Source organism: Pannonibacter sp. CBAS1226 (assembly GCF_055685825.1).
Window position 1 is genome coordinate 55,720 of record NZ_JBVOUO010000005.1, and the last position, 56,176, is coordinate 111,895.

Sequence of the window (56,176 nt, forward strand, 5' to 3'; positions counted from 1 at the left end):
GAGATCGGGCTCCACCACCACGCCCACCACATTGGTGTCCTTGGTCAGGTCGATCTGCTCGGCCAGCAGGAAGCGCAGCGGCGTTTCATTCAGCGGCCAGATGTCCTGCGTCTGCACCTTGCGGTCCAGCACGGAAACCGACTTGCCATCGGCGATGATGTCGAGCTGTGCGGGCGGATTGTAGTAGAAGCGGATCTTGCCCGGACGCTCCAGATAGAACTTGCCTTCCACCTGCCCGCCCTCGGGCCCGAACTGCACGAAGTCGCCATGCATGGTCCGCACCGAATTGAAGTAGGTATTGACCTCGTTCAGCGTTTCCTGGTCCTGCGGGCTCAAGGGCGCCTTCTGCTGCGCGGCGGCAGGCGACAGGGCGGCTGCCACGCTCAGCACGATGGCCGCAGTCCAGGACAGGAAGCGATGCGAACAGTTGGGCTTCATGGTATGTTCAGGGCTCCTTCGAGGCGGCCCGGCAGAAACCCCGCGGCCGCTTCCCTCAATGTCTGATAGCCGTTCTAGTTCCCGCTTGTGGCAAGGTTGCGGCGGACGGGGCGGATCAATAATCCTCGTCCACCCCGTTTTTCACCAGAATCTCGCGCTTTCCGGCATGGTTGGCGGCGCTGATCACGCCTTCTTGTTCCATGCGCTCGATCAGCGAGGCAGCGCGGTTATAGCCGATGCCAAGACGGCGCTGGACATAGGAGGTCGAGACCTTCTTGTCGCGCAGCACCACGGCCACGGCGCGGTCGTAGAGATCATTGCCCTCGTCGGAGCCGGACACCGCGTCATAGGGGTTGTCCTGCATCTCCTCTTCCTCGGTCACCGCCTCCAGATACTGGGGCGTGCCCTGAAGCTTCAGATGCGCCACGATCTGCTCCACCTCGTCATCGGCAACGAAGGGGCCGTGGACACGCTGGATGCGGCCGCCACCGGCCATGTAGAGCATGTCGCCCATGCCCAGCAGCTGCTCGGCGCCCTGCTCGCCCAGAATGGTGCGGCTGTCGATCTTGGACGTCACCTGGAAGGAGATGCGCGTCGGGAAGTTGGCCTTGATCGTGCCGGTGATCACGTCCACCGACGGGCGCTGGGTGGCCATGATGATGTGGATGCCGGCGGCACGGGCCATCTGGGCCAGGCGCTGGATCGCGCCTTCGATGTCCTTGCCGGCCACCATCATCAGGTCGGCCATTTCGTCGACGATGACCACGATGAAGGGCATCGGCTCCAGCGGCAGATCCTCTTCCTCGTAGATCGGCTGGCCGGTCTCGCGGTCGAAGCCCGTCTGCACGGTGCGGGAGAAGCTTTCGCCCTTTTCCAGCGCCTGCTTCACGCGCATGTTGTAGCCGTCGATGTTGCGCACGCCCATCTTCGACATCTTCTTGTAGCGCTCTTCCATCTCGCGGACGGTCCACTTGAGCGCCACGACCGCCTTCTTCGGGTCGGTCACCACCGGGGTGAGAAGATGCGGGATGCCGTCATAGATCGACAGTTCCAGCATTTTCGGGTCGATCATGATCATCTTGCACTGGTCCGGCGTCATCCGGTACAGCAGCGACAGGATCATGGTGTTGATCGACACCGACTTGCCCGAGCCGGTGGTACCGGCGACGAGCAGATGCGGCATGCGGGCAAGATCCGCGATCACGCTTTCGCCGTTGATCGTCTTGCCCAGCGCCATGGCGAGCTTCGCCTTCGACTTCTCGAAATCCTCCGCCGCCAGCAGCTCGCGCAGATAGACCGTCTCGCGCTTCTGGTTCGGCAGTTCGATGCCGATGGCGTTCTTGCCGGGGATCACGGCAACGCGGGCGGAAATCGCGCTCATCGAGCGGGCGATATCATCGGCAAGGCCGATGACGCGCGAGGACTTGATGCCGGGAGCGGGCTCCAGCTCATAGAGTGTCACCACCGGACCGGGGCGCACTTCGATGATTTCACCGCGCACGCCGAAGTCTTCCAGCACGCCTTCAAGAATGCGGGCATTCTGCTCCAGCGCATCGGCGGACAGGCCCGGCGTCTTGCCAGCCGGCTTGGGCTCGGCCAGAAGCCTCAGCGGCGGCAGTTCATAGACATCGGGCGCTTCCAGCAGCGAAGGCTGTGCCTCGGCCTGAACCCGGCGGCCCGGCTGCGGGCGCGGCGCCTGGGGCACGACACGGGCACCGCCCTGTGCCGGGGCACCCGGGACGGCGCGGCCCTGATCGGGGCTGGCAATGCCAACGGGACGGCCCAGCGGCGGGCGGTCCAGCGGCGCCTCTTCCCGCGCCCGGCCACGGCCACGCGGCGCAACCGGCACAGCCTCTTCCATGCCGTAGCCGTCATCATCCATGTCGAACGGCGGCTCGTCATAGGCGGAGGCTTCGTCCTCGCCGTCGTAATAGTCCTCTTCCTCTTCCATCTGCGGCGCACGGCCCATGACGGGGCCGCGTGACGTCACGCGGCGCGGCGCCTCGCGGGTGCCCCGGGCGTCAGGATAAAGATCACCAAGGCCATCGTCCTCCTCGCCGGGAACGAAACGCTCCTTCAGCGCACGGCGCAGGGAACCGAAGCGGCTTGCGGGCGGAGCGGAATATTCATCCTCCGCATCCTCCTCGACATAGTCGTCTTCCTCATCCTCCCGCGCACGGCGGCGGGACAAGCCAATGCCCGTCATGCGCTGCACGGCAGACTGGGCCTGCAGACGCCAATGCGCGGCAGCCCCCATGAGCGCAGCAAACCGGGGCTCGCGCTCGTCCTCGTCCTCATCATCGAAGTCAATGGGCGGCTCGGCCCTGCGGCCACGCATCTGCTGGCGGGCGGTACGGGACGGCAGGGACGGCAAGTCCTCTTCGTCATCCTGATAGCGCTCGCGCATGTCGCCAAACCAGGCACCGGCGGCCACCAGCAGGAAGACGGACGGAAGCCCCAGCCCCAGCACACCGGTAATGGTTGCCGCGCCCGGCGTCAGATTGTGGGTCAGCATCGAGGGGACATAGTGCATGGCATCACCGGCAAAGCCGCCAAGGCCTGTCGGCAGCGGCCAGCTTTCCGGCACGGGCAGCGCCGCAACGGCACCGGCGCCCAGAAGCGTGCCCACGAACCAGAACATGATCCGGCGGAAGCCGATGCGCATGGTCTTGCCCGAAAGAAGACGCCAGCCCCACAGCACCACCGGCACCAGGAACACGGCCGTCGCCAGCCCGATCGACTGCATCAGGATGTCGGAGATGATCGCCCCCGGCGTGCCCAGCGCATTGCGCACCGGCTCACCCGTCGCATGATTGAAGCTCGGGTCATTGACCGACCATGTGGCAAGGCTCGCCGCAAGGGCCGCCGCCAGCGCAATGACCAGAAGCCCGGCCGCGCCCACCAGATTGCGGCGGACGAAACGCTTCAGCGGGCTTTCGGTGTCGAGAATATGCGCAGCGCCCCGTCCGGACCCGCGCATGGCTGTTGCCCGTCTCATGCCGCACCTCCCAGCCAGCCGGCCATGCGCTCCAGCGCTTCACCCGTCAGCGAAGACGGGGCGCACAGGCCAACGCGGATATAAGGATCACCCGGATTGCGGCCATCGGCCTGGGTCGAGGCCAGATAGGAGCCGGGCAGCACCTTGACGCCTGCCTCGCTCCACAGCCGCTCGGTCACGCTGACAGCCCCGCCCCAGCGGCTCACATCCAGCCACAGGAAGAAGCCGCCTTCCGGCGTTACCGGCCCGAGGATCGGCGACAGCAGCCTTTCGGCGATTTCGTATTTCTCGTTGTAGAGACGGCGGTTCTCGATCACATGCGCCTCGTCGCCATAGGCGCGCACGGCCAGCGCCTGCGCCGGCAGCGGCACCTGCGGGGCGGCAAGGCCGCGGAACTTCACCCAGCGCGACAGAAACTCCGGATCACCGGCCGCAAAGCCGCAGCGAAGACCGGCAAGGTTCGACCGCTTCGACAGGGAATTGAGCGCCACCACCATGGAATAGCCTTCACCCAGCGCATGGGCGGCTTCCAGAACGCCCGGAGGCGGGGTGCTGCGGTAGATCTCCGAATAGCACTCGTCGGCAAAGATGTAGAACCGGTGGCGGCGGGCAAGGCCTATCAGCTTCTGCCAATAGGCAAGGCTCGCCACCGCCCCTTGCGGATTGGCGGGCGATGCCACGTAAAAGGCAATGGTCCGGTCCAGCAGCTCCGGCTCCAGCGCATCCAGATCCGGCAGGAAGCCTGTGTCCGCGCCCGTGTCGAGCATGACCGCCTCGGCCCCGGCAATATGGGCTGCGGCTGCATAGGTCTGGTAGAACGGGTTGGGCAGGATCACCGCCGGGCGCGCCACATCCTTGGCCAGCTGATCGCGGGCGGAAATCGCGCCGAAGGACAGGCCCTCGCGCGAGCCGTTGAGCGGCAGAACGCCCTTGTCCTTGTCGATGGTGCCGCCAAGATTGTAGCGCCGGTCCAGCCAGGCCGCGATGGCCGCACGGAAGGCCGGAGAGCCTTCAATGGGCGGATAGCGGCGGAAATCGGCCAGATTTTCCATAAGCACCTCGCCCGTGAAGGGCGGCAGCGCATGCTGCGGCTCGCCAATGGTCAGCACAATCGGGTCCGCACCCGGGCGCGTATCACCCAGAAGCGCGGCAAGGCGCTGGAACGGATTGGCGTCGGGCAGGGCCGCGCGCGGGGTTGAGGCAGGCATCGTGGACGTCATCTGACCTTCCGGACACTCGAACACACTTTGCCCGGACGTTAACGTGCCTCTGGTAAATCCCTCATTAACCAAGCAGCGGCAACAGCCTTTTCCCGCTGCCGCGCAGGCAGTTGTCCACTGTCAGAAATCGACGGTGATCCCCTTGATTTCCCAGTCTTCATAACGGGTTGGCTCCAGTCCGCCACGCCCGTCCAGCTCTTTTTCCATGGCCTGCTGGCGGGCGTCGATTTCTGCGCGGCGCGCTTCGGCTTCCTTCAGCGCCCGCTGCGCGGCAGGCGGAAGATCCTCGAATCGCCGCTGCGGGGCGGGGGCGGGCTCTGCGGTAGCTTCCGGCTCTGCGGGCGCGGCACGCTGGGGAAAGGGAACGACCACGCCACGGTTCTCCGCAACACCGGCCACAGGGCCATTCGCTCCGGTGATCTCGTCGTCGTGCATGGATATCTCCATCGTCTGGACCGCCGGCCGCCGCTTCAAGACAGGTTGAAGACCGGCAGGCTTGCGGGAAATCGGGCTCATACCCATCATATAGGGACTTGGCCCATCATATAGGGTACTGGCGGGAGCAGAAAACTCCCGTCCGGCATACCGCCCGCACTTAAGCGCGACGAGGACCGAAGGCAATGAACTATTTCCGCACTGCCATGCTGCTGGCCGCCATGACCGCCCTGTTCATGGGCATCGGCTTTGTGATCGGCGGACAGAGCGGCATGATGATCGCACTGGTGATTGCCGGTGCGATGAACCTGTTCAGCTACTGGAATTCCGACAAGATGGTGCTGTCCATGCACCACGCGCAGGAAGTGGACGAGGGCAGCGCGCCAGAACTGTTCCGCATGGTGCGCCAGCTGGCACAGAATGCGCAGCTGCCGATGCCCAAGGTCTATATCATCAACAACCCGCAGCCGAATGCCTTTGCCACGGGCCGCAATCCGCAGAATGCCGCTGTGGCCGCGACCACCGGCCTGCTGGAGCGCCTGACCATGGAAGAAGTGGCGGGCGTGATGGCGCATGAGCTGGCCCACATCAAGAACCACGACACGCTGATCATGACGATCACCGCGACCATTGCCGGTGCCATCTCCATGCTCGGCAACTTCGCCTTCTTCTTCGGCGGCAACCGGGAGAACAACAATCCCCTCGGCTTCATCGGCATGCTGGTGGCGATGATCGTCGCCCCGCTCGCCGCCATGCTGGTGCAGATGGCGATTTCCCGCACCCGTGAATATGCCGCCGACCGCATGGGCGCCGAAATTTGCGGCCACCCGATGTGGCTGGCCTCGGCGCTGGCCAAGATCGCGGGCGGTGTGGAGCAGATCCACAATCCGGATGCGGAGCGCAGCCCGGCGACGGCACACATGTTCATCATCAACCCGCTGTCGGGCGAGCGGATGGACAATCTGTTCTCCACCCACCCCAACACCGCCAACCGCATCGCCGCCCTGCGCGATCTGGACGGGCAGATGGGCGGGCGCGGCGGTGGTTCTGGCGGCTTTGGCGGTTCTGGCGGCGGCTGGAACACGGCTCCGGCGCAGACGCGCAACCAGTCTTGGGGTGGTTCTGCGGGTAGTGCTGGGCGCAGCTCCGGCCCTTCAGGTCCGTGGGGAGGCAGCGGAAACGCACGCCCCTCGGACAAACCCAAGGGCCCATGGGGCTGAAACCGATGGGGTTGAGCCGGACGGCTGATCTGCGGTAAAAGCTTCGGATCATAGCCTCGGGCGCGACGGACGGCACGGCAGCCTGTCCCGCGCCGCAGGACCACCAGACATGTCTTGCCAAGGGCGCCGCGAGCACCGGTTCGCGGCGCCTTGACTCAATCGGCAACACACCCAACCCAACGAAGGCCAGCGCTTTGAACGAACCCACCGGCTCCCGCCCGAAATCCCCCTCCCGCCCCGCCGGCGGCAAGGATGCACCGTTCCGCAAGCAGGGACAGGGCGGCAAGGCAGGCAGCGCGGCAAATGGCGGCGGCTCGCCCGGGCGGCCCGCTCCCGGCTTTGCCGCCCGCAAGGTGGCCGCCGACATTCTGGGCAATGTGGTGCACAAGCACCGCACGCTGGATGCCGAATATGACGTGACCTCGGGCCACTCCGGCTTCCGCGCGCTGGAGCCGAAGGACCGGTCGCTGGTGAAGGCCATCGTCGCCGCAGCCCTGCGCCGCCGGGGCCAGCTCGATGCCATTCTGGCGGAGCTGCTCGACCGGCCCATTCCGGAGCGCACCGGCCGCGTCACCGACATTCTCCACGTCGCTGCCGTGCAGATCCTGTTCCTCGACGTGGCCGACCACGCCGCTGTGTCCCTGGCGGTGGATCTTGCCGGGTCAGACAAGCGGGCAAGACCTTACAAGGGCCTCGTCAACGGCGTGCTGCGCCGTCTCGCGCGGGAGAAGGACACGCTGTCCACCATCACCGGTTCGGGTCCCGCAGGCCTGCCGCTCTGGCTTGCCACCCGCTGGCGCGAAACCTATGGCGCAGAGACCTTCGAAGCCATCCTGCGCGCCCATCTGGAAGAACCTGCACTGGATCTCACCGTCAAGAGCGATGCCGAAGGCTGGGCGGAACGCCTTGGCGGCCGTGTGGTGGCAGCCGGATCGGTCCGCCTGTCGCGCAAGGGCGCGGTGGACGGCTTCGAGGGCTTCAATGAAGGCGGCTGGTGGGTGCAGGATGCCGCAGCCTCCCTGCCCGCCCGCCTGCTGGGAGACCTCACCGGCAAGCGTGCCGCCGATCTGTGCGCTGCCCCCGGCGGCAAGACGGCTCAGCTGGCCACACAGGGCGCCGATGTGACGGCGGTGGACATTTCCGAAAAGCGGCTGAAGCGCGTCCATGCCAATCTGGAGCGGCTGGGCCTTTCGGCCCGCGTCGTCGCGGCGGATCTGCGCAGCTACGAACCGGACGAGCCTTTCGACGCCATCCTTCTCGATGCGCCCTGCAGCGCCACCGGCACCATGCGCCGCCATCCGGACGTGGCCTGGACCAAGCGCCCTGCGGATGTGACGACACTGGCGGGCATCCAGGCCGAGCTCTTGCGCAAGACCATCACCTGGCTGAAGCCGGGCGGTGTGCTGGTCTATTGCACCTGCTCGATGGAACGGGAAGAGGGCGAGGACCAGATCGCGGCACTGCTGGCAGAAATGCCGGGAATCACGCTGGAGCCAGTGCTGCCGGAAGAAATCGGCGGCCTTGCCGAATGCATCACGCCGGAGGGCTATCTGCGCACCCTGCCCTGCCATCTGGGCGGCGGCACGGAGCTGGAAGGCGGCCTCGACGGATTTTTTGCCGCCCGTCTGCGGCGGCTTTAACTGCCCTGTAACCACTCTGACCCGCAATGGACAACTGAGAGCTAACCCTAACAGTTCGTTACCTCTTATGGTGAAAGGGCAAGTCAATTTCATTCCGGCGCCAGCACAAGGGCAGTGAGACACTGCCATGACGATCCGGGCGATGGGTGAGCAGGGGCGCATCGGGCGCCTGCTGCTCCATCATCTCTGGCAAAATGGCCTGCGCTGGCTGCATGGCGGACCCCTGTTCCGCTGGCAGCCATTTGCGGGAACGCCCTCCCGTTTGCTCATCGCCCCGCAGGATCTTCGCACCGCCGACCAGACCAACGCCCTTGATATCTATGGCGGCCGCTTCCTTTTCTCCGGCAAGGTGGTGGAGGCCAGAGGCCGCTCGCCCTTCGAGCTGAAGGATGAAGATCCGGCCTGGCAGCGCGAATTGCACAGTTTCGGCTGGCTGCGCGACCTGCGCGCCGCCGAAAGCCTCGTCGCCCGCCAGAATGCCCGTGCCCTTGTCGATGACTGGATCCGCCTGTGCGGCCGCTGGGCCCCCATCGCCTGGGAACAGCCCGTCGTGGCGCGGCGCGTCCTGTCCTGGCTCGCCCAGTCACCGCTGGTGCTGGAGGATGGCGACGCGGAATTCTACCGCCGTTTCCTGCGCTCGCTCGGCCGTCAGGTGCGCTATCTGCGCCGCACCATCAACGAAACACCGGATGGCGTGCCGCGCCTGCAGGCGGCGCTTGCGGTGGCGGCTGCCAGCATTTCCATGGCCGGTCAGGGCCGCTACGTGCGCCAGAGCCTCCGGCGCCTGGAGCATGAGCTGCAGCGCCAGATCATGCCCGATGGCGGCCATGTTTCGCGCAATCCCGGTGCGATCCTGGAAATTCTCACCGACCTTCTGCCCATCCGGCAGGCCTTCGTCACGCAAGGGCTGGAGACACCCGCCGGCATGATGCAGGCCATCGACCGGATGATGCCGATGGTGCGCTTCTTCCGCCATGTGGACGGTGCCTTTGCCCATTTCAACGGCATGGGCTCCACCCCCACCGATCTGGTGGCGACGATCCTGGCCTATGATGATGCGCGCGGCGCTCCTCCCGGCAACGCACCCTTCTCCGGCTATCAGCGGCTGATGGGCGGGGACACGGTGGTGCTGATGGACACCGGCACACCGCCGCCGCCGCTGCTGAGCCAATCGGCCCATGCAGGCTGCCTGTCGCTCGAAATGTCCTCCGGCCGCCACCGGCTGGTGGTCAATTGCGGCGTTTCCGGCTGGGCCAGCGAAGGCTGGCGGCAGGTCGCCCGCTCCACGGCGGCCCATTCGACGGCCGGCATGGAAGACAGCTCGTCCTGCCGGTTTCTAACAGAGAAGCCTTTCACCGGCTGGCTCGGCGCGCCGATCCTCAGCGGTCCGACCAGCGTGCCCGTCAACCGCGAGGAAGACGTGATGGGCACCCGCGTCACCGCCTCCCATGATGGCTATGCCCATCGCTACAATGTGCGGCATGAGCGGGACATACGACTGTCGAGCGACGGCTCCGTGCTGGACGGCATCGATCTTTTCTCGACGCTGGGCGCCCTGACCCATCACGACCATTTCACCATCCGCTTCCATCTGCATCCGCTGATCAAGCCCAGCCTTCTGCGGGCAGGCACCGCTGCCGTGCTGCTGGCGCCTGACGGCGAGGCCTGGGAGTTCAACGCGTCCGGCGCGGAACTGGTGCTGGAAGAATCCGTCTATCTGTCGGATGTCTATGGCCACCGCCGCACCCAGCAGCTGGTGCTTTATGGCCGCATCAGCCAGTCCAGCCAGGCCGCCTGGCAGTTCCGCCGCACCGCCACAGCCCGGAATGCACGGCGCGAGCGCAGCGCTGCTCAGGAGCCGGAACTGCCGCTGTAAGCGATCGGGATGCTGATTCGCAGCGCAAGCCTTCTTGAGCTTCCGTTTCTGCCCCGTTCGTGCTAGGGCCACGGCCACTTTCCATCCTCAGATCTGCGAGGCAAGGCCATGGCCGTGGTGTCCAAGGGGGTTCCCGTTCCCCCGCTCGTTTCCGTCAAGCGCGCCCTTCTTTCCGTTTCCGACAAGACCGGGCTGCTCGACTTCGCCCGCGGGCTGTCCGAGCGCGGCGTGGAGCTGATTTCCACCGGCGGCACCCGCAAGGCGCTGGCAGACGCCGGCCTGCCGGTGAAGGACATTTCCGAAGTGACCGGCTTCCCGGAAATCATGGATGGCCGGGTCAAGACCCTGCATCCGATGGTGCATGGCGGCCTTCTGGCCATCCGTGACGACGCGGAGCACAAGGCGGCCATGGAGGCCCATGGCATCGGCGGCATCGACCTGCTCTGCGTCAACCTCTATCCCTTCGAGGATACGGTTGCCTCCGGCGCAGATTATGCAACGGGCGTCGAGAACATCGACATCGGCGGCCCGGCCATGACCCGTGCAGCGGCCAAGAACCACGCCTATGTGACCGTCGTGGTGGACCCGGCAGACTATGCTGCCGTTCTGTCCGCACTGGATGAGAACAACGGCCAGTCACCAATCGATCTGCGCAAGAAGCTGGCGCAGAAGGCCTTTGCCCGCACCGCTGCCTATGATGCCGCCGTGTCGAACTGGCTGGCTTCGCAGATTGGCAACGAAGCCCCCGATTACCGCGCCATGGGCGGCAAGCTGGCCGAAGTCATGCGCTACGGCGAGAACCCGCATCAGTCGGCCGGTTTCTACACCACCGGCGAGCGCCGCTCCGGCGTCGCCACCGCCCGCCAGCTGCAGGGCAAGACCTTGTCCTACAACAACATCAACGACACGGACGCTGCCTTCGAGCTGGTCAGCGAGTTTGACCCCAAGCGCACCAAGGCCGTTGCCATCATCAAGCACGCCAACCCCTGCGGCGTGGCCGAGGGCGCCAGCCTGAAGGCCGCCTACGAGCTGGCGCTGCGCTGTGATCCTGTTTCTGCCTTCGGCGGCATCGTCGCCCTCAACGACACGCTGGATGCGGAAGCCGCCGAAGAGATCGTCAAGATCTTCACCGAGGTGATCATCGCCCCGGCCGCCACGGATGAAGCCATCGAAATCGTGGCAAAGAAGAAGAACCTGCGCCTGCTGGTCACCGGCGGCCTTGCCGACCCGCGTGCGGCCGGTCTGGCCATCAAGTCCGTCGCCGGCGGCCTTCTGGTCCAGTCCCGCGACAATGGCGTCATCGATGATCTCGACCTCAAGGTCGTGACGAAGCGCGCCCCGACCGCACAGGAACTGGCCGACCTCAAGTTCGCCTTCCGCGTTGCCAAACACGTCAAGTCCAATGCCATCGTCTATGCGAAGGACGGCGCCACGGTGGGTGTCGGCGCAGGCCAGATGAGCCGCATCGACAGCGCCCGCATCGCCGCCCGCAAGGCGCTGGATGCGACCGAGGCTGCAGGCCTGTCCACCCCTCTCACCAAGGGCTGCGTGGTCGCCTCCGATGCCTTCTTCCCCTTCGCCGACGGACTTCTCTCCGCAGCGGAAGCAGGCGCGACTGCCGTCATCCAGCCGGGTGGCTCCATGCGCGATGACGAAGTGATCGCAGCTGCCGATGAGGCAGGTCTTGCCATGGTGCTGACCGGCATGCGGCATTTCCGTCACTGAGAGTAAGGATACTATAAAAGCCACTGCAAGTTGCTGCGGTGCCTAATAGTTGAAAAAATTTTTAGCTTCCAGAGGCAATTGTCTGCTTCTGGAAGCTTTTTCTTAACAGGATTCAGCGCTTCCTACCTCTAGGAGAATCCTGCCTGGACGCAAGAATTCCGGGCAGTCAGAAGGGGTACCTGGATGTTGAAGCAGGCAAAGATCGCAACCAAGCTTGCGGCCGTCAGCGTGACTGCGCTGGCCGGAGTCCTTGCTGTTGGAATTGGTGTCATTGGATATCAGGCCACCTCAGCAACGCAGCAGCTTGCCATTCAGCAAGTGGAAGCCATTGCGCAGGAACAGGCCGAGTATGTTGCACGGGTGATCGAAGAAGGTCTTCTGCCCGCGCAAGGTCTCGGCAATGCCCTCAATGCGCTGAAGCGCAGCGGACCGGTCGACAGGCAGGCCTGGACCAACATCCTTCAGGATGCGATGCAGACCTACCCCAAACTGGCCGGCACCTGGGGCATGGTTCTCGACAACAATCTGGACGGGCGTGACGCGGAATTCGGAGGCCAGCCGGGCCACGATGAGGCCGGGGTCTGGCGCCCCTATTTCTACCGGAACCAGGGCAAGGTCGACTTCAGCCCCATCCCGCCGCTCAAGCCATCGCCTGAGGGTGATTGGTTCCATGTCTCCTACAGGACCGGCAAGGACTTCGCCACGGAACCCTACACCTGGGAAACCGATGGTGTTGTCATGACCGGCATTTCCTTCAGCACCCCGATCCGCGATGGCGGCAAGGTCATCGGCGTGACCGGTGGCGACCTTCTGCTCACCGATCTGACGACAACCCTGTCTTCCCAGAAGCCGATGGGCACCGGCCAGGTGAATCTTCTGTCCCAGGCCGGGGTCTGGATCGCCAACACGGACCCGGCTCTTCTGGGCAAGCCCTGGACTGAAGCCAAGGGATCTCAAGAAGCGGCCTTCGGCGCGCAGGTTCTCAATGCGGTCAAATCGGCCCAGCCCTTCTCCTACACTGCCTACGCAGAAGCGGCCGGGGGAGACATGATCAACATTGTCAGCCCGGTCGCCATCGGCAACACCGGTGCCACCATGGCCGTCGTGGTCAGCGTGCCCATGGCAACGGTGAATGCCGCCTCGACGCAGATCATCTACACCATCCTTGGCATTGGCGTGATCCTGCTGGCGGTCGTCGCCATCGCGGTCATGTTCTTCAGCAACCGCATCGTCCGCCGTCCGCTGGAACGGGCCGTCACCACCATCAACGCCCTGATCGACCAGCGCTACGACATCACCATTCCGGACAAGGACCGTGGTGACGAGATCGGCCACATCAATCAGGCGCTCGAGATCTTCCGTGAAAAGGCAAGACGGGCTGAAGAGCTGGTGGCCGAGCAGGAAGAACAGCAGCGCCAGCGCATCCTGCGCGCCGAAGCGGTTCGGGACCTGTCCCAGTCGTTCGATGCCCGCATTTCGAAGCTCACCACGACGGTCTCAAGCCTCGTCGGCGATCTGAACAATGCTTCCAACGTGCTGACGGTGGGCGCAGACGACACCAGCGCCAAGAGCACCGCCGTTGCGGCCGCCTCCGAGGAAGCGGCTGCCAACGTGGAAGCTGTTGCCTCTGCTGCCGAAGAGCTGCTGGCCTCCGTTTCGGAAATCCGCCGCCAGATGGAACAGTCTGCCGGGATCGCCGGTCAGGCCGTGCATCAGGCACAGGCCACCAATGGCAAGATCGAAGCACTGGCCGACGCCGCCAGCCGCATCAACGAGGTGGTGGCGCTGATCCAGGCCATTGCCGAGCAGACCAACCTTCTCGCCCTCAATGCCACCATCGAGGCGGCCCGTGCCGGCGAGGCCGGCCGCGGATTTGCGGTCGTGGCTGCGGAAGTGAAGGAACTGGCCAACCAGACGGCCAAGGCGACGGAGGAAATCTCCAGCCAGATCCAGTCGGTCCAGTCGGAAACGGCCAATGCGGTGAAGGCCATTCAGGAGATCTCCTCGACCATCGAGCAGATCAACGAAATCTCCGGCAGCATCCAGGTTTCCGTGGATCAGCAGGGCCTGGCGACCACCGAAATCGCCCGCAATATCCAGGAAGCCTCCAACGGCACACAGGAAGTGACGCGCAACATCGTCGCCGTGTCCGCTTCGGCCAACGAAACCGGCGAAACGGCCCGCAAGGTCAGCTCGTCAGCCGCAATCCTCCAGCAGGAGGCAAGCGAGCTGCGGCAGGAAGTGGAGCAGTTCCTTCGGGACATCCGCCAGAGCGCCTGACCAGCCGCAGCATCCAGCTCAAACACACAGCCCCGGCAGCCGCCGGGGCTGTTGCCGTTTCAGCGCGGCTTCAGGCCGGCAAGAACGAAAGCACCGCCGGCAAAGAACACGAGGATCACCGCCATGCCTGCCGCCTGACTGGCGGTGGCTGCGGTGACGAGGGCGACGGCCAGCGGGGCAAGGAAGCTGGTCACCTTGCCCGACAGCGCGAGAAGGCCGAAGAACTGGCCCTGACGGCCCTCCGGCGCCAGATGCACCAGAAGGCTGCGCGCCGCCGACTGCAACGGTCCCGCCAGCGCGCCGATACAGCCGCCGAGCACGAGGAACATCAGATCCGGCAGGGACCCGAACAGGGCGCCGGGGGCGGCAGGCGTTACATCGAAGACGAAGAACACCGTGTCCCGGTCCACCGAAACAAGGCCGAGCCCGCACAGGATGAGACCGCCAAGCGCCCCCAGAATGACCTTGCGCGAACCGATAAGGTCGTCCAGCCAGCCGCCGGTCAGCGCGCCGATGGTGCCGGTGATGGTGAGCAGGATGCCGAAGGTGCCGATCTGGATCGTGCCCCAGCCGAGCACACCGGCCGCATAAATGCCGCCAAAGGCAAACAGCGCCACCAGCCCGTCGTTGTAAAGCATGTTGGCGATGAGGAACCGCGCCATGCCGGGCACCTGCCGCACGTCTGCAAGGCTGCGGCGCAGGGAAGCAAGGCCCTGCCGGACAGCGGCCCTCACCCCCATGCGGCGCGGCTCATCGGGCGTGAACAGGAACATCGGCAGCACGAAGACGAGGAACCACAGCGCCGAAAACGGCCCCGACGCCCTGTCCCCCTCGCGCGCGGCCGGATCAAGCCCGAACAGCGGGTCCGCACCCAGCAGGGTCTTGCCCGTTTCCGGATTGGCCGCCATGAAGCCAAGCACGATGACGAGGCTGACGAGCCCGCCCAGATAGCCGACCGCCCAGCCTGCGCCCGACAGGCGTCCGAGCCTGTCCCGCGCCACCAGCGAGCCCATCATGGAATTGTTGAAGACCGTGGCGAACTCGATCGCGAGCGTGCCCAGCGCATAGCCCGCCAGCGCCACGGCAATGCCGTAGCCGGTGCCGGGAACGGCCCACCACAGGGCAAGGCAGGACATCACGTAAGGCACGGCCAGAGCCGCGATCCAGGGCTTGCGTGCCCCGCCTGCATCGGCAACGCAGCCAAGGAACGGGGCGAGCAGCGCAATGGCAAGCCCCGCCGCCGAGGTGGCATAGCCCCAGAGGGCCTGCCCTTCCGCCGGGGTGGCGGCAAGGGCGGAGGCAAAATAGGGCGCGAAGACGAAGGTCGTCACCAGTGTGAAGAAGGGCTGGGCTGCCCAGTCGAACAGAACCCAGCCAGCGACGCCGGCAGCCCCTGCCTTCCGCCCTGCGGTGCTCATCAAGCGGCTCAGTAGTCGCCGAGCTTGATATCCGGGGTGTAATCGCCCGGCACTTCCTTGGTCACGGCCTGGCCGCAGACGACGATGCCGCGGGTGGCATCAAAGGTCAGCTGCGGCGCACCGGCCAGTTCCCAGCCCTTGTTGAGGGCCTGCGTGACCCGGTGGCAGAACTGGCTGTCGTCCGGGCCGGTGATGAAGCGGTAGAGTTTCATGGCAATCTTTCCAGGAACAAGAACTGCTCCGGCATATCATTCCTGCGCAGACGCCGCCATGGCCTTGGCAATGGCCAGCACCCTCAGCCCCATGTCCGCATGCAGCCGCTCCACCATCTTGCCGTCGATCTGGATCGCCCCCTTGCTGGCATTTTCCGGCAGGGCGAAGGCATCGTTGATCTTCTGCGCCCAGGCGATTTCCGCCTCCGAAGGCGAAAAGGCGGCATGGCAGGCGTCGATCTGCTTGGGGTGGATCAGCGTCTTGCCGTCCATGCCCATCTCCGCCCCTTGCGCGCATTCGGCGGCAAAACCGTCCAGATCATTGAAATCATTGTAGACACCGTCAAGAATATCGAGCCCGCCCGCCCTTGCAGCGGCCACGCAGGTCATCAGCCAGGGCATCATCACGGCCCGGCCCGGCAGCAGGCGGGCGCGGGTTTCCTTGGCCAGATCATTTGTGCCCATGACGAAGCAGGTGAGGCGCGTTTCCGGGTCCCGTCCCGCCGAGGCAATGCTGGCCGCATGCAGCATGGCGAGCGGCGTTTCCATCATCGCCCAGAGCTTCACGGAGGCAGGGGCACCTGCCAGTTTCAGCCGGTGCGCCACCCGTTCCACATCCGCAAGGGACGAAACCTTGGGCAGGAGAATGGCATCGGGGGCTGCGGCAATCACCGCTTCCAGATCCGCTTCGCCCCATTGGGTATCAAGCCCGTTGATGCGGATCACCGCCTCGCGCCCCGCAAAGGCCCCGGCCGTCACGGCCTCGCACACCTGCTGGCGGGCGGCTTCCTTGGCATCGGGCGCCACGGCATCCTCCAGATCCAGCAGCAGGCAGTCCACGCCGAGGCTGCGCGCCTTTTCCAGTGCCCTGGCATTGGAGCCGGGCATGTAGAGCGCCGAGCGGCGGGGCTTGAAGCTTGCGGTCACGGGCGGTCCTCCTGCGGGTCTTTGCGGCACTGCGTTTCTGCAGTGCAAAAGCTGGAGCGCAAAAGCTAGACGGTGGCCGCCGCTTTTTCCACTCGCCTTTCGGCGGGTATCTCCCGGGTATCTCCCGGGTATCTTTTGGGGGCTCTCAGGTGCAGCTGCGCAGCCAAAACAAAACCCGGCGAAAACGCCGGGTTCACACATGCCAGAGCTGGCGCGTCCAGTAAGACAGCAGATTGACCGCTCAGGCTGACAGGCGGCGCTGTTCGCGGACGACGCCGTGAATGGCGTCACGCACGGCCTGACGGATATCGGCCAGCGAGAAAGGCTTGGTGATGACATCATGCACCAGCTCATCGAGGCCGTTGGCCCGTTCACGCTGATCGGCAAAACCGGTCATCAGCAGGATCGGCAGGCTCGGCCAGTCGCGGGCGGTAGCCAGCGCCAGGGCAATACCATCCATCACCGGCATCTTGATGTCGGACAACAGCAGATCGAAGCTGCCTCTCTCGCGAACAAGCGTTTCCAGCGCCGCTCCGCCATCTTCCGAGGCGCAGACGGTGTGGCCATCCAGTTCAAGGGCGCGTTTCACAAAGCTGCGAACCGCCTCGTCATCTTCCGTCAGAAGAATCCGGGCCATATCACACTCCCGTTGTTTCGCGAGGGGGTGTAGCCTCTTCCCCGGCCACATACCCGATGAAGGGCAACTGCCGCCAGGCGTGCCCCATGTCCATCCCGTAACCCACCACAAACTTGTCCGGACAATTGAAGCCCACATAGTCAGCCTGAATATCGGCCTTTCTGTGATGCGGCTTGTCCAGCAGTGCGGCGACCTTGACCGAACGCGCGCCCCTTTCAAGAAGCCTGTCCTTGGCGAACTTCAGGGTACGTCCGGATTCCAGAATATCATCCGCCAGTATGATATCGCGATCCTTAACAAGACTTTCAACGTCACGCAGAACCTGCACATTTCCAGAGCTTACGGTCCCTGCCCCGTAGCTGGATAAATGCATGAACTCCATTTCGAGTTCCAGGCCGGCACGGTGCATGGCACGCACCAGGTCTGCGGCAAAGATGAAGCTGCCCTTGAGCACAGCCACGACGAGCAGCTGATGCGGACGGGAAGAAGCCACTTCACCAGCAAGGCTCTCCACCCGCGCGGCGATCTCGGCTTCATCGTAAAGGGTATGGATCACCGGCTTCATCTTGTTGCTTCTGCTGCTTGTCCTGGGCTCCGGTCCACAAAGCGGACCTGAATATCTGCGGCGTCTGCGGGGGGATCTGTCAGCCTGGTCCTGAAGCGCGTGTTCGCGCCCGGCTCCAATGCCACCGCACGCGGCTCGAGGGTCCAGGCGTAAATCTCCTGCTGATCCTCGCTTCGCAGCGACAGGCGCACCGCAGGAACTGCGGCAGGCTGTTCCGATACGCTCTGGATTGTCCCCTCGACAACCAGAACGATCGTCCCCTCGTCGACTTCCCTGAATGTTCTCAAATCACGGAACTCAAGTCCGCGCAAGTTCACCGGAAGTCCCATCATGTCGAACAGACTGGCAAGGTCCGGAACATGTTTGACCACGAACTGGCGGTTCGTGAAGATGAGCGCGCTGAGTCCCGCGGCCGCAAGAAAGATCACAAGGCCGCCAGTGCGGCGCAGGTTGTTCACTGTCACGTGGCGGGTCAGGAATGACCAGTCGCGCTCCCGCCGGGGTTTTTTCGTGTTAACCTTGATCTTCTTGCGCTTGGCGAGAGACTCGATGTCAATTGTACGGCGAGCATTTTCCTCCTCGTCCGTTTCATCATTTTCATCGGAGGCCACTACATCTGGGTATTCAGGCGGCGCATCTCTACCAGTCTTTGATTTACCCTGAGTATCCACAGATCCTTTGGCAGGTTCTGTCTCCTCGTCCTCGAACGCGCGGCCCCTGGCAAGGGCTTCTTCCTCCGTGGCATCCTCCGCCCATGCCGCTTCATCCTCGTCCTCTTCGGGCTCCGGCTCGTCCTCGATGGCCATGGCAGGCTTTGCAGCCGCCTTTGCGGCGCCTCCGGATGAGGCAGCCGGGGATGCGGAGACGGGGATGTCTTCCTTGCGCGGGCTGATGAACCAGCGGTTTCCGCAGCGCGCGCATTTCACGCTGCGCCCTTCCGGGCCAACCATTTCCGGCTTGATGTCATAGGAAGTATCGCAGTCCGGACAGGTGATCTTCATATTTGGGAGACCCTCGCTCCACGGCCTCACGGGGCCTTGATGGTGCCATCCATGACGCGGATGATAGCAGTCCGGTGCTGAATTGGGGGGAAGACCTGCGTCAGAGCTCCCCCAATTCTGGTCCAGAGGACATTCATATGTTTAATGAAGCGTTAAAGGGATGGCTCTAGGGTGAGCGCCGTCCACGGAGGTTTTGCGTGATCCGTTTCGAGAACGTCGGGCTGAGATACGGCATGGGGCCGGAAATCTTGCGCGACCTGACATTCAGCATCGAGCCGCAGTCGTTTCAGTTCCTGACCGGGCCCTCCGGCGCGGGCAAGACAACGCTGATCCGCTTGCTGTTTCTGTCGCTGCGGCCCACGCGCGGCCTCATTCGCGTGTTCAACCGGGACATGGCGACGATTGCCAAGAAGGAGCTGCCGGAGCTGCGCCGCCGTATCGGCGTGGTGTTTCAGGATTTCCGGCTGCTGGACCATCTGACGACTTACGAAAATGTCGCCCTGCCGCTGCGCGTGCTGGGCAAGGAAGAAGCGAGCTACCGCTCGGACGTGGTGGAACTGCTGAAATGGGTTGGCCTGGGCGAGCGCATGCATGTGCTGCCGCCGGTTCTCTCGGGCGGCGAAAAGCAGCGCGCGGCCATCGCACGGGCACTGATCACCCGGCCGGACATGCTGCTGGCGGATGAGCCGACGGGAAACGTCGACCCTCCCCTTGCGCGCAGACTGTTGCGGCTGTTCATTGAACTCAACAGGCTTGGCACATCCGTCGTGATTGCCACCCACGACATCACCCTGCTTGAACAGGTGGAGGCGCGCCGGATGGTTCTGGCGGACGGGCGCCTGTCCATCTTTGACTGAGGGCATGGGGAAGGCACCGCGCATGGCATCCAAGGCCCCGCCACCAAAGAAGACCGGCACAAAGGCGCCGCAACAGCAGAAGAGCCGGCCCAAGCTGCCGCGCCCCTTGCTGAAACTGCCCCTGCGCGGCAAGGCAAAAGCTGCGGCAGGCGGGCAGGACGCACGCCTGCGGCCGTCAGCGGCCATCGTGCCGTCCCAGTCCGTGGCCGGACGCGCCCTGACGCTCGTCGTCGCCATCATGAGTTTTCTGGCCTGCCTCACCGTCGGCTCCGTCTCCGTCGTCTGGGAAGCGGCGCATGACTGGAGCAATGACCTCGTGCGGGAAGTGACCGTGCAGATCCGCCCCGCCGACGGGGTCGACATGCTGCGCGAGATCGACAAGGCCGTGGCGCTGACGCAGGAGTTTCCCGGCATCGGCACGGTGCGCGCCCTGTCGGATGAGGAAACCCGCCAACTGCTGCAGCCCTGGCTTGGCGCAGGGCTTGACCTCGAAACGCTGCCCGTGCCGCGCCTGATCCAGGTGACGGTCAGCAATCCGCAGGAGCTGGATCTTCCGGCGCTGAAGCAGTCGATCGAACAGAACGTGCGCGGCGCCAGCCTTGACGATCACAGCATCTGGACCTCCCGCCTGGCAGCGATGGCCGGGGCTGTGGTGGCCGGCGGCTTCGGCATCCTGGCGCTGGTGCTGTTTTCCATGGTGCTCAGCGTGATCTTCGCCACCCGTGCGGCCATGGCCGGAAACCGTGACGTTGTGTCCGTGCTGCATTTCGTCGGCGCCAGTGACAGCTTCATCGCCCGCGAGTTCCAGCGCCACTTCCTTGTGCTGGGCCTCAAGGGGGGAATAGCCGGCGGGCTTGCCGCTTCCTTCTGCTTCATTCTGCTGGAAGTCTTCACCCGGCAAACGTCCGGCATGGCCGGTGCTGACCAGATGTCGGCGCTGTTCGGCTCCGTGGCCGTCGGCACGCCGGGCTACTTCGGAGTGGTCGGCATTGTCTTCATCGTTGCCGTTCTGACGGCGCTGACTTCCGGCCTTGCAGTCAAATCCCACCTTGCCAAAATCGACTGACTGCAACATCCATCCAAGAAACAGCGGAATTGGTCTATAATCTTCGCACGATGAAACCTGCGCCTTCGGACAAACAGCCTGATGCTGCCGCCCCTGCACCGGTCCCGGAGGACCGGATGCGGGCTGAGGCTTTGCTGGCTGCGTCCGGGGAGCGGGCAAGTCACGAGCCAGATCAAACCCTTGCGCCCGAAGCCGGACAGCCGGCAGGAGAGCCGGCCGGGGAACAGGCAGAGGAGCAACCAGGGCCTGCGCCGCAGACACCGCCGCCGCGCCGCCGGGGCTACAAGCGCTGGCTGGCGCTGAAGGCACTGTGGATTGCCGCTGCACTGGTGTGCCTGTGGCTGCTCATGTCCTTCATCCGCTTCACCGTCGATGTCGTCACCATCGATCAGCCGCAAGATCCGCGTGCCGATGCCATCGTCGTGCTGACCGGCGGCCAGGAGCGGATCGAGACGGCCGTCCAGCTGCTTCAGCAGGGCCGGGCGCAGCGCCTGCTCATCTCCGGCGTCTATCCGGCCACCACCGCACGCCAGCTGCGGCTGCGCACGGAGGCCGAGCGCGACCTCTTCAACTGCTGCATCGACCTCGACAAAAAGGCGCTCAACACCATCGGCAATGCCACCGAGGCCGCCATCTGGGCCAAGACGAACGGCTATGCCTCGCTCGTGCTCGTCACCAGCGCCTATCACATGCCGCGTGCCGAGATGGAGCTGAACGCGGTCATGCCGGATCTGGTGGTCATTCCCTATCCGGTGTTCGCGGGCGACTTCAACGTGGAGCGATGGTACGAGGAGCCGCGGACCTTACGGCTTCTCCTGAGGGAATTTGTGAAGTATACCCTCGCGCGGCTGCGGGTGAGCACGCTGGGTGTCTCGGCTGCGGGCTGAGGGCCTGAACCCGGCCGCACCGCTCAGTCTGCCCGGCTTCCAGCCCGTTCCTGTCTCCAGTCCGGTTTCCTGATGATCTATCTGCGCTCGCTTCTCTTCCAGATTGCCTTCTATCTGCTGACACTGGTCCAGATGGTGGTCTACAGCCCCTTCGTCTTTCTGGCCCCGCGCCGGATCGCCTGGGTGGTGGTGCCAGTCTGGGCGAAGGTCAATCTGGCGCTGCTGCGCTGGATTGCCGGGCTCAAGGTGGAATACCGGGGCGTTGAGAACATCCCGCAGGGCGGCTTTTTGGTCGCATCCAAGCATCAGTCCGCCTGGGAAACCTTCGCTCTCATCCCGTTCTTTCCCGACCCGACCTACATTCTGAAGCGCGAGCTGCGCTGGATCCCGATCTTCGGCTGGTACACGGCCAAGATGAAGCAGATCCCCATCAACCGGGGCAAACGCTCTGCGGCACTTGCCGCCATGATGGCAGCCGCGCGCGAGGCGATTGGCGAAGGCCGCCAGATCCTCATCTTCCCGGAAGGCACGCGCCGTCCGGCCGGTGCCGAACCGTCCTACAAATACGGCATTTCCCATCTCTATCGGGATCTGGCCTGCCCGGTGCTGCCGGTGGCGCTCAATGCAGGGCTTTACTGGCCGCGCAAGGGCTTCCTGATCCATCCGGGCACGGTGATTGTCGAGTTCCTGCCCGCCATCGAGCCTGGCCTTGAGCCGGCCGTCTTTTTCGAGACGCTGACCGGGCAGATCGAAACCGCGTCCAACCGCCTTATCGAGGAAGCCCGGCAGGCTGAGCGGCCCTCGCCGGTGTTGAAGACCATTCCGCCGCGCGGGGCCTGATCAGGGGAAAGCCCCGGCAGGCTCCGGCCATTTACCTCAGCCGCTGGGCCAGCCAGGAGACGCGGGCATCATGGATGCCCAGCTCTTCCAGATGGCTCGCCGTGTTCAGCACATATTCCGGATTGGCGCCGGACTGGCCCACAGCCCCTTCCACCAGCTCCAGCTGACGCTCCAGCGGCAGCACGCCCGCATATTGCGGGTGCTGCCGGTCAACAAGATAGGTGAGTGCAGTGGCATTGGTGCCATCGGCAAAGCGCACCGGGCGCAGGGCTTCCAGATAGACCATGGTGGCCTGTTCGCGGGCGCGCAGATATTCGATCGTGCCGTCCCGGTCCTGTTCCCGGACGCGGAAGGCCATGCCCCGGCAGGCGCCGCCCCGGTCCAGCCCGAAGACGAGCCCCGGGCGCTCCGGCGTGCCCCGGTGCACCCAGGAATAGACGCAGAGCGAGCGGTGGGCACCGTGCAGCAGCGCCGGACGCTTCTCCTCGAACGGGAAACCGGGCTTCCAGATGAGAGAGCCGTAGCCAAAAACCCACAAATCGCCCATATCGGTCACGATACCTTGTTTCGCCTGAGCCGCGCACTTAGCAATGCGCCGGGCAAGTTTCAATGGCCGTGCTGCAAGTGGACTGCGGCACCAGAGGATAGACATGACCGAACCGACTTCCGCGCCGCGCAAATCCTCCAGCCGCAAGTTCATCTATCTGGCCGGAGCCGTGGTGCTTGTGGCCGGCGGATGGAGCGCGGCCTGGGTTGCGGCCCGCAGCTTCGTCAACAGCCAGATTGATGCCACCTTGCAGACTGCAGCGGCCATGGGCTTCGAGATTGCCTGCAGCGAGCGCGGCCTTGGCGGCTATCCGTTCCGCTTCGAGCTGACCTGCAAGGACTTTGCCCTGCGCACGCCGGTGGGCCATTTCGTCAGTGTCGCCGAGCTGCGCGCCGTCGCGCTCGCCTATAATCCGCAGCACATGATCATCGAGGCGGACAGCCCGATGGCCTCCTTTGCGCCCGGCGACGGCCCGATCCAGGAAGGGGCATGGGAGAGCCTGCGCGCCAGCCTGCGCTTCAGCGGCACAAGCCTGCGCCAGCTGGATGCAGTGATCGCGGCACCCCGTTTCTTTGCGTCCGAGAACCCCGATGCAGGTGAAGTGTCTCTGGCGGGCGGAGAATTGCACCTGCGGCCCAACCCCGCACAGCCGGACGATCTGGATCTGGCCGTCAGCTTCAAGGGCCTGAAGGTGGCGGCAGAGGACCAGCCCGGTGACGGCAGCTTCATCGGCCAGATTTCCGGCGGGGCGCCGCTGCTGTCAGGCACCGTGCCGCAGACCCTTTTTGCCAGCACGGACGGGCACCCGGCGCTGACGGTGACCTCGCTGGAGCTCACCTCCGGAGGCACCCGCCTCAGCACCACCGGTCAGATCCGGCTGGAAACCAACGGCACCCTGTCCGGGGAGCTGCCGCTGACAGCGGTGGAACCCGGTGGTATCAAGGCCGTTCTTGCGCCCTTCTTCCCGTCCGATTCCGGCTTCCCGGAAGCGCTGCAGGGTGCCGTCATCAGCTTCGGCAAGGCAACGCAGGTGGATGGCAAGGCGGCGGTGGAAGCAAAGGTACAGCTCACCAACGGCTCCGCCCGCATCGGCATTCTGCCGTTCGCACAGATTGATCCGGTCTATTGAGGGGGAAACCTCCGGTCGCTTTGACCGCGTCAGACCCCACCGCATTCGTCATGCCATGGCTCCGCCCATGGCATCCATGCCAATGCCCGTCATCTGGCTTCTGCGCTGGCGTGCGGAAAGGGAATGGATGCCATGATCAAGTCATGGCACGACGAAAAAGAGGGCGGAGCAAGCGCGTCTGCGGCCAAACTCCGGCCAATCTCCGGCCAACCTCTGGCAAGGCTGCCCCGGATCTGACGTTCAGCATCCGGGGCGCTTCGCCGCAAGCTGCCTCAGGCCGACGCCAGCCGGTCGATGGCGATGATGTAGCTCTTGTGATGATCGGGCTCGGCGATCTGGTCATAGAGGGCGAGTGCAGGAGCGTTCTTGCTCGGCACGATCCAGCGCAGCTGCAGCCAGCCACGGCTCTGGCCCTCGGTGACGAGGGTCTGGATCATCTTGCGGGCAATGCCCTTCTGGCGGAACTCGGGGCGCACGTAGATGTGGTCCATCTGGCCAGCGCGGAGGCCCGTGATCAGTTCCGGCAGATCGAAGAAGACCGCAAAACCGACAAGCTGCCCGTCCACGAAGGCGCCGATCACTTCGGCGGAGCGGTCACCCAGAATGCGCTCGGCATAAAACTGGTCCGGACGGCGCGGGGCGCCGCGCTTGAGGGCCTGGGCATTTTCAGCAATCAGGGGCGCAAGGTGCAGGGCATCGTCGGGGCCAAGAGCCTTGATGTCGAGCTTGGTCAATTCGGTCTCCGCTATGGATCGGATCATCGTTACATGCGCAACATGTCCCGAACCGGCGGGACGATCAAGCACCTGATGAGGCGGCATAACCAGCCCATGGGCGCTTGAGCCTTGCTAAAGCTGTTACAGCTGCACAATGCACGCAGATGAGGCATGCCTGTCCTTGCGCCACCTCAAGGACTATGTATTTCTGTCGCTGCAACACCCGCCGCACCATTTCCTCAGGATGCCATGACCGATCAAGCCGCCCGCTTCCGCGCCACACTCATTGGCCTCACGGCCGTGCTCATGTGGGCCACTCTTGGCGTCTTCGGTGCCGGGTCCGGCGCGGTGCCGCCATTCCTGCTCAACGCGCTCTGCTTCGGTCTCTCGGGCCTGCTGGCCTTTTTGTGGCTCGTCTTTCGCGGAAAACTCTCCGCCCTGCGCCAGCCGCTGAAGGTCTGGGCCTTCGGCACGGTGGGGCTGTTCGGCTTTCACTTCTTCTATTTCACCGCGATCCGCAATGCGCCGCCGGTCGATGCCAATCTCATCAACTACACCTGGCCGCTGTTGATCGTGGTGTTCTCCGCCCTGCTGCCGGGCGAGAAGCTGAAGCTGCATCACGTGCTGGGGACCGTGCTCGGCCTTGGCGGCGCGGCGCTGCTGGTCAGCAAGGGAGAGGGCCTCAGCCTCGATCCTGCCTTTGCCCTCGGCTATGGCGCGGCGGTCGCCTCTTCCCTGTTCTGGTCCACCTATTCGGTGCTCTCCCGCCGCCTGGGCGAGGTGCCGACGGAAGCAGTGGCCGGTTTCTGCCTGATGACGGCGCTGCTGTCGGCCATCTGCCATCTGGTGCTGGAAGACACCGTCTGGCCCTCCGGCACGGTGGAATGGGCCAGCGTCGTGGCGCTTGGCCTGCTGCCGGTCGGCCTTGCCTTCTTCACCTGGGACATTGGCGTCAAGCGCGGCGACATTCAGGTTCTGGGCGCGGCCGCCTATTCGGCCCCGCTCCTCTCCACGCTGCTGCTCATCGCCTTCGGCTTCGGCACCTTCACCTGGATCATCGGCGCCGCCTGCATTCTGATCACCATCGGCGCCGTCATCGCGGCAAAGGACATGATCTTCAAGCGCGCTGCGGGCTGAGGAACGAGGCTGAATGACCGGGGTGCACATCCGCCCCCCGGCACCCGTCAATAGCTGCGCAGCAGCCGCTCCAGATAGTCGAGTTCCAGCCTCGGCCGGGCCGGGTCGGAGAAGCGGCGGCGCAGTTCTTCCAGAATTCGGCGCGCCCGCTGCACGTCGATCTCGTCCGGCACCTTCACCTGACTGCCAAGATCCGGCCCCTGATTGCGGCGCGGACGGCCGAGCGGGTCCGTATCCATGGGCGAACGCTGGCTCATGCCCTGCCCTTCGCCCATGCCCATCATCTGCTCGCCCAGTTGCTGGGCGCCGCGGCGCAATGCGTCGAGGGCATCGCCCTGCTGGCCGACCGCCTGATCGCCCTGCCCCTGCCCGAGCGACCGCTGGGCCTGTCCCATGGCGTCGCCCGCCTCGCCCAGCCCTTCGTTCTGCGACAGGCCGTTGCGCTCCATCTGCTCCATCAGCTGCTGCAACTGCTGGGCCAGATCGCCCTGGCCCTGCTGCAACTGATCGAGCAGGTTGCGCAGCTGCTCTTCGGTCATCTGCTGGCCCTGCCCGCCATTCTGGCCGTCCTGCTGATCCCCTTCGCCCTCACCTTGCTCGCCGTTCTGACCGTTCTGGCCCTGCTGCTGTTGCTGCTGGTTGAAGCGGTGGGTCTGGTCCATCAGCTCCTGCTGGCGCTGGATCATCTGGCCAAGCTGGTTCAGCATCTCCATCATTTCGTTGGTGAGGCCATCAGGCGCCATCTGCGGGCGGCCGGTCTGCAGGTTCTCCAGCATGCGCTGCATCTGGGAGAGCAGATCACGGGCTGCATCGCGCGAACCGCTGCGTGCCAGTTCCTCGATACGCCGCAGCATCTCGTCGAGATCGCGCGTGCTCAGGCTTTGCTGATTGGGATTGAACGGCTGCATGGCCTGCGGGTTCTGGCGCAGCTGCTCGGTCAGCGCCTGCATGTATTCCTGCAGGGCCTGCCGCAGCTCCTGCGTCAGGCGGGCAATCTCCTCATCGGATGCTCCCTCTTCCAGCGCCTTGCGCAAAGCCTCCTGCGCATCGCGCAGGGCCCGCTCGGCCATGGAGAGGTCACCATCCTCGATGGACAGCGCCAGATCCCACAGAAGCGGCAGCAGTTCCTTCAGCTGCTCGTCGCTGCGGGCGGCCACCAGATTGCGGTAGGCGAAGGCAAGGCCCAGATGCACGCGCGGCTGCACATCAAAGGCCTCGGGCGCCAGCAGCAGCGCATCGAAAGCATCGATCACCCGCAGCTGCGAATTGGCATCCAGCGCCAGATCCCGGCGCTGCTCCACCACGGCCTTGGCCAGCGGCTTGGAAAAACGGCGCTGCGGCAGGGTGAAGGCCGCAGGGTCCGACGTGCCGGTCTGCCCCGCCTCATCGCGGGCAATCAGGGTCAGCAGCACCTCGGAACCCGCCCAAGGGTGAGACGTCAGGTCGCGGATCGTCTCGCCGGGCTTGGCCGAGCCGGGTGCCTGCGGCGGAACGGAAAGGGGGAACTGCGGCGCCTCGACCAGCGGGCGCGGTTCTTCATGGGTGTCTGAGGCTTTCGGTGCCGGCTCGATCTGTGCCTCTGCGCCCGTCACCCGGTAGTCGTCCTGCGCCAGATAGCTGAGCTTCAGCGCACCGCTGAGCTGGGCTTCCGGATCATCCAGCAGGCGGATGGTGGGCGGCAGATCCGGCTGCACGTCAAACGGCCAGGTGGCAATGACGGTGCCGCCCTGTTGCAGCGCATAGGAGCCGCTTTCGGAAAGCGTCAGCCGCTGCTCTTCAACACCGGTGTTCTGGGCTGCTGCGGCCTCATCCTCCTGCGCCGGAGTGACCACCTCGCCGTCCTTGTAAATGGCAAGGCCGGACGTGCCCTGCGCCCGCAGGGTCAGCACGCTGCCGGCCGGAACCTTCAGCGGCACGGAAGGATCGCGCAGGGCAGCGCTCTCCCCGGTCAGATAGATGGGCGCGCGGGCCGTGTAGAGCGGCGGCGTTACCCAGGCATCAATACGGCTGGCAACCTCCTGCAAGTCGAGCGGCGAGGTGAAAGCCGAGCCAAGCCGGTTCAGTCTTGTACCGTCCTGTGTGACCGCAAATCCGGTCACCAGAAGCATCAGAGCAACCACGCGCAGCGCATAGGGATCGCGGCGGAAGGCTTCCGGGTGGGCAAGGCCGGACCGCATGGAGCGCAGGGCTTCGGCCATGCGGCGCTTGTGCATCTCCCACAGGGCCAGCGTTTCCGGGCTGGCACTGCCGGGCGGCAGGTCGTCCTCGATCGCCGTGAGCGGCCGGTGGGAATGTCCGCTGACCAGCTCCACCCTGTGCAGGGCATCCTGACGGCTGGGCAAGCGCAGGCTGAGGAGCGGGCGCAGCGACCAGAGGAATGCCCCGGCAAGAGCCGCCACCAGCACAAGCCGCAGCCAGACCGGCACGACAAGCCAGGTCCCGACGAGCGAGAGACCGGCAAACAGGGCAAGAATGATGAAGGGCAGATAGAGCGCGGGCCAGAGCCGTTCCCAGAACAGCGCAACGCGGCTGCGCCAGACCACGGCCTTGAGCCGCTTGTCCACCGCCGCCCGCGTCAGATCCTGCGGCAGAGACAGCCTGTCGTTATCCGTCACGGCAATCTCCTGCCCGGATGGAAACGTGCGCTCAACTGGGTCCTGTTCCGCCAAACCGTATCTCTCCGCGTTCAGCCCTCAACCCCGCAGTATCCTAGAGTGGGGCAAAGCGGGTCTGACGGCAACCCGCCCCAGTGATCAAGGGCGATCAAATCCGCCGTGATCGTCTTGCCCGCGTCAAAGCCAGTCCGGCATCCTGTCCAGTCCCAGCAGGTCCTCATAGGAGGGGCGCGGGCGGATCACGGCATATTGCGAGCCGTTCACAAGCACTTCGGGCACCAGAAGGCGGGTATTGTAGCTGGAGGATTGTGTCGCGCCGTAGGCACCGGCTGTATAAACCGCCAGCAGATCCCCCGCCTTCACCTCCGGCAGATCGCGGCCCAGGGCGAGATAGTCGCCCGTTTCGCACACCGGACCCACCACATCGGCAATGATTCGCCCGCTGTCTGCGGCCGGTTCCACCACCGGTCCAACCTCGTGCCAGGCATCATACAGCGTCGGCCGGATCAGATCGTTCATGGCCGCATCGACAATGACGAAGGACTTGTCCTCGCCCTTCTTCACATAGATCACCCGGGTGACCAGAATGCCGGCATTGCCCGCAATCAGGCGGCCGGGCTCGAAGATCACCTGACAGTCCAGCCGCTCCACATGTTTGCGCACGACAGCGGCATAGTCATCCGGGTGCGGCGGCGGGGTGTTGTCAAACACATAGGGCACGCCCAGGCCGCCGCCGAGATCGACGTGATCAATCTCATGCCCGTCGGAACGCAGCTGCGCCACAAGCTCGCCAAGCCTTGAGAAAGCTGCGTCGAAAGGCTCCAGCTCGGTGATCTGCGAGCCGATATGCATGTCGATGCCGCTGACCTTGATGCCCGGCAGGCGCGCGGCCACCGCATAGGCCTCGCGGGCGCGCTTCCAGGGAATGCCGAACTTGTTCTCCGACTTGCCGGTGGAGATCTTGGCGTGGGTGCGCGCGTCCACATCCGGATTGATGCGCAACGACACCCGCGCTGTCTTGCCCAGCCCTTGCGCCACACGCGAGAGCTGGATCAGCTCCGGCTCGGATTCCACGTTGAAACAGAAGATGCCCTGCTCAAGGCCAAAGGCATGCTCGGCTTCGGTCTTGCCGACGCCGGAGAACATGATGCGCTCCGGCGGCGTGCCTGCGGCCAGCGCCCGGCGGGCTTCGCCTTCCGAAACCACATCCATGCCTGCGCCAAGCCGGGCCAGCGTGCGCAGCACGGCGAGATTGGAATTGGCCTTCACAGCGAAGCAGACCAGGGACGGAATGCCTTGCAGCGCCTGCGCAAACACACGGTAGTGGCGCTCCAGCGTTGCCGCCGAATAGCAGTAGAACGGCGTGCCAACGGCTTCCGCCATGGCAGTCAGGCTGACATCCTCCGCATGGAGAACGCCGTTTTTCATCTCGAAATGATGCATCATGGACCCCGGAACACGGCTGCGGGCCCTTCAGGGCATCCGCCCCGGGGCAAAAGCAGATCAGGACTTCAGCGCGGTGACAGCCGTGATGGCCGAAGCCTGTGCTGTCGTCTGGCTCTGCTTGGCAGACGCGCGGACGGGCTCCAGGGAGCCGCGGCGGCCACAGGCCGAAACGGCCAGGCCAAGGCAGAGAATGCAGGTGGCAGCTGCCAGAAAGCGCCGGTTCTTCAGCATGTCGGACCTCGTTGCATGAAACGTCTCAGGTGCGATGTCGTCGCACGCCTTCCCGCGCGCGGCAAGCCCCGCGCCGGATGCAAGTGCGCGCGCCCCTCCCGCAGGAGACAGGCGCCCGCACCGGTACCTCAGCCCTTGGCCAGCTGCTTCAGCCAGCGGCGGGCCTGCTTGCGCACATTGGCCGGAGCCGTGCCGCCGTAGCTGGTGCGGCTCTTCACCGACTTGTCGACGGTCAGCACGGAATAGATCTCGCGGGTGATGCGCGGCTCGATTTCCTGCATCACGGCCAGCGGCACCTTTTCAAGCTCAACGCTTTCGGCAACCGCATAGCCGACGATCTTGCCGGTGACGTGGTGGGCATCGCGGAAGGGCATGCCGAGCACGCGCACCAGCCAGTCGGCCAGATCCGTTGCGGTGGAGTAGCCGGAGCCTGCGGCCTTCTTCAGGCGCTTCACCTGCGGCTCCATGTCCCGCACCATGCCGGTCATGGCGGCAAGCGCCAGCGACAGGGACGGCAGCGCGTCGAAGGCCTGTTCCTTGTCTTCCTGCATGTCCTTGGAATAGGCGAGCGGCAGGCCCTTCATCATCACCAGCAGCGCCATCATGCCGCCGTAGATGCGGCCCGTCTTGGCGCGCACCAGTTCGGCCGCATCCGGGTTCTTCTTCTGCGGCATGATCGAGGAGCCGGTCGAGAATTTGTCCGACAGCTTGATGAAGCCGAACTGGGCCGAACACCACAGCACGATTTCCTCGGCAAAGCGCGACAGGTGCATGGAGCAGATGGACGCAGCAGAAAGCGCCTCGATGACGAAGTCGCGGTCGGACACGCCGTCGAGCGAATTGGCCATCGGCCGGTCAAAGCCAAGCGCCTTGGCCGTCGCCTCCCGGTCAATCGGGAAGGACGTGCCGGCCAGCGCCGCAGAGCCCAGCGGAGACTCGTTCATGCGCTTGCGCGCATCGGCAAAGCGGCTGCGGTCGCGGGCAAACATCTCCACATAGGCCATCATGTGATGGCCGAAGGTGACCGGCTGAGCCGACTGGAGATGGGTGAAGCCCGGCATCACGTCGGCGGCGTGGGTCTCGGCCTTTTCGGCCAGCGCCACCAGCAGCTCGGCCAGCTGACCATCGAGCGTATCGAGCGTATCGCGCACCCACAGACGGAAATCGGTCGCCACCTGGTCATTGCGCGAACGGGCGGTGTGCAGGCGTCCGGCCGGCGCACCGATCAGCTCGGCAAGGCGCGCCTCGATGTTCATGTGAATGTCTTCAAGGGCGCGGGAAAAGGTGAACTTGCCCGTCTCGATCTCTGACAGGATCGTGTCGAGACCGTGAACGATCTTTTCTGCATCCTCGCCCGCGACAATCTGCTGCGCGGCCAGCATGCGGACATGGGCCTTGGAACCCTCTATATCCTGCCTGTATAGCTTCTGATCGAAGCCAATGGACGCGTTGATCTCTTCCATGATCGCGTCCGGGCCTTCGGCGAAACGGCCGCCCCACATGCGGTTGCTCATATGACTGCCTCTTGATAGACGCCCCGGAGAGGTGCCCTTGCCAGGTGAAGAAGACATGAAGCCGACAAGACAGACCCGCTCCGGTTACAGACGTCCGCTGGTTGCGGTCGCTGCGGCCGGTCTGCTTTCAGCCATTGCGGCGGTATACGTGATTGGCAGCCCCGGTGGCAACACAAGCGCAGGGAAAAGCTGCCAGGCCTCGCTGGCGGCAGCCTCTGCGGCCAAGCCCTTTGCCCGGGGTGATGTCGCCGCCTTCCTGCCCGCGCAGAAGCCGCTCGACCTCAGGAGCCTGAAATTCAAGGGACCGAACGGCGAGGACGTCAGCATTGCGCAATTCACCGGCAAGACGGTCCTGCTGAACCTCTGGGCCACCTGGTGCGCCCCCTGCCGCAAGGAAATGCCCGCGCTGGACCGGCTGGCGCAGGCCCGCAATGGCGATGATTTCGCGGTGGTCACGGTGAACCTCGACCGGGGCGGCCCTGAAAAGCCCAAGGCATTCCTTGACGAAATCGGCGTTGCCTCGCTCACCTATTATTCGGATGCGTCGAACGCGGTGTTCCAGGACCTGCGCAGCAAGGCCCGCGCCACCGGCCTGCCGACAACGATCCTCGCTGGACCCGACGGCTGCGAGATCGGCACCATGTACGGCCCGGCCGAATGGGACCATGAGGACGCGCTGCAGCTGATTGATGCGGCACGGGCAAAGGCGCCAGGCCAGACTACGGGATAGACCGCAGTTAGGTGTTCCGGAAATAGCCCCCAAAAAGACAAAGCCCCGCCGGAGCGGGGCCATGGATCTGCTGATGAGGCCGTCCACCGTCAGGCGGTGATGTCCACCGCATTGCCGAGACCGGGAATCTTGCGGCTTTCGCGCTGCTCTTCCTGGCGGGACGTCTCCTGCACAGTCTCGCGGCGCTCTTCCGTCTGACGTTCTGCAGCCTGACGCTCAACCCGGGCTGTTTCCTGCGCAGCCCTGGCGGAATAATCAGGACGCACGCCCGACGCAGCGAGGTCAGCCGATGCAGTTCCGGAAATTGCAACCATAACTCAAGCCCTTTCCAGTTGATGCCTGCGCCAGCCGGAGCCCGGAGAATGCCGGGATCAGACCGTCACATCGACGCGGTTGCCCATGCCAAGGACGGCACGGCGCGCGATGCGATCAGCATCATCACTCAATTGCTCTGCGCGGTTCGCCTTCCTGTCCGCTTCGCGGTTCACCGCTTCGGCCAGCATGGCGCTGCGCCGGGCGTTGAATTCCTCGAACCGTTCAGTGCGGCGTTCCGAGAGGTTTTTCTCCTCTCTCAGCGCAGAGGCTGGAACACCGCGGTAGCTTTCGATCTCCGCCATGTGAACCTCCATCGTGAGCATCGGCCGGCGAACGGCCAGATAGCTGGAATGCCACGAAGGATAAGATAGGCCATGGAGCCAAAGCAAACATTACAACGAATCAGGCAAATTATCTAAAATTTTATTAAAATGTCGAATTACGCTAGGTTAGACTAGAAATAGCTCAATAAAATCAGCCGCCCCGAATTCATCAGTTAACTATTGATTAACCATAGACTCAAGGTGCCAAAATATTACGAAAGCCCTACCCTGAATTTCGTCAGATGATTTTATCAGAGGAAAACTTGGTAAACGGCCGCAAGGCTGCAGCCTGCACCGGGCTTGGCCCGTGCTCGCACCAGCGGAATGAGGCGAATCTGAAGGTGGTCAGACGGTAACGTCCACGAAACCGCCGGTCCCTGCGGCAAGCGGTGCAGACCCTGAACCGGAAGAGGCCGCCTGATCCAGCATGGCGGCAACGGCCTGATCCGGCTGCATCGACATCTTCAGCATTTTGGCCTGAAGCTGCTGCTGGGTCTGGGCCTGTGTTGCCCCGACAAGCGCGGCTGCGATGGATGCGCTGCTCATGGATCTGCCTCTCTTAGAGACCGGCAGTGTCGCCGCAGAAAGTTAATGTGGCGTTAATAGTTTTCAAGAGTTTTCCCGCCACAGCGCCTTGCGCTGCAGCTTTCCGGAAGGCGTGCGCGGCAGATCCGCCATAAGACGGTAGACCTTGGGCCGCTTGTATTCCGCCAGCCGCTCCACCACGAAGGCGGCGACAGCATCTGCGTCCAGCGCTGCGCCCTCCCGCGGCACAAGAAAGGCCGTGACAAGGCTGATGCCATTGGCGGCCGGCACCGCCGTCACCGCCACATCCGCCACGTCCGGATGGCTGGCAATGACGCGCTCCACCTCTTCCGGCGCAACGCGGTAGCCGAAGGCATTCATCACATCGTCGGCCCGGCCCTCATACCAGAGATAGCCATCCCCATCCTGACGGGCACGGTCGCCGGTCAGGAACCAGCTGCCGCGCATCACCTCCGCCGTATCCTGCGGCCGCTGCCAATAGCCCAGCATCAGGCCCGGATCATCGCGCGAGACGGCCAAAAGGCCTGTTTCACCAAGGGGCAGCGGCGTATCGCCGCCCTCCTCCGGCAGAATGGCGATGGAGCGACCGGCCTGCGGCTTGCCGGGGCTGCCGGGCCGCGTGGGCACCTGCGGGCCGCTGGAGACATAGGTGGAAATCTCGCTCATGCCCAGCGCCTCATAGAGCGGCCGGCCGCTGCGGCGGGTCCACTCCTCATGCAGGGCTGCGGGCAAGGCCTCGCCGGCCGTCAGCCCATGGCGCAGGCGCGGAAAACGGTGCGGCTCAACATCGCCGTATTTCAGGATCCGCCGGTAAAGGCTCGGCACCGCTGCAAACAGCGTGGCGCCCGTGGCTTCCAGCAGATCCGGCCAGACATGCGGATCACGCGGACCATCATAGACAATGCTGGTGGCGCCATTGGCCCAGGGGTCCATCAGGCCAACGCCGAGGGTGTAGGTCCAGTTGAAGGCGCCTGCATGCAGCAGCCGGTCCTGCGCGGAGATCCCGTACCAGCCCTGATCCATGGGCCTGCGGCCAGAAGCGGCGCGCTGTGCGTGCAGCACGCCCTTGGGGCGGCCACTGGTGCCGGAGGTGTAGACGATGAAGGCCGGATCGTCCGGCTGCGTGTCCGCAAATGCGCCCTGCGGCGCGCCTTTAAGCGCGGCGATGCCTCCCGGCCCGATGAAGCGCACCCCATCACGCGGCTGCGGCAGCGGCGTTGCCCCGTCGTGAATGACGGCAACAGCCCCGCTGTCGGCCAGAAGCATGTCGCATTCCGGCCCGGTCAGCAGCGCGGAGCTGGGCACCGGCACGAATCCGGCGGCAATGGCACCGAAGAAGAAGAGCGGAAAATCGCTGGAATGGCCGATGCGCAGGAGGATGCGGTCGCCCCCCATCAAACCTTCGCCCGCAAGTCCGCCTGCAACAGACAGCACGCTTGCGGTGAGATCGCCGTAGGTCCAGCGTTCCAGCAGCGCCCCGCCCGGCCCCACCACCTCCAGCGCCACCGCGCCCGGATCGGGCGCAGCGCGGGTGAGGCAGTAGCGGGCGAGGTTCATGCCGCCGTCAGCGGGTCGGAACCGGCGTTTCGCCGCGATAGTCGTAGAAGCCACGGCGCGTCTTGCGGCCAAGCCAGCCAGCCTCGACATATTTCACCAGCAGCGGGCACGGGCGGTACTTGCTGTCGGCGAGGCCCTCATAAAGCACCTGCATGATGGACAGGCAGGTGTCGAGGCCGATGAAGTCCGCCAGCTGCAGCGGGCCCATCGGATGGTTGGCGCCAAGGCGCATGGCCGTGTCGATGGATTCCACCGAGCCAACGCCCTCATAGAGCGTGTAGATGGCTTCGTTGATCATCGGCAGCAGGATGCGGTTGACCATGAAGGCCGGGAAATCCTCGGCCACGGCCGTGGTCTTGCCCAGACGCGCGACGAAAGCCTTGGCGGCCTCGAAGGTCTCGTCTTCGGTGGCAATGCCGCGCACCAGCTCCACCAGCTCCATGATCGGAACCGGGTTCATGAAGTGGATGCCAATGAAGCGCTCCGGCCGGTCGGTCGAGGCGGCAAGGCGGGTGATCGAAATGGACGAGGTGTTGGTCGCCAGCATCGCTTCGGGCTTCAGCACCGGGCAGAGCTGGGAGAAGATCTTGCGCTTGACCTGCTCGTTCTCGATGGCGGACTCAATCACCAGGTCCACATCGGCCAGCATGTCCAGGTTTTCCGCACCATGCAGCCGGTCGAGAGCTGCGGAACGGTCTTCCTCGGAAATCTGGCCCTTGGACACCTGACGGGCCATGTTGCCGTTGATCGACGCCAGACCGGATTCGATCCGGTCGCGGGACAGGTCGTTCAGATAGACCTGATATCCGGCCACAGCGCAGACATGGGCAATTCCGCTGCCCATCTGGCCCGAACCGATCACACCGACTTTCTTGATCTCGACCACCATCGTCTCATCCGATCCTGTTGCAGGCCGTGCGGTACATGCACGCAAACCGCGCTATTCTTTACAAGGTTCACCGCATCGGGCAAGGACCACGGCCATAAAACCGGATCATACCTTCTGCCTGAACCTTCAAAAACAGTTCAGGCTGCCGGGATGTCCGCAGCAGCCTGAACCTCTTGATGTGCCATCAGGCCTTTTCGAGTTCCGCCTTCAGCTGCGGCAGGATTTCGAAAAGATCGCCGACAAGGCCGTAGTCCGCCACCTGGAAGATCGGGGCCTCCTCGTCCTTGTTGATGGCGACGATGACCTTGGAGTCCTTCATGCCGGCCAGATGCTGGATGGCGCCGGAGATACCGCAGGCGATGTAGAGCTGCGGGGCAACCACCTTGCCGGTCTGGCCAACCTGCCAGTCGTTCGGGGCATAGCCCGCATCGACCGCCGCGCGCGAGGCGCCAACAGCCGCGCCCAGCGCATCCGCCACCGGCATGATGACTTCCTGGAACTTCTCCGAAGAGCCCAGCGCACGGCCGCCCGAGATGATGATCTTGGCCGAAGCCAGTTCCGGACGGTCGGAGCGGGACAACTCCTCACCGGCGAAGCTTGAAAGGCCGCCGTCCGCAGGAGCTGCCACATCCTCGATGGCCGCCGAACCGCCCTCGCCTGCAGCGGCGAAGGAGGCGGTGCGCACGGTGATCACCTTCTTGGCATCGCCCGACTTGACGGTCTGGATGGCGTTGCCGGCATAGATCGGACGCTCGAAGGTCTCGCCGTCGATGACGGCGGTCACGTCGGAGATCTGCATCACGTCGAGCAGGGCTGCAACGCGCGGCAGGATGTTCTTGCCGCTGGCGGTGGAGGCGGCAACGATGGCGTCATAGCCGCCAGCCAGCGAAACGATCAGGTCTGCCACCGGTTCGGCCAGCTGATGGGCGACAGCGCCGCCTTCAGCCACCAGAACCTTGGCAACGCCTGCGAGCTTGGCAGCAGCCTCGGCGGCAGAGCGGGCGCCCTTACCAGCCACCAGCACATGCACATCACCGCCGAGCTTCACTGCAGCGGTCAGGGCCTTGCCGGTTGCATCGTTCAGGGCGCCATTGGCGTGTTCGGCCACAAGAAGTGTCGTCATGGGTGTTTATCCTCCTGTGACGGGTCCTCAGAGGACGCCGGCCTCGTTCTTCAGCTTGGACACAAGCTCGGACACCGAGCCAACCTTCACGCCCGCCTGGCGGGATGCCGGCTCAACCGTCTTCAGCACGGTCAGGCGCGGAGCGACGTCAACGCCGAAGTCTTCCGGGGTCTTTTCGTCGATCGGCTTCTTCTTCGCCTTCATGATATTCGGCAGGGACGCATAGCGCGGCTCGTTGAGGCGCAGGTCCGTGGTGACGATGGCCGGAAGCTTCAGCGTCACGGTCTGCAGGCCGCCGTCCACTTCGCGGGTCACATCCACGCTGCCGTCACCGACGCTGACCTTGGAAGCAAAGGTGCCCTGGCCCCAGCCGAGCAGCGCCGCCAGCATCTGGCCGGTCTGGTTGCAGTCGTCGTCAATGGCCTGCTTGCCGAGGATCACGAGACCCGGCTCTTCGGCTTCCACGACCTTCTTGAGGATCTTGGCAACGGCCAGCGGCTCCACCGTGGCATCGGTCTTCACCAGAATGCCGCGGTCGGCGCCCATGGCCAGCGCGGTGCGCAGGGTCTCAGTCGCCTGAGCCGGCCCGATGGACACCACCACCACTTCCGTTGCCTTGCCCGCTTCCTTGAGGCGCAGGGCCTCTTCAACGGAAATCTCGTCGAAGGGGTTCATCGACATCTTCACATTGGCCAGCTCGACGCCGGAACCATCCGGTTTCACGCGAACCTTGACGTTGTAGTCGATCACCCGCTTTACGGGTACAAGGATTTTCATGGGTCTTATCCTCCCGCTTCGGCGGCTTTTTTGCCGCACTGCGTCAACAGGTCGAGCCGGCTTAACATCCCGCGAAGAAAATGGCGGGTTTCAGCCAATACTTGCATTCGGCGCGCGACGGTAAACACCCGGACGCCGGGTGTCAACGATGGCGCTACGGAAGGTCCGCCCAGTTCTTGCTGCAACGCAAAGGCTTGGGCAAACCTCATCGGCGTCCGGCCTCCATATCCCGGTCGAACAATCTCACGCCCGGACGGCGCATCACCAGCACAAGAACGGCACCGGCCATAATGCCTCCGGCATGGGCCACCCAGGCCACCTGACTCTTCTGGAACAGGAAGAGGCTGGCGATCTGCACGATGATCCAGCCGCCCAGCAGCCACAGGGCCGGCAGGCGCAAGGGGATACGCCCCATGAACAGCACCCAGACCCGCACCCGTGGATGCAGCATGAGATAGGCCGAAACAATGCCCGACACCGCACCGGACGCGCCGATCAGCGGCACATCCGAAGCCGGATCCAGCAGCGCGAAGGCAAGCCCGCCTGCCGCCGCGCACAGGAGATAGAAGGCAAGGAACTTCACATGCCCCATGGCGTCTTCAACGTTGTCGCCGAAGACCCAGAGAAACAGCATGTTCCCCGCCAGATGCATGACGTCGGCATGCAGGAAGGCATAGCTGACGAGCGACACCTTGGCGGGCAGGACGATCAGCTCCGGCGCCAGATCCTTCGTGTCGAAGAACACGGACGGGATCAGCCCGTAGGAATAGGCGCTGGCAATGGCCGCATCGCCAAAGCCCCCGTCCTGAATGAGCAGATAGACCAGCACATTGGCGAGGATCAGCGACCACGTGACCACGGGCTTCAGCACGTGGCGCAAGGGGTTATGGTCGTAGAGGGGAAAGAACATCCGGCTCTGCCTGATCCCTATTGTGTATTACCGGTTCTTGCCGGGCACCCAGAGCACGTCGCCTGCGCCCTTGTCATTCAGATACCGGGACGCGACAAAAAAGAAGTCGGACAAACGGTTCATATAGCGCGTGGCCGCCGGATTGATTCGTTCCTCCGCCGCCAGATGCACCATCAGCCGTTCGGCCCGGCGCGAGACGGTGCGCGCCAGATGCAGATAGGTGGCCGCCGGCGTGCCCCCCGGCAGCACGAAGGAGCGCAGCGGCTTCAGATCCGCATTCAGAAGATCAATGGCATTTTCCAGCGCCGTGACCTGCCCATCGGTGATGCGCAGCGGCTCATAGCCCAGATCCTTGTCCGTTTCCGGCGTTGCCAGATCGGCGCCAAGGTCGAACAGATCATTCTGGATGCGGCCGAGAATGGCGTCCACCTCAGCATCCACACCGTCGAGGGCGAGGCGGACGAGGCCAACCACCGAATTGGTTTCGTCGACCGTGCCATAGGCTTCGATGCGCAGGTCATACTTCGGGCGCCGTTCGCCCGAGCCCAGCGCCGTCGTGCCGTCATCACCGGTCTTCGTGTAGATCTTGTTCAGAACAACCATGCTGCAATGTCTCCCGGGCGCTCATGTCTTGAAGCCGCGCTCAGACGCGTTTCAGGCGCGCGTCAGGGCTTGGACCCAAGAAAATAGAGCGCCGCCATGATGATGACGATAGCGAGAAACTGCAGGCCAACGCGCCAGCGCATCAGCTGTTGCGAGCGGTTGGACGAACCGCCGCGCATCATGTTCCAGAGCCCGAGCAGCAGCACGACTGCCACCGCGCCAACGGCCACGGGAACCAGATAATAAAAGAAACTGCCCATTTCCTGTACCCCTCAGGCGGCAGGATGCCCGCCGCCGCTGTGCCCCGTTTACGCAGACCTGCGCAAGGGGGATGATCTCACTCTTCCCCGTCCGCCGCCTTCATCAGCACCCTGTCGAGGGCGCGCGTGGTCAGGAAGCGGCGGGCGATGTTCATCCAGATGGTGGGCTTCGTCACCCGGTAGCGCGCCCTGGGCCGGCTGGCCTCGATGGCATGCACCAGCTTCTCAACCACGGACTCCGGCGGAAGTTTCCAGGGGCCCGGGTCGCCGTTTTCCATCCGTTTCAGCCGCCGCTCATAGGTGGCGTGATGCGGCGAGGCCATCATGCCTTCCTTGCCGATCCAGTGATGGAAGTTTGCCAGCGCATTTTCGGTAAAGCGCGTGTCAATCGGCCCCGGCTCGATCAGGCTGACATGGATGCCCGTGCCGTGCAGCTCCTGCCGCAGCGTGTCGGAATAGGCTTCAAGCGCGAATTTGGACGCCGTATAGGCACCCCGGTATTTCATGGCGATGAAGCCGAGAATGGACGAGCATTGCACGATGCGCCCTGCTCCCTGGCCCCGCATCACCGGGATGACCTGCCGCGTCAGATCGTGCCAGCCGAAGAAATTCGCCTGAAACAGCGCCCGCAGCGCCTCGACGGGGAGATCCTCCACCGCGCAGGGCACGGCATAGGCGCCGTTGTTGAACAGCGCATCAAGCCGCCCGCCGGTTTTCGCCAGCACGCTGTCCAGCCCGGCATGAATGGTTTCGGGCCGCTCATAATCAATGAGCACTGCCTCAAAGCCTTGTGCGGCCAGGGCCTCCACGTCCTCCGGCTTGCGCGCGGCCGGAAACACCCGCCAGTTGCGCCCCCGCAGCAGCCGGGCAGAGGCCGCGCCAATGCCGCTGGAGCAGCCCGTGATCAGGATGGTGCGCGGGCCAGCTTCGGCACCGGCAGACACTGTTGCCGTCATCTTCCCCCCAGATGCCCAGTTATCCCTGATGCCCGCTCAGATCGCTTCGCCGGTCAGCAACCGGGGCGCAGGCCCGGCAAAACCGGCGGCCTCGCGGATGAACATGCCCTTGAGCTTCGGCAGCCGGTCCACCAGACCGAGGCCAAAGTCCCGGATGCCGCGCACCACATCAAGATCGTTGGAGAACAGCCGGTTCAGCACGTCGGTGACGACTCCCATCTGGAACGTGTCGAACCGGCGCCAGCGCTGATAGCGCTCCAGCACGTCGAGCCCGCCGATATCCTGCCCCAGACGCCGGGCCTCGACGATGACTTCCGCCAGCGCCGCAACGTCCTTGAAGCCGAGGTTGAGCCCCTGCCCGGCAATCGGGTGAATGCCATGGGCAGCATCGCCTGCAAGGGCAATGCGCGGGCGGACGAAATCACGCGCCAGCGTCAGGCCCAGCGGATAGGCATGGCGCGGGCCGTCCAGCTCCAGCTTGCCGAGGTGGTGTCCGAAGCGGCGCTCCAGCTCCAGTTCGAAGGTGAAATCATCGGCGCGCACCAGCCGGTCCGCATCGCCCGTGCGCTCGGTCCAGACCAGCGACGAGCGGTTGCCCGGCAGCGGCAGAATGGCGAAAGGCCCGGCGGGGAGGAAATGCTCTTCCGCGCGGCCATTGTGCGGGCGCTCGTGCTTCACCGTGGTGACGATGCCCGACTGGCCGTAGGACCAGTGCACCGTGCGGATGCCCGCCAGATCGCGCAGGCGCGAGCGCACCCCGTCCGCTGCCACCAGCAGCTTGGCCTTGATGCGCCCGCCGCTGGCCAGCGCCACGCTGACATGATCGCCCGCCTGATGGAAATCGCGCGCCGTATCGGGCGCATGGAACCGCACGCCGAGCGCCAGCGCCGCCTTGTAAAGCGCCGGCAGCATCGCACCGTTCGGAATCATGTGCGCGAAGGGCTCGTCACCCTGGGCGCTGCCGGTCTCGCCCGCAAAGGTCAGGAACACCGGACGCACCGTGTCGCGCAGCTTGCTGTCGGTGACGATCATCTCGTTGATCGGCTGGGCGGTGGCGCGGATCTCATCCCAGATGCCAAGCTGGTCCAGCATGCGGCAAGCCGCCGCAGCGATGGCGGACGCGCGCGGATCCCTGGCAAGGCTGTCCATGGGCTTGGGATCGACGACGGCGACTTCCATCGACGGATCCGCCTGCTTGAGCGCCAGAGCGAGGGACAGGCCGACGTATCCGCCGCCGGCGATCACCACATCGGCCGCACTCTCCTGAGCAGGACTGTCAGCGGCTTGGGACTCGCGCATCTTCATCTCCTTCATCGCCCGGCCGTTTCGCAAGCGCTGCGCAACAATTCCGGGCTGTCTTCCCTTTGGTCAGCATTGACACGGACCGGACACCGCGTCCAATCAGGCATTCACGGACGGTGCGCCACGGGTGCATCCCATGCACTCATTTAGCCCCATGCGCTCATTTAGCAAGGAATGCGGCAATGAACACGGCCATCAACTCACTTTTGTCCATTCTTGACCTCGAACAGCTGGAACACAACCTGTTCCGTGGCCGCAGCCCCCAGGCGGGCTGGCAGCGGGTCTATGGCGGACAGGTGATCGGTCAGGCGCTCGTCGCCGCCTCGCGCACCGTGGTGGAAGAACGGCACATCCATTCCCTGCACGGCTATTTCCTGCGGCCCGGCGATCCGGCGGTGCCGATCATCTATGACGTCGACCGCATCCGCGACGGCGGCAGCTTCACCACGCGCCGCGTTGTGGCGATCCAGCACGGACAGGCGATCTTCTCCATGTCCGCCTCCTTCCAGACGCTGGAGGACGGGCTTGAGCATCAGATCGACATGCCGGACGTGCCGATGCCGGAAGACCTGCCGAGCGAGCAGGACCTGAAGGAGAAGTTTCTGAAGGTGGCGCCGGAAAACGTGCGCCGCTACTGGGAACGGGAACGCCCGATCGAACTGCGCCCTGTCGATCTCACCCACTATTTCAGCGAGAAGAAGCTGGCGCCGCAGCAATATGTCTGGGTCCGCGCCACCAGCCCCCTGCCCGACGAAACCCGCATCCACCAGTGCGTTCTGGCCTATGCCTCGGACATGACGCTGCTGGATACTTCGCTCTTTCCCCATGGCAAGTCGGTGTTCAGCCCGCAGATCCAGGCCGCCAGCCTTGACCATTCCATGTGGTTCCACCGGCCGTTCCGGGCCGATGACTGGCTGCTCTACGCCACCGACGCCCCCTCCTCTTCCGGCGGGCGCGGCATGAACCGTGGCCTGCTCTATGACCGCAGCGGCCACCTCATCGCCTCAACCGCCCAGGAAGGCCTGATCCGGCTGAAGCGCAGCTAAGGTGATTAGAACAGTGGCGTCTGCACAGCGCCACAGCTTGCAGAACAATGCAGAAAAAGAACGCATCTTTTCTGGCTTGCAAGGAGTGAAAGACGTTTCAATCCGGCCGCAGCGCCCCTCTCCCCCTTGAGGGGCTACTGCATACACATCGTGCTGGAAGACGAAGACAGATCAGGAAAGCCTGAAATCTGGCCGCTCTGGCACAGCGTTTCAGCCCCCCTCCCCCTTGTGGGGAGGGGTTAGGGGTGGGGGGAAAAGTCTCTCCGGCTGGCAGAATGTCCATTGATTGTGGGCAGATGCTCCTCATGATGCCTCATCAGGAAAAGATCCATTTTTCAAATCTTTGCAGGCTCAGAGCCCCCCACCCCTTACCCCTCCCCACCAGGGGGAGGGGGGCGGAGAGGCCCTGCCAAAGATCAGATGCATCAATGTGGGCAGTGTCCGGACCTGATGTGTGAAGCCAGTAGCTCAAGGGGGGAGAGGAGTTGGAGCCTCACTGACAGTCCCTGTAAACACTGCCCCCACGAGCGGGAGGGGCCTGAAAGTGCCGTAACGGAGAGACCAGCCCCCGTCTTTTACCTCACCCCGGCTTGAAGCCGGAGATGGCCAGCGGGTTGTCCATCATGGCCTGAGCGTCCGGCGTGTCGCTGACCATGGCGCCGGTGAAGGCATCGAACAGGCGGCGGACGAAGCCCTCGGCCAGATCATAGGTGATGAAGACCAGCCGTGTGCGCCGGTCGCCGTCCGGCCAGCCTGCCAGCGTGACCGGCGGATGGAACACATGCTGCACCCCGTGAATGACCACGGGCCGGGCCGGATCTTCGGCGATCTGGATGATGCCCTTCACCCGCAGCAGCTTCGGCCCATGGGCGGAGCGCAGCAGATCGAGGAACATTTCCAGCGCCGAGGCAGGCACCGGGCGGTTCGCGGTCAGGGTGAAGGCACGGATCTTGTCATCGTGACGGTTCACATCGTGATGATGGTGCCCATGATCGTGGTGATGACCATGATGATGGCCATGGGCATGATCATGCCCATGCTGGTGATGCCCGTGAGCTTCATAGGCCTCCGCATTCAGCCAGCGCGCCACATCGGGGATCTTGGTGGCGGGATCATAGAGCCCGGCATTGAACAGATGCGCGGCATCGGCCTCGCCCTTCTGCCCGTTGAGAAGCTGCGCACCGGGATTGAGCGCCTTGAGACGCGCCGTCAGATCCGAAAGCACAGCAGCTCCCGCATCGCCTTCAAGAAGATCGGTCTTGGTCAGCACCAGACGGTCGGCCACGGCAGCCTGCCGGACAGCTTCCTGATGGGCATCGAGCGTCGCAGAACCGTTGACCGCATCCACCAGCGTCACGACGCTGTCCAACCGGTAGCGCAGCATCAGATAGGGATGCAGCATCACCGTGTGCAGGATGGGCGCCGGGTCGGCAAGACCGGTCGTTTCGATCACCACCCGCGCCAGCCGCTCCATGCGGCCGTTGTCAAGCCGGCGCAGCAGGTCTTCCAGCGTGTTGATCAGATCCCCCCGGATGGTGCAGCACAGGCAGCCGGAGGAAAGCTCCAGAATGCCCTCGCTCGACTGGTCCACCAGAAGGTGGTCAAGCCCGACATCCCCGAACTCGTTGATGATGACCGCCGTATCCGCCATCGCCGGATCCTTGAGGATGCGGTTCAGCAGCGTCGTCTTGCCCGCCCCCAGAAAGCCCGTGATGATGGACAGGGGAATGGGCGGCTTCGGGCCGCGCTGCGGCTGTGCAGCGCCATCCTGAGCTTCGGTCATCTTGAATATCCTTCGCGCAGCTCTGCGTCAGTTGCCGCTCTTGGCTCTGGGGACGGCGGAAGCCGGCACATTGCCGTTGAAGAGGGAGCCAAATGCCGGGGTGGTCTGGGCCGCACCCTGTGCCGCGCCCGGGACAACCACGGAAGGCCTGAGATCCAGAGGCTTGGACGCCGGCAGACGGACGGAGGGCAGCTCAGCGGCAACCGTGGCGGCTGCTGCCGCCGCCGGGGCCATGGCCGCAGCAGCAGGGACAGAACCCGGTGCGAGGCCCGTGCGCACGGTGATGGGCGCATAGGCCACCAACTCGGTGCCGACCGTACGGTCGAGGATCATGTTCCAGTCAACCTTGCCGGATTTGGACGAAAATTCCGCGCCCTCTTCCCCCGGTTCCGCATCGCCTGAGGGAACCGCAATGACCGGACGGCCCTCGCCCGTGGACTGGAACATCACCGCAGAGCGTGTCTTGCCCGCAGCTTGGCGAATGTCGTAGCGGGCCAGAATCTGTTCCGGCCCGAGCTTCGGGTTGCGCTTGCAATAGCCATCCGCCGGAAGTCCTGCGCCACTCGGCGGCAGAGTGGAGACATGCTGGCCGCGCCCGCCAAGGCGGAAACCGCGGTCGATCACCTCACGGGTGAAGGCCGTGCGCTCCAGCCCGGAGCCCGCGCCCAGCACGACGGCAATGACGGTGCGGCCGTTGCGCGTGGCGGAGGCAGCAACATTATAGCCCGAATTGCAGATGTAGCCGGTCTTCAGCCCGTCGGCGCCAGCCACACGCTGCAGGAACTCGCGGTTGGCGGAGCGCAGCGTCTGCTTGCCGAACTTCAGGCCCGGATGACGGTAGTACTTGTGGGCATCGGGAAACTCGCGCTTCAGCGCCATCGCCAGGATCGCCAGATCGGCAGCGGAGGAGACCTGACGGTTGTCAGGAAGCCCATGCGGATTGACGAAATGGGTGCTGCGCATGCCGAGGCGGCGCGCTTCCGCATTCATCATCGCAATGAAATTCTCTTCGGTGCCGCCAACGGTCTCGCCAATCGCCACCGCCAGATCATTGGCGGACTTGACCATCAGCATGGTCAGCGCCGTTTCCAGCGTCAGCTGCGTGCCCACCTTGAAGCCCATCTTGCTGGGCGGCTGGGCGAGGGAATTGGCCGACTGGGTGACCGGACTGTCCAGCTGCAAACGCCCCTCGCGTAAGGTCTTGAGCGTGACATATGCGGTCATCATCTTGGTCAGCGACGCCGGATACCAGGGCCGGGTCGCCTCATGCTCTTCCAGCACGGTGCCCGTGGCTGCATCGATCACCAGATAGGGACCAATGTCCGCCTTGGCAGGAACGGCCAGCCCGCACAGGGACAGCCAGCCGGAAATGGCAGCAAGGCCCAACAGGCGCTTGTCAATCAATCGCGAAAACACGATACCCTCGTCATCCGAATGCCCCGGATCAGCCCCGGAACGCAGCCCCCACTTCTCCATACCCGATCAAGGTTAAGGAATGCAAAGCCTCGACACGGGGATGTGAAAGGCCGTGAGCAAATAGATTGCATGCGTTCTGGGCATTTGCCTGATTTTTGCACATTTTGAGATCAAGTCCAAACATCACAGGCACGGGCGCACAAGGCGCAGGCACATGGCCCCGGCTTTGCTAGTGTCTCCCTTCGGGGCCGGAACCGGCTTCCGGGAGCACCCTTGCGCAAGACCGCGCTCCCGGCACAAGATCAGACAATGCCCCGAAGGGCGCGGGGATGGAGAAAACGGTCAGCATGCGGGCGGAAACGGGCATCGAAGGCGGCGGAGCAGGCAGCGGGATTTCCCTGCCCGCGATGCAGCGTGCCCGTGGCACGGCGCGCGTCTCCTTTGCCCTGCGTGATGGCCAGACCCGCCTGGATGGGCTTTATCAATCGGGCTCCGCCAAGATCCGCCTGCCGAAGGTTTACGACAGCGTGCCGCTGGCCGTGCTGCTGAACACCTCGGGCGGCATCACCGGCGGCGACCGTCTCAGTTACACCGGGCACCTGGCCGCAGGAACCCGCGCCATCCTCACCTCCCAGACCGCCGAGCGCGCCTACCGCAGCTCCGGCGGCACGGGCGAAGTGCTGAACAGCCTGTCCGCAGAAGACGGCGCCCATCTGGAATGGCTGCCGCAGGAACTGATCCTCTTCGAGGCCAGCGCCCTCTCCCGCAAGATGGATGTGCGGCTTGAAGGCTCGGCCCGCTTCACCGGCCTTGAGATGGTGGTGCTTGGCCGCAAGGCGATGGGCGAGAGCGTGAAGACCCTTTCCTTCCGCGACCAGTGGCGCATCTGGCGCAATGGGCGGATCACCTTTGCCGACAATCTCGCCATCGGACCGGACACGCAGATGCTGGACGGCCTCGCCACCGCTGCAGGCGGCTGCGCCTTTGCCACCTTCATCGACAGCGGACCGGACGCAGAAAGCGGCCTTGCCCGCGCGCGCCGCTGTCTGGAACAGATCACCCCCGAGGGCGGCCCCTTGCGCGGCGGTGTCAGCGCCTGGAACGGCCAGCTCGTGGCCCGCTTCGTCAGCGCCGACAGCCGCAGCCTGCGCGATGGTCTCATCACCTTTCTTGAAACCTGCCGGCAGGCCCCCCTGCCCCGCCTCTGGTCCTGCTGAGCAGACCAGGGCCACATAACGGAGGACCCACGTGAACCTGACCCCGCGCGAAAAGGACAAGCTGCTGATTTCCATGGCCGCCATGGTGGCCCGGCGGCGGCTGGAGCGAGGCGTGAAGCTGAACCATCCCGAAGCCATTGCCCTCATCAGCGATTTCGTCGTGGAAGGCGCCCGCGACGGACGCACCGTGGCCGAGCTGATGGAAGCCGGCGCCCATGTTCTCACCCGCGACCAGGTGATGCCGGGTATTGCCGAAATGATCCATGACGTGCAGGTGGAAGCCACCTTCCCCGATGGCACCAAGCTCGTCACCGTCCACCAGCCGATCCGCTAAGGCAGCATGAACAGGCTTTTTTCCGCACGGTGACGGAAGCACAGGGCTGCATGGCAACACCTTGCCATCACGCTTCAGGCACAAGGAGATAAAACGATGATCCCTGGAGAGATTTTTCCCGCTGATGGCGAGATCGAGCTGAATGCCGGGGCGCCGGTGACCGATCTGGAAGTCGCCAACACCGGCGACCGGCCCGTGCAGGTCGGCAGCCACTATCATTTTGCCGAAACCAATCCGGCACTCGCCTTTGACCGGGAGGCGGCACGCGGCCAGCGGCTGGACATTCCGGCCGGCACCGCCGTGCGGTTCGAACCGGGGCAGACCCGCAAGGTGCGGCTGGTGCCCTTTACCGGGGACCGCACGGTCTATGGTTTCAACCAGAAGGTCATGGGACCGCTCTGACAGCCCGAAACGCTGCGCCTGTCCATGACGTCCTGTTTTCACACGTGATTTTCGAGGTTCTCCCATGTCCTTCAAGATGCCCCGCGCCGCCTATGCGGACATGTTCGGCCCCACCACCGGCGACCGGCTGCGTCTGGCCGACACGGATCTGATCATCGAGGTGGAGAAGGACTTCACCATCTATGGCGAGGAAGTGAAGTTCGGCGGCGGCAAGGTGATCCGTGACGGCATGGGCCAGTCGCAGCATCCCCGCTCTGCCGGGGCGGTGGATACGGTGATCACCAATGTGCTGATCATCGACCACTGGGGCATCGTGAAAGCCGACGTGGGCCTGAAGGACGGGCGGATCTCCGGCATCGGCAAGGCCGGCAACCCGGATGTGCAGCCGGGCGTCACCATCATCGTCGGGCCGGGAACGGAAGTGATTGCCGGCGAAGGCCGCATCCTCACGGCAGGAGCTCTGGACGTTCACATCCACTACATCTGCCCGCAGCAGATCGACGAGGCGCTGATGTCCGGCGTGACCACCATGCTGGGCGGCGGTACGGGACCGGCCACCGGCACCAACGCCACCACCTGCACCCCCGGGCCCTGGCATCTGGCGCGTATGCTGCAGGCGGCCGACAGTTTCCCGATGAACCTCGCCTTTGCCGGCAAGGGCAATGCCTCGCTTCCGGCCGCTCTCGAAGAGCAAATCCTGGCAGGAGCCTGCGCTCTCAAGCTGCACGAGGACTGGGGCACGACACCGGCGGCCATCGACACCTGCCTCTCCGTGGCGGACGAGTATGATGTGCAGGTGATGATCCATACGGATACGCTGAACGAAAGCGGTTTTGTCGAGAACACCAAGGCCGCCTTCAAGGGCCGCACCATCCATGCCTTCCACACGGAAGGCGCGGGCGGCGGCCATGCGCCGGACATCATCAAGGTGGTGGGCGAGGCCAATGTCATTCCCTCCTCCACCAACCCGACCCGGCCCTATACGAAGAACACCATCGACGAGCATCTCGACATGCTGATGGTTTGCCACCACCTCGATCCGTCGATCCCCGAGGACGTGGCCTTTGCCGAGAGCCGCATCCGCCGCGAGACCATTGCGGCAGAGGATATCCTGCATGACATGGGCGCCATGTCGATCATCTCCTCCGACAGCCAGGCCATGGGCCGCGTCGGCGAGATCCTGATCCGCACCTTCCAGACCGCACACAAGATGCGGGTGCAGCGCGGCCGCCTGCCCGAGGAGACCGGCGAGAACGACAACATGCGCGTCAAGCGCTACATCGCCAAGGTGACGATCAACCCGGCTATCGCCCACGGGCTGGACGAGCATATCGGCTCGGTCGAGGTGGGCAAACTGGCCGATCTCGTGCTCTGGTCGCCTGCCTTCTTCGGCGTGAAGCCCGACATGATCCTGAAGCTCGGCACCATTGCCGCAGCGCCCATGGGCGATCCCAACGCCTCGATCCCGACGCCGCAGCCGGTGCATTACCGGCCCATGTTCGGCGCCTTCGGCAAGGCGATGACGGCAAGCCGCGTCACCTTCGTCTCGAAGGCTGCCCATGACCATGGCATCAAGGACCGGCTTGAGCTGGACAGCCTTGTCCTGCCGGTGAAGAACACGCGCGGCGGCATTTCCAAGCGCTCCATGATCCACAACAGCGCCCTGCCCCATGTGGAGGTGCATCCAGAAACCTATGAAGTGCGGGCGGATGGCGAGCTGCTGACCTGCGAACCGGCGGAGGTTCTGCCCATGGCTCAGCGCTATTTCCTGTTCTAGGGTAGCGCCGACACCGGCTAAATTTGCCGGCGCACAGGGAAACACAGGGACATCATGTACAAGGTCATTGGCAGTCCGCGCAGCCGCGCAGTCCGAATCTACTGGATGCTGGAGGAACTGGGTCAGCCTTACGACATCGTGCCGGCCGCACCGCACAGTCCGGAGGTTCTGGCCCTCAACCCGGGCGGCAAGATTCCCGTTCTGTTGGACGGCGACGCGGTGCTAACCGACAGCGTCGCCATCATCCAGTATCTCGCCGACAAGCACGGAGCATGCACGTTTGCGGCCGGAACCGTGAGTCGCGCCATCCAGGACAGCTTCACACAGTTCTGCGTCGACGAGATCGAAGGCGCGCTCTGGACGGCGGCCAAGCAAAATAAGATCTATGACAACTGCGCGCCGCAGATGGTGGAGATCAGCCGCAAGGAATTTGCCCGAGCACTGGGCACCCTGACCAAACGGCTGGGCGACAAGCCCTACGTGATGGGCGACGCTTTCACCGTGCCGGACCTCATCCTTGGCCACTGCGGCAGCTGGGGGGCTATGTTCAAGTTCCCTGTACCGAAAGACGGCCCGCTCTACGACTATTTCAGGCGGCTACGGGAACGACCGGCCTATCTCGCCATGGGTAAACGCATCTCGGAGACCCTCATATGAGCACACCCTTGCGCGCAGGTCTCGTCCGGCCGGCCGGGACATGGCCGGACTGGTCGCTGGACAGCATCACCCTGGGCGGCGAAGACCGGCACCGGCGCCGGGCGCTGCTGACAACGGATGGCGGCACCAGTTTCCTGCTGGACCTTCCCGAGGCCGTCTGGCTGCGCCATGGCGACGGGCTGCAGCTGGAGGATGGCCGGATCATCAAGGTTCAGGCGGCGCCGGAGGCTGTGACCGACATCACCGCGCCGTCACCGGCCGCGTTGATGCGGATCGCCTGGCATCTGGGCAACCGCCACCTGCCGACACAGCTGATGGACGGGACCTTGCGCATCCTGCATGACCATGTGATCGAGGACATGGTGGTCCGCCTTGGCGGCACCCTCACCCACGCGATGGCGCCCTTCGACCCGGAAGGCGGCGCCTATGGCCAGGGCCGCACGCACGGGCATGATCATAGTCATGATCATGGGCACGGCCATGGGCATGGCGGGCACTCTCATGACGGGCATGAGCATTCGCACAGTCACAGCCACTCACACAGTCATTCTCATGCGCACTCGCACAGTCATGCTCATGACCACTCGCATTCTCATGAGCATGATCACCCTTCCGGTGGCGGGCACGGCCGTTGAGCGCTGAAGTCCACCCTGATTCATGTGAAACACCCCTGCCGGCGATGGGGCTGGCAGAGCTTTACCGGCTGCAGGCCTTCTTCTCGCCGGCCTTTCCGGTCGGGGCCTTCACCTACAGCCACGGGCTGGAACAGGTGATCGAGGATGGCGACGTGAAGGATGCCGCAAGCCTGCGCCTCTGGCTTTGCAGCATTCTGCGCCACGGTTCTGGCCGGACGGATGGCATCCTGCTGGCGGAGAGCTGGCGCGCAGCCATGGCAGGAGATGCGGCTCACCTGCGCGAACTGGCCGCCCTTGGCCTGGCCCTCTGCCCCTCGCGCGAGCGGTATGTGGAGACAAGCGCGCAAGGCACCGCCTTTCTGGCAACTGTCCGCAATGCCTGGGACGACGGCCAGCCAGACGCTGCCCCGGCCGCAACCCTGTTCCAGGATCTGGCAAAAGACGGTGTAACGGCGGAACCATGGCCCTATCCGGTTGCCGCCGGGCTTGCGCTCGCCGCAACCGGCGTGCCGCTGGACGCGGGCCTTGCCGCCTATCTCCATGCCTTTGCCGCCAACATCATTTCGGCTGCGGTACGCGCCGTGCCCCTTGGCCAGACCGATGGCCAGCGGGTGCTGGCGGGGCTGATGCCCGAAGTGCTGGAGACGGCGCAGACCGCCGCCGCCAGCGGGATCGAGGGGCTTGGCAGCTGCACCTTCATCGCGGACATTGCGTCCATGCGTCACGAAACCCAGTACACAAGGCTGTTCCGCACATGACTTCTCCCAACGGACCCTTGCGCGTCGGCATCGGCGGCCCTGTCGGCGCCGGCAAGACAACGATCACCGGCCAGCTCTGCAAGGCCCTGCGCGAGCGCTATTCCATCGCCGTCATCACCAACGACATCTACACCAGCGAGGATGCCGAGGCGCTGATGCGGGCGCAGGCGCTGCCGAGCGAACGCATCCGCGGCGTCGAGACCGGCGGCTGCCCGCATACGGCCATCCGCGAGGATGCGTCCATCAACCTCGCCGCCGTGCAGGACCTCACCCGCGCCTTTCCCGATCTCGACCTGATCCTGATCGAGTCCGGCGGTGACAATCTGGCCGCCACCTTTTCGCCGGAACTGGCCGACCTGACGCTCTACGTGATCGATGTGGCCGCCGGTGAGGACATTCCCCGCAAGGGCGGGCCGGGCATCACCCGCTCGGACCTGCTCATCATCAACAAGACCGAGCTGGCGCCTCATGTGGAGGTGAGCCTTGAGGTGCTGGAGCGCGATGCCGCCCGCATGCGCAAGACGCGGCCCTTCGTCTTTGCCAATGCCAAGACCGGCAAGGGCATGACCGAGGTGGCGGAATTCATCATCCGCGCCGGCGGATTGCCGCAAGCCTGACATCCCCCGGCTGGCGTGGGATCAGGTCTCGCGCCAGAAATCCGGGCTGAACACCAGCAGCCCGCCGATGAGCTCCAGCCGGCCCAGGATCATCTGGAAGCCGAGCAGCCATTTGGCACTGTCGGGCAGCTGGCTGAAGGTTCCCGCCGGGCCGATCAGCGGCCCGATGCCGGGGCCCACATTTGCCTGCGCCGTGATCGAAGCGCTGATGGCGGTTTCAAGGTCGAGGCCGATCATGGCGTAAATGACCGCGAAGACACCGAATGTGCCCGCATAGAGAATGGAAAAGACGAAGACGCCTTCCATGACGCTGGGACTGACCGGCGCACCGGAAAACCGCGGCTCGATGATGCGGTGCGGATGCACCGCGCGTTTCAGCAGGGCGCGGATCGAGCTGAGCAGGATCTGGATGCGGAAGATCTTGAACCCGCCCGAGGTGGAGCCGGAGCAGCCGCCGACAAAGGTCAGCAGGAAGAACAGCACGATGGCGAAATTGCCCCACAGCAGATAGTCGGTGCTGGCATAGCCCGTGGTGGTGACCACAGAGACGACGTTGAACATGGCATGGGTGAAAAGCGCAAAGGGCTCAGCGTCGACCCGGTCGCGGACCGCGACAAAGAGGACAAAGCTCACCACCAGGATCAGCAGAAGAAAGAAGCGCACCTGCTGGGGATGGGGCGACTCGCGCCGCTCGGCAAGCTTGATCAGATAGAGAAACGGCAGGCTCGACAGGGTCATGAAGACAATGGCGATCCAGAGAATTGCCAGACTGTCGAATTGGGCGATGGAACTGTCAGACGTCGAAAACCCGCCCGTCGCCACGGTTGTCAGCGCATGGTTCAGCGCGTTGAAGGCCGACATGCCGGCAAGATAATAGAGCAGCCCGCAAAAGACGGTCAGCAGAAGATAGAGTGACAGCAGCCGGAGAATGAAGGGCTCGATCCGGCCATAGGGCTTGCTGGTCTTTTCCGATGATTCGATGGCGAAGAGCTGTGAGCCACCAACCCTGAGACCCGGCAGCAGCCAGATGCCGATCACGACGATGCCGATACCGCCGATCCATTGCAGCAGGCCGCGCCAGAGCAGGATGCCGGGCGGCATGTTGTCAAGGCCGGTGATGACCGTGGAACCGGTCGTCGTCAGGCCTGAGGCTGCTTCAAAGAACGCCTCTGCCATGGTCAGGCCAATGCCGCTGGCATAGAGCGGGATGGCCCCGGCAAAGCTGAAGGCAAGCCAGGCAGCATTGACAAAAATGAAGGTTTCGCGCGGCCGGAACTTGAACTCCTGCCGGTCGAGCGCCGCCGAGATCAATGCACCGATGCACACCAGAATGGTGGCCGAGGTCGCAAAGACGATCCAGTCCGGATTGCCTTCGATCAGATCGGCAATCGCGGGCAGGATCATGAACAGGGCAACGATGATCAGCAGTCGGCCAATCGGCAGGATTACAGCGCGAAAATCCATCGTGTCTCTTTCGCCGGCCGTCATCACGGACCATGGCAGGCCCCGATGACTGGCCGGACAGGCCAGCGGACCGGCAGGGGAAGCTGTGCCCTTCCCCGTGCCTGACGCGCATGTTCCCTGTTCCGGCGGCGATTTCAAGCCTTGCCCGCCGCAAGACCTGTGCGGAGACCGGTGTGCCGGCCGGCGAGCCCCCTGCCTCAGCCGTTGAATACGGCGGCAATCTTGTTGCCGGAGGGATCGCGCAGATAGGCTGCATACCAGTCAGGCCCGTAATGCGGCCGCGGACCGGCAGCCCCCTCATCCACACCGCCATGCGCCATGGCAGCGGCATAAAAGGCATCGACCTCCTGCGGCGAGGCTGCGGGAAAAGCGGCCATCGTGCCATTGCCGGCCGAAGCCGGTTCACCGTTGAAGGGCTCGCAGATCCACACGGTGACCCCTTCGCCCTTGCCATCCTTCGAATATCCCTGCCAGCCGGGAAACTGCGCATGGGAGGCCCAGCCAACCGTTGCCAGCACCGCATCATAAAAGGCGACGGACGCCGCCAGATCACGCGTGCCGAGAGTGATGTAGAAATTCATGATCGCCTCCATTTGAAACCCTCCGGACCTTACGCCTCAAACAGGAACAAATAAAGAACATTAAGTCCTGGGGGCTTTGAAATTCGCGCCGGTGCCCGGCATTCCTTGACTCGCTTGCCGTTTCCGCTGTATGTCCGGCGCACTTCACGAAAGTGACGCCAGACATGATCAGCCGACCGGGACCCGCAAAGGTATAAAGAGCGCCCGGAGGTCAACACCCGGCAGCGCGATGCGCCCCCGGGTGTCAAACTGCTTTGCGCAAGGTTTCCTTGGCTCAAGGCTGGAGATCGGAACGGCGGCATCTTAGATGGAGGGGCACCGGCACAAACGCCGGGGGCCGGACCGCAACACGAAAGGACGAGCGCCATGTTTGAAAGTCTGTCGGAGCGCCTCAGTGGCATTCTCGACAAGCTCACCGGCCGTGGTGCGCTGTCGGAGGCCGATGTCAACGAGGCCATGCGTGAGGTCCGCCGCGCGCTGATCGAGGCCGACGTTGCCCTTCCCGTGGTCCGCTCCTTCACCGACAAGGTGCGCAGCCGTGCCGTCGGCGCCGATGTGGTCAAGTCGATCACCCCGGGCCAGATGGTCATCAAGATCGTCCACGACCAGCTCGTGGAGATGCTCGGCTCCGACGCCGATCCGATCGACATCAACGCCCCCGCACCCGTCGCCATCATGATGGTCGGTCTGCAGGGCTCGGGCAAGACGACCACCACCGCCAAGATCGCCCGCCGCCTGACCCAGCGCGACAAGCGCAAGGTGCTGATGGCCTCGCTCGACACCCGCCGCCCGGCGGCGCAGGAGCAGCTGAAGGTTCTTGGCGAGCAGAACAGCGTCGATACGCTGCCGATCGTCGCCGGTCAGGGTCCGGTCGAGATCGCCCGCCGCGCCATTCAGGCCGCGCGCCTCGGCGGCTATGACGTGGTCATGCTCGACACCGCCGGCCGCATTCACATCGATGAATCGCTGATGCTGGAGATGGCCGAGGTCAAGGCCGCCGCCAATCCGCATGAAATCCTGCTGGTCGCAGACTCCCTCACCGGTCAGGATGCGGTGAACCTTGCCACCAGCTTTGACGAGCGCGTCGGCATCACCGGCATCGTGCTGACCCGTATGGACGGCGATGGCCGCGGCGGTGCGGCCCTGTCCATGCGCGCCGTCACCGGCAAGCCGGTGAAGCTGATCGGCACGGGCGAAAAGTCCGACGCCCTGGAGGATTTCCATCCCCGCCGCATCGCCGACCGCATTCTCGGCATGGGCGACATTGTCTCGCTGGTTGAGAAGGCTGCCGAAGCCATCGACGCGGAAAAGGCCGCGAAGATGGCGGCCAAGCTCCAGAAGGGCAATTTCGATCTGGAAGATCTGGCCGACCAGCTGAAACAGATGGAAAAGCTTGGCGGCATGTCCGGCATGATGAGCATGCTGCCGGGCATCTCGAAGTTCAAGAAGCAGATGGATGCGGCGAATATCGACGAGCGCATGTTCAAGCGCCAGATCGCCATCATCCAGTCGATGACCCCGGTGGAGCGGCGCAAGCCCGACATCCTCAAGGCCAGCCGCAAGAAGCGCATTGCCTCTGGTTCGGGCGTGGATGTCTCCGAGGTCAACAAGCTGCTGAAAA

54 protein-coding genes (2 of these 54 running past the window's edge) are annotated in these 56,176 nt (G+C 64.4%); 22 read left to right on the top strand and 32 right to left on the bottom strand.

Going from position 1 to position 56,176, the window contains the following annotated elements:
• From AC0CMF_RS14990 to AC0CMF_RS15005, 4 genes are all read right to left on the bottom strand, one after another.
• On the bottom strand, window positions 1-438 hold the 5' portion of the coding sequence (locus AC0CMF_RS14990) for an outer-membrane lipoprotein carrier protein LolA (protein ID WP_050474088.1). Its footprint begins 216 nt before the window's first position; 438 of the gene's 654 nt are visible here — the first part of the coding sequence; the start codon lies at window positions 436-438; its stop codon lies beyond the left edge, outside the window.
• Between the two features lie 115 nt (window positions 439-553).
• Window positions 554-3,436, bottom strand: a complete 2,883-nt coding sequence (locus AC0CMF_RS14995; RefSeq protein WP_472482068.1) for a DNA translocase FtsK — start codon at window positions 3,434-3,436, stop codon at window positions 554-556.
• Window positions 3,433-4,656, bottom strand: a complete 1,224-nt coding sequence (locus AC0CMF_RS15000) for an aminotransferase class I/II-fold pyridoxal phosphate-dependent enzyme (protein WP_374630523.1) — start codon at window positions 4,654-4,656, stop codon at window positions 3,433-3,435. Before AC0CMF_RS15000 ends, AC0CMF_RS14995 begins: the two co-directional genes overlap by 4 nt.
• Window positions 4,657-4,776: 120 nt before the next feature.
• A complete protein-coding gene (locus AC0CMF_RS15005; protein WP_374630571.1) occupies window positions 4,777-5,028 on the bottom strand; it encodes a DUF1674 domain-containing protein in 252 nt (83 codons plus the stop codon).
• Window positions 5,029-5,276: 248 nt separating this feature from the next.
• Here AC0CMF_RS15005 and htpX point away from each other — a divergent pair, with 248 nt between their 5' ends.
• The 5 genes from htpX (at window position 5,277) to AC0CMF_RS15030 (ending at window position 13,832) form a co-directional block, all read left to right on the top strand.
• Complete coding sequence (gene htpX / locus AC0CMF_RS15010; RefSeq protein ID WP_374630525.1) at window positions 5,277-6,311, top strand: zinc metalloprotease HtpX; 1,035 nt, start codon at window positions 5,277-5,279, stop codon at window positions 6,309-6,311.
• 194 nt (window positions 6,312-6,505) lie between these two features.
• Window positions 6,506-7,951 carry a 16S rRNA (cytosine(967)-C(5))-methyltransferase RsmB gene (gene rsmB / locus AC0CMF_RS15015; RefSeq protein WP_374630527.1) on the top strand — a complete coding sequence of 482 codons (1,446 nt, stop codon included), beginning with the start codon at window positions 6,506-6,508 and terminating at the stop codon, window positions 7,949-7,951.
• 127 nt (window positions 7,952-8,078) lie between these two features.
• On the top strand, window positions 8,079-9,827 hold the full coding sequence (locus tag AC0CMF_RS15020; RefSeq protein ID WP_374630529.1) for a heparinase II/III family protein: 1,749 nt from the start codon (window positions 8,079-8,081) through the stop codon (window positions 9,825-9,827).
• A gap of 108 nt (window positions 9,828-9,935) precedes the next feature.
• Window positions 9,936-11,552, top strand: coding sequence for a bifunctional phosphoribosylaminoimidazolecarboxamide formyltransferase/IMP cyclohydrolase (gene purH / locus AC0CMF_RS15025; protein WP_374630531.1), 1,617 nt, complete (start codon window positions 9,936-9,938; stop codon window positions 11,550-11,552).
• 183 nt (window positions 11,553-11,735) lie between these two features.
• A complete protein-coding gene (locus tag AC0CMF_RS15030) occupies window positions 11,736-13,832 on the top strand; it encodes a methyl-accepting chemotaxis protein (protein ID WP_374630533.1) in 2,097 nt (698 codons plus the stop codon).
• Between the two features lie 59 nt (window positions 13,833-13,891).
• On the opposite strand, the gene AC0CMF_RS15035 is transcribed toward AC0CMF_RS15030, so the two are convergent.
• The 6 genes from AC0CMF_RS15035 to AC0CMF_RS15060 all read right to left on the bottom strand — a co-directional run bounded on the left by AC0CMF_RS15035 (window position 13,892) and on the right by AC0CMF_RS15060 (window position 18,592).
• A complete protein-coding gene (locus AC0CMF_RS15035) occupies window positions 13,892-15,250 on the bottom strand; it encodes an MFS transporter (protein WP_374630535.1) in 1,359 nt (452 codons plus the stop codon).
• Window positions 15,251-15,258: 8 nt separating this feature from the next.
• Complete coding sequence (locus tag AC0CMF_RS15040; RefSeq protein WP_050474080.1) at window positions 15,259-15,462, bottom strand: DUF1737 domain-containing protein; 204 nt, start codon at window positions 15,460-15,462, stop codon at window positions 15,259-15,261.
• Between the two features lie 36 nt (window positions 15,463-15,498).
• The gene (locus AC0CMF_RS15045; RefSeq protein WP_374630537.1) at window positions 15,499-16,389 is read right to left on the bottom strand and encodes an HpcH/HpaI aldolase/citrate lyase family protein; all 891 of its coding nucleotides are present in this window, start codon (window positions 16,387-16,389) and stop codon (window positions 15,499-15,501) included.
• Between the two features lie 241 nt (window positions 16,390-16,630).
• Entirely contained in the window at window positions 16,631-17,026 is a 396-nt protein-coding gene (locus AC0CMF_RS15050) for a response regulator (RefSeq protein ID WP_019964371.1), read from the bottom strand.
• A 1-nt stretch (window position 17,027) separates the two neighbouring features.
• Complete coding sequence (hpt, locus tag AC0CMF_RS15055) at window positions 17,028-17,591, bottom strand: hypoxanthine phosphoribosyltransferase (RefSeq protein ID WP_019964370.1); 564 nt, start codon at window positions 17,589-17,591, stop codon at window positions 17,028-17,030.
• Window positions 17,588-18,592, bottom strand: coding sequence for a zinc-ribbon domain-containing protein (locus AC0CMF_RS15060; protein WP_374630540.1), 1,005 nt, complete (start codon window positions 18,590-18,592; stop codon window positions 17,588-17,590). The genes hpt and AC0CMF_RS15060 overlap by 4 nt, the downstream gene beginning before the upstream one ends.
• A gap of 197 nt (window positions 18,593-18,789) precedes the next feature.
• On the opposite strand from AC0CMF_RS15060, the gene ftsE reads away from it, so the two are divergent.
• The 4 genes from ftsE (at window position 18,790) to AC0CMF_RS15080 (ending at window position 22,242) form a co-directional block, all read left to right on the top strand.
• Complete coding sequence (gene ftsE / locus AC0CMF_RS15065; RefSeq protein ID WP_072242530.1) at window positions 18,790-19,449, top strand: cell division ATP-binding protein FtsE; 660 nt, start codon at window positions 18,790-18,792, stop codon at window positions 19,447-19,449.
• A gap of 22 nt (window positions 19,450-19,471) precedes the next feature.
• Window positions 19,472-20,515 carry a cell division protein FtsX gene (locus AC0CMF_RS15070; RefSeq protein WP_374630542.1) on the top strand — a complete coding sequence of 348 codons (1,044 nt, stop codon included), beginning with the start codon at window positions 19,472-19,474 and terminating at the stop codon, window positions 20,513-20,515.
• Between the two features lie 116 nt (window positions 20,516-20,631).
• On the top strand, window positions 20,632-21,402 hold the full coding sequence (locus AC0CMF_RS15075) for a YdcF family protein (protein WP_374630544.1): 771 nt from the start codon (window positions 20,632-20,634) through the stop codon (window positions 21,400-21,402).
• 69 nt (window positions 21,403-21,471) lie between these two features.
• Window positions 21,472-22,242 (top strand): lysophospholipid acyltransferase family protein, encoded by a 771-nt coding sequence (locus tag AC0CMF_RS15080; RefSeq protein ID WP_374630573.1) that lies wholly within the window; start codon window positions 21,472-21,474, stop codon window positions 22,240-22,242.
• Window positions 22,243-22,273: 31 nt separating this feature from the next.
• Here the strand turns inward: AC0CMF_RS15080 and AC0CMF_RS15085 are convergent, their stop codons facing one another.
• Window positions 22,274-22,789: a gamma-glutamylcyclotransferase gene (locus AC0CMF_RS15085; RefSeq protein WP_186391617.1), complete on the bottom strand. Its 516-nt coding sequence runs from the start codon at window positions 22,787-22,789 to the stop codon at window positions 22,274-22,276.
• A gap of 103 nt (window positions 22,790-22,892) precedes the next feature.
• Here AC0CMF_RS15085 and AC0CMF_RS15090 point away from each other — a divergent pair, with 103 nt between their 5' ends.
• Complete coding sequence (locus AC0CMF_RS15090) at window positions 22,893-23,918, top strand: DUF2125 domain-containing protein (RefSeq protein ID WP_374630546.1); 1,026 nt, start codon at window positions 22,893-22,895, stop codon at window positions 23,916-23,918.
• A 272-nt stretch (window positions 23,919-24,190) separates the two neighbouring features.
• Here the strand turns inward: AC0CMF_RS15090 and AC0CMF_RS15095 are convergent, their stop codons facing one another.
• Window positions 24,191-24,679, bottom strand: coding sequence for a GNAT family N-acetyltransferase (locus tag AC0CMF_RS15095; protein WP_334250838.1), 489 nt, complete (start codon window positions 24,677-24,679; stop codon window positions 24,191-24,193).
• A gap of 204 nt (window positions 24,680-24,883) precedes the next feature.
• Between AC0CMF_RS15095 and yddG the strand changes: the two genes are divergently transcribed.
• Entirely contained in the window at window positions 24,884-25,771 is an 888-nt protein-coding gene (gene yddG / locus AC0CMF_RS15100; protein ID WP_374630548.1) for an aromatic amino acid exporter YddG, read from the top strand.
• 47 nt (window positions 25,772-25,818) lie between these two features.
• On the opposite strand, the gene AC0CMF_RS15105 is transcribed toward yddG, so the two are convergent.
• From AC0CMF_RS15105 to argH, 4 genes are all read right to left on the bottom strand, one after another.
• Window positions 25,819-28,386 (bottom strand): TIGR02302 family protein, encoded by a 2,568-nt coding sequence (locus tag AC0CMF_RS15105; RefSeq protein ID WP_374630550.1) that lies wholly within the window; start codon window positions 28,384-28,386, stop codon window positions 25,819-25,821.
• A gap of 177 nt (window positions 28,387-28,563) precedes the next feature.
• A complete protein-coding gene (gene lysA, locus AC0CMF_RS15110; RefSeq protein ID WP_374630576.1) occupies window positions 28,564-29,829 on the bottom strand; it encodes a diaminopimelate decarboxylase in 1,266 nt (421 codons plus the stop codon).
• 60 nt (window positions 29,830-29,889) lie between these two features.
• Window positions 29,890-30,063, bottom strand: coding sequence for a hypothetical protein (locus AC0CMF_RS15115; RefSeq protein ID WP_157757102.1), 174 nt, complete (start codon window positions 30,061-30,063; stop codon window positions 29,890-29,892).
• Window positions 30,064-30,191: 128 nt separating this feature from the next.
• Window positions 30,192-31,577, bottom strand: coding sequence for an argininosuccinate lyase (argH, locus tag AC0CMF_RS15120; protein WP_019964357.1), 1,386 nt, complete (start codon window positions 31,575-31,577; stop codon window positions 30,192-30,194).
• 55 nt (window positions 31,578-31,632) lie between these two features.
• Between argH and tlpA the strand changes: the two genes are divergently transcribed.
• Entirely contained in the window at window positions 31,633-32,307 is a 675-nt protein-coding gene (gene tlpA / locus AC0CMF_RS15125; protein WP_374630552.1) for a thiol:disulfide interchange protein TlpA, read from the top strand.
• Window positions 32,308-32,396: 89 nt separating this feature from the next.
• On the opposite strand, the gene AC0CMF_RS15130 is transcribed toward tlpA, so the two are convergent.
• The 12 genes from AC0CMF_RS15130 to AC0CMF_RS15185 form a co-directional block, all read right to left on the bottom strand.
• Window positions 32,397-32,621 (bottom strand): hypothetical protein, encoded by a 225-nt coding sequence (locus AC0CMF_RS15130; RefSeq protein ID WP_050474069.1) that lies wholly within the window; start codon window positions 32,619-32,621, stop codon window positions 32,397-32,399.
• Window positions 32,622-32,678: 57 nt separating this feature from the next.
• Window positions 32,679-32,924, bottom strand: coding sequence for a hypothetical protein (locus tag AC0CMF_RS15135; protein ID WP_152967571.1), 246 nt, complete (start codon window positions 32,922-32,924; stop codon window positions 32,679-32,681).
• 366 nt (window positions 32,925-33,290) lie between these two features.
• The gene (locus AC0CMF_RS15140; protein WP_374630554.1) at window positions 33,291-33,491 is read right to left on the bottom strand and encodes a hypothetical protein; all 201 of its coding nucleotides are present in this window, start codon (window positions 33,489-33,491) and stop codon (window positions 33,291-33,293) included.
• Window positions 33,492-33,554: 63 nt separating this feature from the next.
• Window positions 33,555-35,048, bottom strand: a complete 1,494-nt coding sequence (locus AC0CMF_RS15145; RefSeq protein WP_374630577.1) for a class I adenylate-forming enzyme family protein — start codon at window positions 35,046-35,048, stop codon at window positions 33,555-33,557.
• A gap of 7 nt (window positions 35,049-35,055) precedes the next feature.
• Complete coding sequence (locus AC0CMF_RS15150; RefSeq protein WP_050474065.1) at window positions 35,056-35,937, bottom strand: 3-hydroxybutyryl-CoA dehydrogenase; 882 nt, start codon at window positions 35,935-35,937, stop codon at window positions 35,056-35,058.
• Window positions 35,938-36,121: 184 nt separating this feature from the next.
• Complete coding sequence (locus AC0CMF_RS15155; protein WP_374630556.1) at window positions 36,122-37,060, bottom strand: electron transfer flavoprotein subunit alpha/FixB family protein; 939 nt, start codon at window positions 37,058-37,060, stop codon at window positions 36,122-36,124.
• A 27-nt stretch (window positions 37,061-37,087) separates the two neighbouring features.
• On the bottom strand, window positions 37,088-37,837 hold the full coding sequence (locus AC0CMF_RS15160) for an electron transfer flavoprotein subunit beta/FixA family protein (RefSeq protein WP_050474063.1): 750 nt from the start codon (window positions 37,835-37,837) through the stop codon (window positions 37,088-37,090).
• Window positions 37,838-38,042: 205 nt separating this feature from the next.
• The gene (locus AC0CMF_RS15165) at window positions 38,043-38,747 is read right to left on the bottom strand and encodes a rhomboid family intramembrane serine protease (RefSeq protein WP_374630559.1); all 705 of its coding nucleotides are present in this window, start codon (window positions 38,745-38,747) and stop codon (window positions 38,043-38,045) included.
• Window positions 38,748-38,774: 27 nt separating this feature from the next.
• Complete coding sequence (locus tag AC0CMF_RS15170; protein WP_374630561.1) at window positions 38,775-39,350, bottom strand: cob(I)yrinic acid a,c-diamide adenosyltransferase; 576 nt, start codon at window positions 39,348-39,350, stop codon at window positions 38,775-38,777.
• Window positions 39,351-39,412: 62 nt separating this feature from the next.
• The gene (locus AC0CMF_RS15175; RefSeq protein ID WP_050474060.1) at window positions 39,413-39,610 is read right to left on the bottom strand and encodes a twin transmembrane helix small protein; all 198 of its coding nucleotides are present in this window, start codon (window positions 39,608-39,610) and stop codon (window positions 39,413-39,415) included.
• 77 nt (window positions 39,611-39,687) lie between these two features.
• On the bottom strand, window positions 39,688-40,566 hold the full coding sequence (locus AC0CMF_RS15180) for an SDR family oxidoreductase (RefSeq protein ID WP_472482081.1): 879 nt from the start codon (window positions 40,564-40,566) through the stop codon (window positions 39,688-39,690).
• 36 nt (window positions 40,567-40,602) lie between these two features.
• Complete coding sequence (locus tag AC0CMF_RS15185; RefSeq protein ID WP_374630563.1) at window positions 40,603-41,865, bottom strand: ubiquinone biosynthesis hydroxylase; 1,263 nt, start codon at window positions 41,863-41,865, stop codon at window positions 40,603-40,605.
• Window positions 41,866-42,050: 185 nt separating this feature from the next.
• Between AC0CMF_RS15185 and tesB the strand changes: the two genes are divergently transcribed.
• Complete coding sequence (gene tesB / locus AC0CMF_RS15190; protein WP_094462540.1) at window positions 42,051-42,914, top strand: acyl-CoA thioesterase II; 864 nt, start codon at window positions 42,051-42,053, stop codon at window positions 42,912-42,914.
• A gap of 580 nt (window positions 42,915-43,494) precedes the next feature.
• Here the strand turns inward: tesB and AC0CMF_RS15195 are convergent.
• Together AC0CMF_RS15195 and AC0CMF_RS15200 are read right to left on the bottom strand one after the other, a co-directional pair.
• Window positions 43,495-44,697 carry a CobW family GTP-binding protein gene (locus tag AC0CMF_RS15195; RefSeq protein WP_374630566.1) on the bottom strand — a complete coding sequence of 401 codons (1,203 nt, stop codon included), beginning with the start codon at window positions 44,695-44,697 and terminating at the stop codon, window positions 43,495-43,497.
• Between the two features lie 27 nt (window positions 44,698-44,724).
• A complete protein-coding gene (locus tag AC0CMF_RS15200; RefSeq protein ID WP_374630568.1) occupies window positions 44,725-46,113 on the bottom strand; it encodes a D-alanyl-D-alanine carboxypeptidase family protein in 1,389 nt (462 codons plus the stop codon).
• 347 nt (window positions 46,114-46,460) lie between these two features.
• Here AC0CMF_RS15200 and AC0CMF_RS15205 point away from each other — a divergent pair, with 347 nt between their 5' ends.
• The 8 genes from AC0CMF_RS15205 (at window position 46,461) to ureG (ending at window position 52,510) form a co-directional block, all read left to right on the top strand.
• Window positions 46,461-47,330 (top strand): urease accessory protein UreD, encoded by an 870-nt coding sequence (locus AC0CMF_RS15205; RefSeq protein ID WP_374630570.1) that lies wholly within the window; start codon window positions 46,461-46,463, stop codon window positions 47,328-47,330.
• Between the two features lie 31 nt (window positions 47,331-47,361).
• A complete protein-coding gene (locus tag AC0CMF_RS15210) occupies window positions 47,362-47,664 on the top strand; it encodes an urease subunit gamma (protein WP_019964339.1) in 303 nt (100 codons plus the stop codon).
• A 96-nt stretch (window positions 47,665-47,760) separates the two neighbouring features.
• Entirely contained in the window at window positions 47,761-48,066 is a 306-nt protein-coding gene (locus tag AC0CMF_RS15215) for an urease subunit beta (RefSeq protein WP_374629623.1), read from the top strand.
• Window positions 48,067-48,130: 64 nt separating this feature from the next.
• Window positions 48,131-49,843: an urease subunit alpha gene (gene ureC / locus AC0CMF_RS15220; protein ID WP_050474054.1), complete on the top strand. Its 1,713-nt coding sequence runs from the start codon at window positions 48,131-48,133 to the stop codon at window positions 49,841-49,843.
• Between the two features lie 54 nt (window positions 49,844-49,897).
• On the top strand, window positions 49,898-50,500 hold the full coding sequence (locus AC0CMF_RS15225; protein ID WP_058898440.1) for a glutathione S-transferase family protein: 603 nt from the start codon (window positions 49,898-49,900) through the stop codon (window positions 50,498-50,500).
• On the top strand, window positions 50,497-51,135 hold the full coding sequence (gene ureE, locus AC0CMF_RS15230) for an urease accessory protein UreE (protein ID WP_374629624.1): 639 nt from the start codon (window positions 50,497-50,499) through the stop codon (window positions 51,133-51,135). The genes AC0CMF_RS15225 and ureE overlap by 4 nt, the downstream gene beginning before the upstream one ends.
• 44 nt (window positions 51,136-51,179) lie before the next feature.
• Window positions 51,180-51,893 (top strand): urease accessory protein UreF, encoded by a 714-nt coding sequence (locus tag AC0CMF_RS15235; protein WP_374629626.1) that lies wholly within the window; start codon window positions 51,180-51,182, stop codon window positions 51,891-51,893.
• The gene (gene ureG / locus AC0CMF_RS15240; RefSeq protein ID WP_094462545.1) at window positions 51,890-52,510 is read left to right on the top strand and encodes an urease accessory protein UreG; all 621 of its coding nucleotides are present in this window, start codon (window positions 51,890-51,892) and stop codon (window positions 52,508-52,510) included. The genes AC0CMF_RS15235 and ureG overlap by 4 nt, the downstream gene beginning before the upstream one ends.
• 21 nt (window positions 52,511-52,531) lie before the next feature.
• On the opposite strand, the gene AC0CMF_RS15245 is transcribed toward ureG, so the two are convergent.
• Window positions 52,532-53,974, bottom strand: a complete 1,443-nt coding sequence (locus tag AC0CMF_RS15245) for a TrkH family potassium uptake protein (protein ID WP_050474050.1) — start codon at window positions 53,972-53,974, stop codon at window positions 52,532-52,534.
• Window positions 53,975-54,171: 197 nt separating this feature from the next.
• Window positions 54,172-54,555, bottom strand: coding sequence for a VOC family protein (locus tag AC0CMF_RS15250; protein ID WP_050474141.1), 384 nt, complete (start codon window positions 54,553-54,555; stop codon window positions 54,172-54,174).
• A 366-nt stretch (window positions 54,556-54,921) separates the two neighbouring features.
• Between AC0CMF_RS15250 and ffh the strand changes: the two genes are divergently transcribed.
• Window positions 54,922-56,176, top strand: the 5' portion of a protein-coding gene (gene ffh / locus AC0CMF_RS15255) for a signal recognition particle protein (RefSeq protein WP_374629627.1). The gene runs 326 nt beyond the window's last position; the window shows 1,255 of its 1,581 coding nt (coding positions 1-1,255); it begins with the start codon at window positions 54,922-54,924; the stop codon falls past the right edge of the window.

Excerpts from the sequence above, each read along its gene's own strand:
- lysA (WP_374630576.1), bottom strand. The coding sequence starts at position 29,829 with ATGCATCATTTCGAGATGAAAAACGGCGTTCTCCATGCGGAGGATGTC.
- AC0CMF_RS15070 (WP_374630542.1), top strand. The coding sequence starts at position 19,472 with ATGGCATCCAAGGCCCCGCCACCAAAGAAGACCGGCACAAAGGCGCCG.
- ureC (WP_050474054.1), top strand. The coding sequence starts at position 48,131 with ATGTCCTTCAAGATGCCCCGCGCCGCCTATGCGGACATGTTCGGCCCC.
- AC0CMF_RS15130 (WP_050474069.1), bottom strand. The coding sequence starts at position 32,621 with ATGGTTGCAATTTCCGGAACTGCATCGGCTGACCTCGCTGCGTCGGGC.
- AC0CMF_RS15000 (WP_374630523.1), bottom strand. The coding sequence starts at position 4,656 with ATGACGTCCACGATGCCTGCCTCAACCCCGCGCGCGGCCCTGCCCGAC.
- purH (WP_374630531.1), top strand. The coding sequence starts at position 9,936 with ATGGCCGTGGTGTCCAAGGGGGTTCCCGTTCCCCCGCTCGTTTCCGTC.
- AC0CMF_RS15160 (WP_050474063.1), bottom strand. The coding sequence starts at position 37,837 with ATGAAAATCCTTGTACCCGTAAAGCGGGTGATCGACTACAACGTCAAG.
- AC0CMF_RS15250 (WP_050474141.1), bottom strand. The coding sequence starts at position 54,555 with ATGAATTTCTACATCACTCTCGGCACGCGTGATCTGGCGGCGTCCGTC.
- AC0CMF_RS15020 (WP_374630529.1), top strand. The coding sequence starts at position 8,079 with ATGACGATCCGGGCGATGGGTGAGCAGGGGCGCATCGGGCGCCTGCTG.
- argH (WP_019964357.1), bottom strand. The coding sequence starts at position 31,577 with ATGAGCAACCGCATGTGGGGCGGCCGTTTCGCCGAAGGCCCGGACGCG.
- AC0CMF_RS15180 (WP_472482081.1), bottom strand. The coding sequence starts at position 40,566 with ATGACGGCAACAGTGTCTGCCGGTGCCGAAGCTGGCCCGCGCACCATC.
- AC0CMF_RS15165 (WP_374630559.1), bottom strand. The coding sequence starts at position 38,747 with ATGTTCTTTCCCCTCTACGACCATAACCCCTTGCGCCACGTGCTGAAG.
- AC0CMF_RS15225 (WP_058898440.1), top strand. The coding sequence starts at position 49,898 with ATGTACAAGGTCATTGGCAGTCCGCGCAGCCGCGCAGTCCGAATCTAC.
- AC0CMF_RS15095 (WP_334250838.1), bottom strand. The coding sequence starts at position 24,679 with ATGATCCGATCCATAGCGGAGACCGAATTGACCAAGCTCGACATCAAG.
- ureE (WP_374629624.1), top strand. The coding sequence starts at position 50,497 with ATGAGCACACCCTTGCGCGCAGGTCTCGTCCGGCCGGCCGGGACATGG.
- AC0CMF_RS15155 (WP_374630556.1), bottom strand. The coding sequence starts at position 37,060 with ATGACGACACTTCTTGTGGCCGAACACGCCAATGGCGCCCTGAACGAT.
- AC0CMF_RS15205 (WP_374630570.1), top strand. The coding sequence starts at position 46,461 with ATGCGGGCGGAAACGGGCATCGAAGGCGGCGGAGCAGGCAGCGGGATT.
- AC0CMF_RS15245 (WP_050474050.1), bottom strand. The coding sequence starts at position 53,974 with ATGGATTTTCGCGCTGTAATCCTGCCGATTGGCCGACTGCTGATCATC.
- AC0CMF_RS15145 (WP_374630577.1), bottom strand. The coding sequence starts at position 35,048 with ATGAACCTCGCCCGCTACTGCCTCACCCGCGCTGCGCCCGATCCGGGC.
- hpt (WP_019964370.1), bottom strand. The coding sequence starts at position 17,591 with ATGAAGCCGGTGATCCATACCCTTTACGATGAAGCCGAGATCGCCGCG.
- AC0CMF_RS15170 (WP_374630561.1), bottom strand. The coding sequence starts at position 39,350 with ATGGTTGTTCTGAACAAGATCTACACGAAGACCGGTGATGACGGCACG.
- AC0CMF_RS15035 (WP_374630535.1), bottom strand. The coding sequence starts at position 15,250 with ATGAGCACCGCAGGGCGGAAGGCAGGGGCTGCCGGCGTCGCTGGCTGG.
- AC0CMF_RS15135 (WP_152967571.1), bottom strand. The coding sequence starts at position 32,924 with ATGGCGGAGATCGAAAGCTACCGCGGTGTTCCAGCCTCTGCGCTGAGA.
- AC0CMF_RS14995 (WP_472482068.1), bottom strand. The coding sequence starts at position 3,436 with ATGAGACGGGCAACAGCCATGCGCGGGTCCGGACGGGGCGCTGCGCAT.
- AC0CMF_RS15040 (WP_050474080.1), bottom strand. The coding sequence starts at position 15,462 with ATGAAACTCTACCGCTTCATCACCGGCCCGGACGACAGCCAGTTCTGC.
- AC0CMF_RS15050 (WP_019964371.1), bottom strand. The coding sequence starts at position 17,026 with ATGGCCCGGATTCTTCTGACGGAAGATGACGAGGCGGTTCGCAGCTTT.
- AC0CMF_RS15150 (WP_050474065.1), bottom strand. The coding sequence starts at position 35,937 with ATGGTGGTCGAGATCAAGAAAGTCGGTGTGATCGGTTCGGGCCAGATG.
- yddG (WP_374630548.1), top strand. The coding sequence starts at position 24,884 with ATGACCGATCAAGCCGCCCGCTTCCGCGCCACACTCATTGGCCTCACG.
- AC0CMF_RS15090 (WP_374630546.1), top strand. The coding sequence starts at position 22,893 with ATGACCGAACCGACTTCCGCGCCGCGCAAATCCTCCAGCCGCAAGTTC.
- AC0CMF_RS15075 (WP_374630544.1), top strand. The coding sequence starts at position 20,632 with ATGCGGGCTGAGGCTTTGCTGGCTGCGTCCGGGGAGCGGGCAAGTCAC.
- tesB (WP_094462540.1), top strand. The coding sequence starts at position 42,051 with ATGAACACGGCCATCAACTCACTTTTGTCCATTCTTGACCTCGAACAG.
- AC0CMF_RS15030 (WP_374630533.1), top strand. The coding sequence starts at position 11,736 with ATGTTGAAGCAGGCAAAGATCGCAACCAAGCTTGCGGCCGTCAGCGTG.
- AC0CMF_RS15115 (WP_157757102.1), bottom strand. The coding sequence starts at position 30,063 with ATGCTGAAGAACCGGCGCTTTCTGGCAGCTGCCACCTGCATTCTCTGC.
- AC0CMF_RS15215 (WP_374629623.1), top strand. The coding sequence starts at position 47,761 with ATGATCCCTGGAGAGATTTTTCCCGCTGATGGCGAGATCGAGCTGAAT.
- AC0CMF_RS15085 (WP_186391617.1), bottom strand. The coding sequence starts at position 22,789 with ATGGGCGATTTGTGGGTTTTTGGCTACGGCTCTCTCATCTGGAAGCCC.
- AC0CMF_RS15140 (WP_374630554.1), bottom strand. The coding sequence starts at position 33,491 with ATGAGCAGCGCATCCATCGCAGCCGCGCTTGTCGGGGCAACACAGGCC.
- tlpA (WP_374630552.1), top strand. The coding sequence starts at position 31,633 with ATGAAGCCGACAAGACAGACCCGCTCCGGTTACAGACGTCCGCTGGTT.
- htpX (WP_374630525.1), top strand. The coding sequence starts at position 5,277 with ATGAACTATTTCCGCACTGCCATGCTGCTGGCCGCCATGACCGCCCTG.
- AC0CMF_RS15060 (WP_374630540.1), bottom strand. The coding sequence starts at position 18,592 with ATGAAGATCACCTGTCCGGACTGCGATACTTCCTATGACATCAAGCCG.
- AC0CMF_RS15175 (WP_050474060.1), bottom strand. The coding sequence starts at position 39,610 with ATGGGCAGTTTCTTTTATTATCTGGTTCCCGTGGCCGTTGGCGCGGTG.
- AC0CMF_RS15235 (WP_374629626.1), top strand. The coding sequence starts at position 51,180 with ATGGGGCTGGCAGAGCTTTACCGGCTGCAGGCCTTCTTCTCGCCGGCC.
- AC0CMF_RS15195 (WP_374630566.1), bottom strand. The coding sequence starts at position 44,697 with ATGACCGAAGCTCAGGATGGCGCTGCACAGCCGCAGCGCGGCCCGAAG.
- AC0CMF_RS15185 (WP_374630563.1), bottom strand. The coding sequence starts at position 41,865 with ATGCGCGAGTCCCAAGCCGCTGACAGTCCTGCTCAGGAGAGTGCGGCC.
- ureG (WP_094462545.1), top strand. The coding sequence starts at position 51,890 with ATGACTTCTCCCAACGGACCCTTGCGCGTCGGCATCGGCGGCCCTGTC.